Source organism: Chitinilyticum piscinae (assembly GCF_015223195.1).
GTDB lineage: Bacteria > Pseudomonadota > Gammaproteobacteria > Burkholderiales > Chitinibacteraceae > Chitinilyticum > Chitinilyticum piscinae.
In genome coordinates this window covers 57672-115342 of sequence record NZ_JADFUA010000004.1, presented here as the reverse complement: position 1 = coordinate 115342, position 57671 = coordinate 57672, and the positions used below count along the sequence as shown (strand labels likewise).

At 60.8% G+C, this 57671-nt stretch carries 47 protein-coding genes (2 of these 47 cut by a window edge); 15 read left to right on the top strand and 32 right to left on the bottom strand.

The genetic code is table 11. From position 1 onward, the window contains the following. Positions 1 to 62, top strand: the 3' portion of a protein-coding gene (locus tag INR99_RS08480; RefSeq protein WP_194115910.1) for an AbgT family transporter. The gene continues 1510 nt to the left of window position 1, outside the view; 62 of the gene's 1572 nt are visible here — the last part of the coding sequence; its start codon lies beyond the left edge, outside the window; it ends in the stop codon at positions 60 to 62. Between the two features lie 78 nt (positions 63 to 140). Here the strand turns inward: INR99_RS08480 and guaA are convergent, their stop codons facing one another. From guaA to INR99_RS08450, 6 genes are all read right to left on the bottom strand, one after another. Beyond that, a complete protein-coding gene (gene guaA / locus INR99_RS08475; RefSeq protein WP_194115909.1) occupies positions 141 to 1718 on the bottom strand; it encodes a glutamine-hydrolyzing GMP synthase in 1578 nt (525 codons plus the stop codon). Between the two features lie 151 nt (positions 1719 to 1869). After that, positions 1870 to 3423, bottom strand: coding sequence for an aldehyde dehydrogenase family protein (locus tag INR99_RS08470; protein WP_194115908.1), 1554 nt, complete (start codon positions 3421 to 3423; stop codon positions 1870 to 1872). 99 nt (positions 3424 to 3522) lie between these two features. Beyond that, entirely contained in the window at positions 3523 to 4641 is a 1119-nt protein-coding gene (locus tag INR99_RS08465) for a saccharopine dehydrogenase family protein (protein ID WP_194115907.1), read from the bottom strand. Beyond that, positions 4638 to 5441, bottom strand: a complete 804-nt coding sequence (locus INR99_RS08460) for a DUF1338 domain-containing protein (protein ID WP_194115906.1) — start codon at positions 5439 to 5441, stop codon at positions 4638 to 4640. Before INR99_RS08460 ends, INR99_RS08465 begins: the two co-directional genes overlap by 4 nt. A gap of 257 nt (positions 5442 to 5698) precedes the next feature. Continuing rightward, positions 5699 to 7129 (bottom strand): D-alanyl-D-alanine carboxypeptidase/D-alanyl-D-alanine endopeptidase, encoded by a 1431-nt coding sequence (gene dacB, locus INR99_RS08455; RefSeq protein WP_194115905.1) that lies wholly within the window; start codon positions 7127 to 7129, stop codon positions 5699 to 5701. Further along, positions 7123 to 7332 carry an oxidoreductase-like domain-containing protein gene (locus INR99_RS08450; RefSeq protein ID WP_194115904.1) on the bottom strand — a complete coding sequence of 70 codons (210 nt, stop codon included), beginning with the start codon at positions 7330 to 7332 and terminating at the stop codon, positions 7123 to 7125. The genes dacB and INR99_RS08450 overlap by 7 nt, the downstream gene beginning before the upstream one ends. Before the next feature lie 192 nt (positions 7333 to 7524). Here INR99_RS08450 and dnaX point away from each other — a divergent pair, with 192 nt between their 5' ends. Continuing rightward, complete coding sequence (dnaX, locus tag INR99_RS08445) at positions 7525 to 9243, top strand: DNA polymerase III subunit gamma/tau (RefSeq protein WP_194115903.1); 1719 nt, start codon at positions 7525 to 7527, stop codon at positions 9241 to 9243. 53 nt (positions 9244 to 9296) lie between these two features. Continuing rightward, positions 9297 to 9626 (top strand): YbaB/EbfC family nucleoid-associated protein, encoded by a 330-nt coding sequence (locus INR99_RS08440; RefSeq protein WP_194115902.1) that lies wholly within the window; start codon positions 9297 to 9299, stop codon positions 9624 to 9626. Between the two features lie 60 nt (positions 9627 to 9686). On the opposite strand, the gene INR99_RS08435 is transcribed toward INR99_RS08440, so the two are convergent. Then, positions 9687 to 10121 carry a DUF4124 domain-containing protein gene (locus INR99_RS08435; protein WP_194115901.1) on the bottom strand — a complete coding sequence of 145 codons (435 nt, stop codon included), beginning with the start codon at positions 10119 to 10121 and terminating at the stop codon, positions 9687 to 9689. Positions 10122 to 10265: 144 nt separating this feature from the next. Between INR99_RS08435 and INR99_RS08430 the strand changes: the two genes are divergently transcribed. Next, entirely contained in the window at positions 10266 to 11495 is a 1230-nt protein-coding gene (locus tag INR99_RS08430) for a DUF1615 domain-containing protein (RefSeq protein ID WP_194115900.1), read from the top strand. A gap of 80 nt (positions 11496 to 11575) precedes the next feature. Then, positions 11576 to 12136 (top strand): DUF2799 domain-containing protein, encoded by a 561-nt coding sequence (locus tag INR99_RS08425; RefSeq protein ID WP_194115899.1) that lies wholly within the window; start codon positions 11576 to 11578, stop codon positions 12134 to 12136. 69 nt (positions 12137 to 12205) lie between these two features. Here the strand turns inward: INR99_RS08425 and INR99_RS08420 are convergent, their stop codons facing one another. Beyond that, the gene (locus INR99_RS08420) at positions 12206 to 13468 is read right to left on the bottom strand and encodes a DUF3999 family protein (RefSeq protein WP_194115898.1); all 1263 of its coding nucleotides are present in this window, start codon (positions 13466 to 13468) and stop codon (positions 12206 to 12208) included. After that, positions 13461 to 17363, bottom strand: a complete 3903-nt coding sequence (locus tag INR99_RS08415) for a DUF2339 domain-containing protein (RefSeq protein ID WP_194115897.1) — start codon at positions 17361 to 17363, stop codon at positions 13461 to 13463. Before INR99_RS08415 ends, INR99_RS08420 begins: the two co-directional genes overlap by 8 nt. A gap of 248 nt (positions 17364 to 17611) precedes the next feature. On the opposite strand from INR99_RS08415, the gene INR99_RS08410 reads away from it, so the two are divergent. Further along, complete coding sequence (locus INR99_RS08410; RefSeq protein WP_194115896.1) at positions 17612 to 18076, top strand: SMI1/KNR4 family protein; 465 nt, start codon at positions 17612 to 17614, stop codon at positions 18074 to 18076. A gap of 345 nt (positions 18077 to 18421) precedes the next feature. Here INR99_RS08410 and sucD read toward each other — a convergent pair whose 3' ends face one another. From sucD to INR99_RS08350, 12 genes are all read right to left on the bottom strand, one after another. Beyond that, positions 18422 to 19306 (bottom strand): succinate--CoA ligase subunit alpha, encoded by an 885-nt coding sequence (gene sucD, locus INR99_RS08405; RefSeq protein ID WP_194115895.1) that lies wholly within the window; start codon positions 19304 to 19306, stop codon positions 18422 to 18424. A 27-nt stretch (positions 19307 to 19333) separates the two neighbouring features. Further along, on the bottom strand, positions 19334 to 20503 hold the full coding sequence (gene sucC / locus INR99_RS08400) for an ADP-forming succinate--CoA ligase subunit beta (RefSeq protein ID WP_194115894.1): 1170 nt from the start codon (positions 20501 to 20503) through the stop codon (positions 19334 to 19336). Positions 20504 to 20596: 93 nt separating this feature from the next. Continuing rightward, positions 20597 to 22030, bottom strand: a complete 1434-nt coding sequence (lpdA, locus tag INR99_RS08395; RefSeq protein ID WP_194115893.1) for a dihydrolipoyl dehydrogenase — start codon at positions 22028 to 22030, stop codon at positions 20597 to 20599. Positions 22031 to 22155: 125 nt separating this feature from the next. Next, the gene (odhB, locus tag INR99_RS08390) at positions 22156 to 23355 is read right to left on the bottom strand and encodes a 2-oxoglutarate dehydrogenase complex dihydrolipoyllysine-residue succinyltransferase (protein ID WP_194115892.1); all 1200 of its coding nucleotides are present in this window, start codon (positions 23353 to 23355) and stop codon (positions 22156 to 22158) included. A gap of 135 nt (positions 23356 to 23490) precedes the next feature. Continuing rightward, positions 23491 to 26295, bottom strand: a complete 2805-nt coding sequence (locus INR99_RS08385) for a 2-oxoglutarate dehydrogenase E1 component (RefSeq protein WP_194115891.1) — start codon at positions 26293 to 26295, stop codon at positions 23491 to 23493. Between the two features lie 105 nt (positions 26296 to 26400). After that, positions 26401 to 27687, bottom strand: coding sequence for a citrate synthase (gene gltA / locus INR99_RS08380; protein WP_194115890.1), 1287 nt, complete (start codon positions 27685 to 27687; stop codon positions 26401 to 26403). Between the two features lie 45 nt (positions 27688 to 27732). Further along, complete coding sequence (locus INR99_RS08375; protein WP_194115889.1) at positions 27733 to 27978, bottom strand: FAD assembly factor SdhE; 246 nt, start codon at positions 27976 to 27978, stop codon at positions 27733 to 27735. Between the two features lie 14 nt (positions 27979 to 27992). Then, positions 27993 to 28706 (bottom strand): succinate dehydrogenase iron-sulfur subunit, encoded by a 714-nt coding sequence (locus tag INR99_RS08370; protein ID WP_028456104.1) that lies wholly within the window; start codon positions 28704 to 28706, stop codon positions 27993 to 27995. A gap of 13 nt (positions 28707 to 28719) precedes the next feature. After that, positions 28720 to 30492 (bottom strand): succinate dehydrogenase flavoprotein subunit, encoded by a 1773-nt coding sequence (gene sdhA / locus INR99_RS08365; RefSeq protein WP_194115888.1) that lies wholly within the window; start codon positions 30490 to 30492, stop codon positions 28720 to 28722. Between the two features lie 2 nt (positions 30493 to 30494). Then, positions 30495 to 30842 (bottom strand): succinate dehydrogenase, hydrophobic membrane anchor protein, encoded by a 348-nt coding sequence (sdhD, locus tag INR99_RS08360; RefSeq protein WP_194115887.1) that lies wholly within the window; start codon positions 30840 to 30842, stop codon positions 30495 to 30497. Beyond that, complete coding sequence (gene sdhC, locus INR99_RS08355) at positions 30836 to 31210, bottom strand: succinate dehydrogenase, cytochrome b556 subunit (RefSeq protein ID WP_194115886.1); 375 nt, start codon at positions 31208 to 31210, stop codon at positions 30836 to 30838. Before sdhC ends, sdhD begins: the two co-directional genes overlap by 7 nt. 103 nt (positions 31211 to 31313) lie before the next feature. Further along, positions 31314 to 32042, bottom strand: a complete 729-nt coding sequence (locus tag INR99_RS08350; protein WP_194115885.1) for a GntR family transcriptional regulator — start codon at positions 32040 to 32042, stop codon at positions 31314 to 31316. Between the two features lie 223 nt (positions 32043 to 32265). Here INR99_RS08350 and INR99_RS08345 point away from each other — a divergent pair, with 223 nt between their 5' ends. Continuing rightward, positions 32266 to 33243 (top strand): malate dehydrogenase, encoded by a 978-nt coding sequence (locus INR99_RS08345; RefSeq protein WP_194115884.1) that lies wholly within the window; start codon positions 32266 to 32268, stop codon positions 33241 to 33243. A 110-nt stretch (positions 33244 to 33353) separates the two neighbouring features. Here INR99_RS08345 and INR99_RS08340 read toward each other — a convergent pair whose 3' ends face one another. Together INR99_RS08340 and INR99_RS08335 are read right to left on the bottom strand one after the other, a co-directional pair. Then, on the bottom strand, positions 33354 to 34322 hold the full coding sequence (locus INR99_RS08340; RefSeq protein ID WP_194115883.1) for a tRNA dihydrouridine synthase: 969 nt from the start codon (positions 34320 to 34322) through the stop codon (positions 33354 to 33356). A 61-nt stretch (positions 34323 to 34383) separates the two neighbouring features. Next, on the bottom strand, positions 34384 to 35175 hold the full coding sequence (locus INR99_RS08335) for a polysaccharide deacetylase family protein (RefSeq protein ID WP_194115882.1): 792 nt from the start codon (positions 35173 to 35175) through the stop codon (positions 34384 to 34386). A 169-nt stretch (positions 35176 to 35344) separates the two neighbouring features. Between INR99_RS08335 and INR99_RS08330 the strand changes: the two genes are divergently transcribed. The 4 genes from INR99_RS08330 (at position 35345) to serB (ending at position 38671) form a co-directional block, all read left to right on the top strand. After that, a complete protein-coding gene (locus tag INR99_RS08330; RefSeq protein WP_194115881.1) occupies positions 35345 to 36043 on the top strand; it encodes a UPF0149 family protein in 699 nt (232 codons plus the stop codon). Between the two features lie 57 nt (positions 36044 to 36100). Continuing rightward, entirely contained in the window at positions 36101 to 36616 is a 516-nt protein-coding gene (locus tag INR99_RS08325; RefSeq protein ID WP_194115880.1) for an HAD family hydrolase, read from the top strand. A 101-nt stretch (positions 36617 to 36717) separates the two neighbouring features. Next, complete coding sequence (locus INR99_RS08320; RefSeq protein ID WP_194115879.1) at positions 36718 to 37767, top strand: FUSC family protein; 1050 nt, start codon at positions 36718 to 36720, stop codon at positions 37765 to 37767. Between the two features lie 61 nt (positions 37768 to 37828). Then, a complete protein-coding gene (serB, locus tag INR99_RS08315) occupies positions 37829 to 38671 on the top strand; it encodes a phosphoserine phosphatase SerB (RefSeq protein ID WP_373308286.1) in 843 nt (280 codons plus the stop codon). Between the two features lie 125 nt (positions 38672 to 38796). Here the strand turns inward: serB and INR99_RS08310 are convergent, their stop codons facing one another. Both INR99_RS08310 and INR99_RS08305 read right to left on the bottom strand, forming a co-directional pair. Beyond that, on the bottom strand, positions 38797 to 39336 hold the full coding sequence (locus INR99_RS08310; protein ID WP_194115877.1) for a phasin family protein: 540 nt from the start codon (positions 39334 to 39336) through the stop codon (positions 38797 to 38799). Between the two features lie 97 nt (positions 39337 to 39433). After that, a complete protein-coding gene (locus INR99_RS08305) occupies positions 39434 to 41794 on the bottom strand; it encodes a serine/threonine protein kinase (RefSeq protein ID WP_194115876.1) in 2361 nt (786 codons plus the stop codon). Positions 41795 to 41940: 146 nt separating this feature from the next. Between INR99_RS08305 and apbC the strand changes: the two genes are divergently transcribed. Next, complete coding sequence (apbC, locus tag INR99_RS08300; RefSeq protein WP_194115875.1) at positions 41941 to 43032, top strand: iron-sulfur cluster carrier protein ApbC; 1092 nt, start codon at positions 41941 to 41943, stop codon at positions 43030 to 43032. Positions 43033 to 43099: 67 nt separating this feature from the next. After that, the gene (gene recR, locus INR99_RS08295) at positions 43100 to 43699 is read left to right on the top strand and encodes a recombination mediator RecR (RefSeq protein ID WP_194115874.1); all 600 of its coding nucleotides are present in this window, start codon (positions 43100 to 43102) and stop codon (positions 43697 to 43699) included. 104 nt (positions 43700 to 43803) lie between these two features. On the opposite strand, the gene INR99_RS08290 is transcribed toward recR, so the two are convergent. The 4 genes from INR99_RS08290 to INR99_RS08275 all read right to left on the bottom strand — a co-directional run bounded on the left by INR99_RS08290 (position 43804) and on the right by INR99_RS08275 (position 50796). Continuing rightward, positions 43804 to 44481, bottom strand: a complete 678-nt coding sequence (locus INR99_RS08290) for a Bax inhibitor-1/YccA family protein (RefSeq protein ID WP_194115873.1) — start codon at positions 44479 to 44481, stop codon at positions 43804 to 43806. A gap of 110 nt (positions 44482 to 44591) precedes the next feature. After that, positions 44592 to 46028 (bottom strand): metalloprotease TldD, encoded by a 1437-nt coding sequence (gene tldD / locus INR99_RS08285; protein WP_194115872.1) that lies wholly within the window; start codon positions 46026 to 46028, stop codon positions 44592 to 44594. A gap of 60 nt (positions 46029 to 46088) precedes the next feature. Continuing rightward, entirely contained in the window at positions 46089 to 46904 is an 816-nt protein-coding gene (locus tag INR99_RS08280) for a carbon-nitrogen hydrolase family protein (RefSeq protein WP_194115871.1), read from the bottom strand. 4 nt (positions 46905 to 46908) lie between these two features. Further along, a complete protein-coding gene (locus INR99_RS08275) occupies positions 46909 to 50796 on the bottom strand; it encodes a YhdP family protein (protein WP_194115870.1) in 3888 nt (1295 codons plus the stop codon). Positions 50797 to 50882: 86 nt separating this feature from the next. On the opposite strand from INR99_RS08275, the gene glnE reads away from it, so the two are divergent. Next, positions 50883 to 53558, top strand: a complete 2676-nt coding sequence (glnE, locus tag INR99_RS08270; RefSeq protein WP_228098173.1) for a bifunctional [glutamate--ammonia ligase]-adenylyl-L-tyrosine phosphorylase/[glutamate--ammonia-ligase] adenylyltransferase — start codon at positions 50883 to 50885, stop codon at positions 53556 to 53558. Between the two features lie 49 nt (positions 53559 to 53607). Here glnE and INR99_RS08265 read toward each other — a convergent pair whose 3' ends face one another. Both INR99_RS08265 and INR99_RS08260 read right to left on the bottom strand, forming a co-directional pair. After that, positions 53608 to 54141: a hypothetical protein gene (locus INR99_RS08265; protein WP_194115869.1), complete on the bottom strand. Its 534-nt coding sequence runs from the start codon at positions 54139 to 54141 to the stop codon at positions 53608 to 53610. Positions 54142 to 54262: 121 nt separating this feature from the next. Beyond that, on the bottom strand, positions 54263 to 55453 hold the full coding sequence (locus INR99_RS08260; RefSeq protein ID WP_194115868.1) for a GGDEF domain-containing protein: 1191 nt from the start codon (positions 55451 to 55453) through the stop codon (positions 54263 to 54265). A 245-nt stretch (positions 55454 to 55698) separates the two neighbouring features. On the opposite strand from INR99_RS08260, the gene mnmC reads away from it, so the two are divergent. Continuing rightward, entirely contained in the window at positions 55699 to 57606 is a 1908-nt protein-coding gene (gene mnmC / locus INR99_RS08255; protein ID WP_194115867.1) for a bifunctional tRNA (5-methylaminomethyl-2-thiouridine)(34)-methyltransferase MnmC2/FAD-dependent 5-carboxymethylaminomethyl-2-thiouridine(34) oxidoreductase MnmC1, read from the top strand. Positions 57607 to 57666: 60 nt separating this feature from the next. On the opposite strand, the gene INR99_RS08250 is transcribed toward mnmC, so the two are convergent. Then, positions 57667 to 57671: the 3' end of an Asd/ArgC dimerization domain-containing protein gene (locus INR99_RS08250; protein WP_194115866.1), read on the bottom strand. Its footprint extends 907 nt past the window's final position; only the last 5 of its 912 coding nucleotides appear in the window; its start codon lies beyond the right edge, outside the window; its stop codon occupies positions 57667 to 57669.

Genomic DNA, 57671 nt, shown 5'->3' with positions numbered 1-57671 from the left:
TCGGTCTGGACATCCCAATCGGCCCCGGGATTGCCATCCATCTGCCGACAACACTGCACTAAACGTAAATGCCGAAAAACAAAAAGCGCCTTGAAGGCGCTTTTTGTTGCGGGACAGGCTGATTGCCTATACCTAAACGATCATTCCCACTCGATCGTCGCCGGCGGCTTGCCGGAAACGTCGTACACCACGCGGTTGAGACCACGCACTTCATTGATGATGCGGTTGGACACACGGCCCAGCAGGCTGTAGGGCAGCTCGGCCCAATGCGCCGTCATGAAGTCGCTGGTCACCACGGCACGCAGTGCCACCACATAATCGTAGGTGCGGCCATCGCCCATCACGCCAACGGACTTCACCGGCAGGAAGACCGCAAAGGCTTGCGAGGTGAGGTCGTACCAGGTCTTGCCAGTCTTTTCATCCACCGTGTTGCGCAGCTCTTCGATGAAGATGGCATCGGCGCGACGCAGCAGGTCAGCGTATTCCATCTTCACTTCGCCCAGAATGCGCACGCCCAGGCCCGGGCCCGGGAAGGGATGGCGATACACCATTTCATGCGGCAGACCGAGGGCCACGCCCAGCTGGCGCACTTCATCCTTGAACAGTTCGCGCAGCGGTTCCAGGAGCTTGAGGTTCATGTCGTCCGGCAGGCCGCCGACGTTGTGGTGGCTCTTGATTGCATGGGCCTTCCCGGTCTTGGCGCCGGCCGATTCGATCACGTCCGGGTAGATGGTGCCCTGCGCCAGCCACTTGGCGGTGGTCAGCTTGCCCGATTCCTGCTGGAACACTTCGACGAATTCGCCGCCGATGATCTTGCGCTTCTTCTCCGGATCGGTGACGCCAGCCAGCTTGCCCATGAACTGCTCGGTTGCGTCGACGCGGATCACTTTCACGCCCATATTGCGCGCGAACATGTCCATCACCATGTCGCCTTCGTTCAGACGTAGCAGGCCGTGATCGACAAATACGCAGGTAAGCTGGTCGCCGATCGCGCGGTGGATCAGCGCAGCCGCCACCGAGGAATCGACGCCACCGGACAGGCCGAGAATCACTTCCTCATCGCCCACCTGCTCGCGGATTTTCTTGATGGCTTCGTCGATGTAGTTCGGCATGGTCCACGACGGCGTAGCATCACACACGTGCAGCACGAAGCGATGGATCATCTCGCTGCCGCGCTTGGTGTGGGTCACTTCCGGGTGGAACTGCACGGCGTAGAAATGGCGCGCCTCGTCGGCCATCGCGGCCACCGGGCAGGACGGGGTTTCGGCAATCACCTTGAAGCCTTCCGGCAGCGCGGTGACCTTGTCGCCGTGGCTCATCCAGACGTCCAGATAACCATTGCCGGCATCGTCGACGCGATCCTGCAGGCCTTCGAACAGCTTGGAATGGTGACGCGCCTGGATTTCGGCATAGCCAAACTCGCGCTTGTCCCCGCTTTCCACCTTGCCACCCAGCGTCTGCGCCATGAACTGCATGCCGTAGCAGATACCCAGCACCGGAATGCCCAGCTTGAACAGCTCGGCAGTGGCCTGATAGTCGGATTCGTACACCGAGTTCGGACCGCCGGACAGGATGATGCCCTTGGGGTTGAACGCCTTGATGTCGTCGATCGACATGTCAAACGGGTGCAGTTCGCAATAAACGTGAGCCTCACGTACGCGACGCGCGATCAGCTGGGTGACCTGGGAGCCGAAGTCCAGAATCAGAATCTTGTCCATGCCGGGCAATTCCTGGTGGTGGAGAAAAATAGCCCGCCATTCTACGCCATCATGCTCCTTTGCTCCAGCCAGCGTGCCGCTTGCCACAGCAAAACAAGGACTTGGCCAAGGCAGCAGGCCGCAAAGCAGCCTGTTTCCCGCGACTGCAACCTCATTCTGCAGCAGGCAGACCGAACACCACGCCCTGCGCCAGCGGCAAGGCCTGGCCAAGATTCAGGGTATTGGTGGTGCGACGCATGTAGCACTTCCAGGCATCCGAGCCGCTTTCACGCCCTCCCCCCGTGAGCTTTTCGCCACCGAATGCACCGCCGATCTCCGCCCCCGACGTTCCCGTATTGACATTGGCCAGCCCGCAATCCGAGCCTGCAGGGCCGATGAACTGCCCCAACTCGTGCAGATCATTACTGAAGAGCGCAGATGACAGCCCCTGCGCGACGGCATTGTTGAGCGCAATCGCTTGATCGAATTGCCGGTAGCCAAGTACATACAGGATCGGGGCAAAGGTTTCCTGCATCACAATGCCCGTCTGGGCCGGCATGGCCATGATCGCCGGACGTACATAGGCGCCGTCCGGTAGTCCGCAGGGCAGCGGCTCATTGCCGGTCAGCAGTTCGCCACCTTCAGTCTGCGCCTGAGCCAGTGCGGCCTGCATGCGTGAGCGTGCATCCTTGTTGATCAGCGGACCGACCAGTACGCCAGGCTGGCGCGGGTCTCCAATGGCCAGGCTGCGATAGGCATTCACCAGCCGGGACAATAACTGCGGCAGAACCGACTGATGCACGATCAGCCGGCGCAAGCTGGTGCAGCGCTGACCGCAGGTGCCCGCCGCGGCAAAGACGATTGCGCGGCTGGCCAGTTCCAGATCGGCCGAAGGCGTGACAATCGCGGCATTGTTGCCGCCCAGTTCCAGCAGGGTACGCGCAAGACGTTTGGCTGCCAGGCGGGCGACTGCAAGCCCCATTGCGCACGATCCGGTCGCCGAAATCAGCGCTACCCGCGGATCATTTACCAGCTGGCTACCGGTCGTAGCGTCCCCGTTCACCAGCTGGCACAGCGCCGGCGGTGCGGCGCAGTCGGCCAGCGCTTCGTTTACCAGCTGCTGTACCGCCAGCGCACACAGCGGGGTTTTCTCTGACGGTTTCCAGATCACCGCATTGCCGCACACCAGCGCCAGCATGGCATTCCACGCCCAAACGGCCATTGGAAAATTGAACGCGGTAATCACCGCCACCACACCCAGCGGCTGCCACTGCTCCAGCAGCAGATGCGCGGGGCGTTCACTGGCAATCGTCAGGCCGTGCAACTGGCGCGACAGGCCAATGGCGAAATCGCACATGTCCAGCCATTCCTGTACCTCGCCATCCGCCTCGCTACCGATCTTGCCGGATTCCAGCGTAATCAGCGCCGCCAGCGCCGTGCGGCGCTCGCGAACCTTCTCCGCAATCGTGGCCACCATCTGGCCGCGCTTTGCCGCAGGTATCAACCGCCATTCTTTATAGGCGGCTGAACCCAGAGAAATACCGTGCAAAGTATGCGCATGTGTTGCCTGGGACAGCCAACCCAGCTCACTGGCATCAATCGGCGACTTCAAGGGATGGCGGGTATCGTCCGCGTAGTGTGCCAGCCCGCCAAGTACGGCCGCCGGCCAGCAGCCGGCCAGCTGCCAGTGCGCAATGCGGGTTTGCTGCCAAATGGATTCGCCCATGCTGCCCCCTCTTGCCATACAACCTGAATAACACCTGCCAGCTACGACAGCCCGCCATACTGGCTGGAACAGCTCACCAAATACCCGGCCCACCAGCATTCATACCGGAATTTCCTCAGCCAGCCGCGGCACGTCGTAATGACGACCAAAGCGGTTGGCCAGGAAATCCATCAGCCGTACATCTTCCTGCCGGATAAAGCCGGTATCGGGCAGCTGGCCAGCCAGATGCAGATCGATCACCGCTGCCGCGCTTGCTGCGGTGGTCAATTGGATCGCGCTCCAGGGCTGGCCGTGATAACTGCTGTGGTAAATTTTGCGGGCATCGCTGATCTGGCGGAATTGCCCGTCCAGCTGGCCGGAAACGGATACAACGACAAGCACCAGATCCTGCAGCGTGATCGGCACAGCCTCTTCGAGGATTTTCTTCAGCATCTGCCGGTGTGCGCGGTCGCGACCCAGCCGCAGACCATTGACCAGAAAATCGATCAGGTCGCGGTGGCCGGGATAGCGAACGGTCTTGTAGTCCATTTCCTGCACCTGGCCGGCCAGCGTTTCGCACAGCGTGCCCAGCCCGCCCGAGGTGTTGAAGGCCTCGTACTCCAGCCCGTCCAGCGCAAAATGCTCCAGCCCTTCCAGCGCATGCACTGTGGTCAGCCGTCCGTGGCGGATGGCCTCGCAGGCATTGCAGTATTCATTGATCAGCCCGTCGGTGGACCAGGTCAGGTTGTACTTGATGCGGTTGTCCGGATACTGCGGCAAGGCCCCGACGCGCATCTTCACCGTATCAATCTCGCTGAAACGGCTGGCGATGTCGGCCGCCAGAATGCCGATAAACCCCGGCGCCAGCCCGCATTGCGGCATGAACACCTGCCCCGCCCGGCTGGATGCGGCCATGCGGCGGATTGCCTGCGTGGTCGCGACATCCTCGGTCAGATCGAAATAGCTGATCCCTGCGCCCAGCGCCGCCCGGGCAATCCGGGTATTCACATCAAAGCTGGCGGCCGAAATCACGGCATGCTGCCCCTGCATGGCCTCGGCCAGGGCGACCGGATCTCGCACATTCAGTACGCGGGTCTGGACTTCGCAATGCTGGCTCAGGCGAATCAAGGCTTCGGCGTCCCGATCTCCCACCGTCACGGCGTAATCGCCACAATCCGCCAGCAACCGCGCCAGGCTGGCGCCGATCTTGCCGGCACCGATGATCAAAAGCGGCGTCATGTTGGCCTCCGGTCTGTCGATTCGAAAATCCGGCTGGCACTGGCTGCAACAAAACCCTGATAGAGCCGGCCATCTGCCGCCGGATAGCGCCGGGCAAATTCGTAATAACAGGTCGGCACACTCAGGCAGACACCATCGGCAAAACTGTGCTTTTGCCGGTCGGCCAGCGTGCTGGCCTGCTCCAAGAGCTCGACCGGCGTGCCCTTGATCATCCCGCCCGAGGTATTCAGCGCAAATCCTGCTGCCTGAACCTGCTCGCACACCTCGGACAATGTCAGCAGCGGATCAAGCCGGTGTACCGCAATCGTGAAATGATTGGCCGTCATGCCATGCACAGCCAGCCAGGCTGCGTATTCGCTTTCCTGCGCCAGCGCCTCGTAATCCTGGCTAGCGAGGCCCGGCCACATCGGCCCCTCGCAGAATACCTGCGCATGTGTGGCCGCCTGTGGCGGAATCGCCGCCAGCAGCGGCGCCAGAATGGCCTGGCTGGCGGGGCTCAGCGCCGTGACATCCAGCTCGGACAAAAACACCAGCGGCGCATCGGGGTCCTCGTCACAGACATAGCCCCATGCGGCCAGATGTTTGTCGGGAAAGGCATACGGAGCATGGCGGCGATAGCCCAGTGCCAGCAGCCTGGGCTCCAGCTTATCCAGCGCCAGCGGCGTCGCCGCAAAGGTGCGAAAGGCCACATGGTCATTGATCACCGTCTCCCCGCCAAACAGCGCCCGGATCACCGGCGCCTGCGGCGTGAGCGCGGCATAGTGCAGCCACAATTCCCGGAAAAACGCTGCGCGATCCATAGTGGCACCTCCAGCAGAGCAGACCGATGCTCCGTGTCTGCACCCTAGTGCGCACCAGCAGCGCTCGCCAGCCGATTGCGTAAAAGCGGATGGCGAATGGACAGTCGTCGAGCCAATACCGTAAAGAGACCGGGCACCCCTCATGGATCAATGGCTTTCATGCACGGGAAATGCCGGATTCAACTCCATACCCGGCCACCCTCTAACGCACAATCCTTTGCCTGCATGAGCTGCACGGCAATACCCACACTGCTGCGTTACTGTCGGAATTCGCCCTTCTGCACACTACGGATCAGCGCGTCCAGTACCGGCGCACCTTTCACCGCATCGGCGTGGTTGAGCATCCCCACGACCACCCAGTTGCGGCCCTTGTCGTCCTGCACGAAGCCGGCAACCGCACGCACATCGCGCAAGGTGCCGGTCTTGATGTGGGCCCGGCCGGCTTCATCGGCCCCGGTCAGGCGTTTGCGCATTGTGCCGTCCATGCCGACCAGCGGCAGCGAAGCAACAAATTCGGCGGCCCAGGGGCTGCGCCAGGCACCTTGCAGCATATCGGCCATGTGGCGCGGGGAAATGCGCTCGCTGCGCGACAGGCCCGAGCCATTCTCCAGCACCAGTTCGGGGGCGGTGATGCCCTGCCCGGCCAGCCAGCCGGCAATGACCTGCGCGGCAGCCGCATCGGTCGCGCCGCCCTTGCCGCGCTGAGCACCGACGGTAAGGAAGAGCTGCCTTGCCATGACGTTATTACTGAACTTGTTGATGTCGCGGATGTTGGCGACCAGATCGGGGGAGCGTGTACTGGCGAGCACAATGGCGTTGTCGGGTACGACCTTGCCTGCGGGTTTTTCGGTCAGCGACGAACCCTTGCCGCCCTGGCCGTACCACAGGTACCAGAACAGCGCCTGCGTGTATTCACGGGCATTGAGTACCGGCACATAACGTTCAGCCTTGCAGCCCGGCGGCATTTCACCGATGAACTGGACAATGAATTGCGTGCCGCTCACCTGCCCGAAGCGCTGCTGCACACGGCGCGACCAGCTGACGCAGTCACCGCCGCTACCGATGGCCAGATCGTTGCTCACGCGCACCTGGTTCAGCGGAGGCTCGGTCACCAGTTTGACCTTGTCGCCGGTGCTGTCGAATGTTACCCGCACCGTGCGGAAGTTGCTGAGCAGTGCATCCGGCGGCACCAGGAAGGCCCGCTCGCTGTCGCCGTCATCGTCATATTCCTGAGGAAAAGCCAGCTCGCCGAAGGCACTGCCATCGAGCACAAGCGAGCCGCGGATATCCTCGACACCGGCATTGCGCAGCTCGCGCACCAGCAGCCACATGCGCTCGATCGTCAGCTTGGGGTCACCACTGCCACGCAGGTACAGATTGCCTTCCAGTACGCCGTTTACCGGCTTGCGATCGGCCAACAGCTCGGTCTGCCAGCTCCAGGTCGGCCCCAGCAGGTTCAGTCCGGCCCAGGTCGTGACCAGCTTCATCGTCGAAGCCGGGCGCATGCTTTCGTCAGCCCGATGATAAAAGGCCTTGCCGCCATCCAGCGGCAGCACGGCAACACCCAGTGCATCGGCCGGCAAGCCGGTGGCTTTCAGGCTTTGCTGCACACTGCCGGGCAGACCGGCTGCAGTAACCAGAACAGAAGACGCCAGCAATGCGCCAGCAAACAGGGTACGGATCAGCATGCCGGGTTCTCCGTCGGGGCTGGATTCGGGTGGCGAGCCTGCCAGGCCAGCAGGTCACGGCGATATTGCTGCAGGTCTTCGGAATAGGTGTCGAAGATGCAGGGGTTACAGCCGCTGGTGCAGCACGCTTCCAGCGGGGGCTCGATCGGTGGTTGCGGCATCGGGTCGCCGTCAGGCAGATCAATCGGATCAGGCAGGCTCATGCTGGTTCCTTGTTGACAGGCTGCGGGCGACACGGTTTCACATTCGCTGGTGCTAACAGCCAGACGATGTCACCCCGCAAATGCCCGCTATGGTACATGCGCACCGCACTGCCGTCGCAATCCGCCCACGGCTGCTGCGGCACATTTCGCACAGCTGCGATGTTCCTGGCGCATTCTGCTAGAATCGCCGCCATGGCCTATCAAGTACTCGCGCGCAAATGGCGCCCCCGCAATTTTGCCCAGCTCGTCGGGCAGGAACATGTCATCAAGGCACTCGCCAACGCGTTTGCCAATGAACGCCTGCACCACGCGTATCTATTGACCGGCACTCGCGGGGTGGGCAAAACCACCATTGCGCGCATCATGGCCAAGGCGCTCAACTGCGAAACCGGCGTCACTGCCGAGCCCTGCGGAGTTTGCTCGGCGTGCACGCAGATCGATGCGGGCCGCTTTGTCGACCTGCTGGAAATCGATGCCGCATCGAACACCGGCATCGACAATATCCGCGAAGTGCTCGACAACGCGCAGTATTCGCCCACCGCCGGCCGCTTCAAGGTCTATATCATCGATGAAGTGCACATGCTCTCGAAAAGTGCCTTCAATGCGATGCTGAAAACGCTCGAAGAACCTCCTGGCCATGTGAAATTCATCCTCGCGACCACCGATCCACAAAAAGTGCCGGTCACGGTGCTGTCGCGCTGTCTGCAGTTCTCGCTGCGCAACATGACGCCGCAACAGGTGATCTTTCACCTCGGGCGCGTGCTCGATACCGAGCAGATCACTTACGAAGCCGGTGCACTCAACCTGCTTGGCCACGCCGCGCATGGCTCGATGCGCGACGCTTTGTCGCTGCTGGATCAGGCCATTGCCTATGGTGCCGGCCAGGTCGAAGAAGCCGGTGTGCGCGCCATGCTGGGCGCGGTGGATCAATCGTATCTGTTTGAATTGCTGGATGCGCTGATCGCGCAGGATGGCGCTCGGCTGCTGGCCGGCGCGAATGCGATTGCCGCGCGCGGGCTCTCCTACGATGCGGCACTGCAGGAGCTGGCGCATCTGCTGCACCAGATCTCGCTGGCGCAACTGGTGCCAGCGGCCATCGCCGACGATCTGCCCATCCGCGACGACCTGCTGCGCATTGCTGCCGCCTGCAGCCCTGAAGACATGCAGCTGTATTACCAGATTGCCATTCACGGCCGCAACGATCTTGCGCTGGCCCCCGACGAGTATGCCGGCTTTACCATGACCCTGCTGCGCATGCTGGCCTTTGCCCCGGTTCCGGCCAGCCGCCTGCCGGCAGCCACTGGCCATGCGACGCAGGCAGCCAGCACTGCAGCGAACGTGAGTAGCGCTCCCGCTGCCGCAGTTGAAACAGCGCCAGCGGCCGAGTCGGCACCCGCCATGCAGCCCGGCATGATTCCGGTGCGCATGGCCGCACCCGAGAAAAATGATGGGTATGTAGCCACAGAGCAGCAGGAACAAAGCCCACCGGACAATACCCCGGAAATCAAGCCTGAGCCTACTCCCCGGCCCAGCACCTTTGACGGTGACTGGCCGGGCCTGCTCGCGCAATTACGACTTGGCGCGGCCGGTATGCTGGCACAACATGCCGAGCTGCTGAATTATGCTGACGATTGCTACTACCTGCGGGTTGCCGCGGAGCATCAGGCCGTTGCCACCCGCGACTTCCAGGAAAAGCTGCGCGAAGCCATCAGCGAGTATTTCGGCCGCCCGCAGCAGATCCGCGTCGACATCCAGCAGGCCACCGCGGAAACGCCGGCGCAGATTGCGCAGCGCGAGCGTGCCGCGCGGCAGGATGCCGCCATCGAAAGCATCCAGAATGACCCGTTTGTTCAGACACTGGTTCAGGATTTTGGCGGCACCGTGATCGCCGATTCGATTCGCCCCGTTTAAGCAACCCCGCGCCGGCCGCGAATGCCGGCACCATCAACACCAAGGAGTAAGCCATGTTCGGTAAAGGTGGCCTGGGCGCCATGATGCAGCAAGCCCAGAAAATGCAGGAAAACATGAAGAAAGCGCAGGACGAACTGGCGCAGATCGAAGTCGAAGGCCAGTCCGGTGCCGGCATGGTCAAGATCACCATGACCTGCGGTCATGTGGTCAAGCGCGTGGCACTGGATGACAGCCTGCTTTCCGATGACAAGGACATGCTGGAAGACCTGATTGCTGCTGCGTTTAACGACGCCCTGCGCCGTGTGGAAAGCACCACGCAGGAACGCATGGCCTCCGTGACCGCCGGCCTGCCGCTGCCGCCGGGAATGAAGCTGCCCTTCTAAGCGCCATCCGCACGAAAAAGCCCGGCAATCGCCGGGCTTTTTGCTGTAAAGAAACTGGTGTTACTGACAGTTCTTTTCCAGAAACTCGTTCTGCTTGCGGATTTCTTCCTGCTTCTTGGCTTCGTCGATGAATTCCATCTGGCCTTTTTCATTGGCCACATTCTTGTAGAGCTTCGAGCCCTTGAGGAAATCCAGCCGCTTGCGGGCGTCCGCACAACCGGGCCCGTTCGGATCTTTCTTGGCGGCAGCCGGTGCCGGTGCCGCAGCAGCTGGAGCAGATGCCGCAACAGCGCCCGAAGCCCCCTGCTTGGCTGCTGGAGGCGTAACTGCTGTAACGGCAGCATCTTTGGTGTTGACTACCTTGCCAGTGGTTCCCTTCGGGGGCGGCTGATCCGAATACTGGGTTACGCCATTGGCATCTTTCCAGGTGTAAATCTGTGCCTGTGCGGCCATGGCCAGACCTGCCAGGCCGATCAGCAGTGCTGCGCGTTTCATCACGGCAATCTCCAAAATGACATGCTTTTCTGCAATCTAACTGCTTGACCTTGTGAAAACAAGCCTTACGCGTGCATTCGGTCACGCATTGCGGCACATGCCACCGCTAGAATCGCGCTTTCACTTCTTACAGCTGCTCCGATCATGCGCCGCATTCTGTCTGTCTCCGGTCTTTTGCTGCTCACGGCCTGTGCCACCACATCACCGCCGGCCATCACCCCGGAGCAGCCCAGTCCCGAACCTGCCACGACACCGATACCGGCAAGTACACCAGTTCCAGCAGTGACTCCGACGCCGGTGCCTGTCGTAACACCAGTCCCCGTGACGACCCCGACGCCCCAGCGCAAACCACCCAGCGAAGCCGAAGCACGGGCTCTGCTCAATCGCCTGCTGCCCGCGCAAATCAAGGATCGTGACGACTGGAATGCAGACATTCTGGACGCATTCACCGCCCTCAAGATTCCCTATACCGCCGAGCATTTCTGCGCCGCAGCAGCCGTGATCGAACAGGAATCCAGCTGGCAGGGTGACCCGGTCGTACCCGGGCTGGATCGCATAGTGTGGAAGGAAATCGAGGAAAAAGCGGACCGTTTCAAGTTGCCGATGGTGGCGGTCAGGACCGCCTTGCTCAAGCCTTCGCCAGATGGCCGCAGCTACAAGGAACGCATTGACACACTGCGCACCGAGCGTGAAATGAATGCGCTGTATCAGGATCTGGCGCGCGAAGCACGCAGCATCGGCTTGCCGATTGCCCAGAAAAATCCGATCCGTACCGGCGGCCCCATGCAGGTCAGCGTGGCCTTTGCCGAATCGCATGTGAATGTCTGGCCCTACCCTTATCCACGCCGCGGCAGTGTACGTGACGAAGTATTCACCCGACGCGGCGGCACCTATTTCGGCATCGCCATCCTGCTGCAGTACCCGGCACCGTACGGACGCGACATGGTGTATTACTTTGCCGACTTCAACGCCGGCAGGTATGCCAGCCGCAATGCCGCTTTCCAGGCCGCGCTGAACCAGCTCACCGGAGGCAGCATGGATCTGGATGGTGACCTGCTGCGCTACGAGAACGGCCAGCCGTCCCGGCAGCCCAGCAGCACACTGCTGGCGCTGGGCAAGCTGGCACCCAGGCTCGGCCTGAGCCCGGAGGCCATGCAGCGCGATCTGCAGCAGGAGAAAACCGTTGCCTTTGGCAGCAGCCCGACCTGGCAGAAGGTCTTTGCGCTGGCTGACCAGCAGGCTGGCAAGGCGCTACCACGCGCACGGATTCCGCAGATCGACCTGAAAAGCCCGAAAATCACCCGCAAGCTGACCACCGAGTGGTTTGCCAACCGGGTAAAGGGGCGTTTCGATACCTGCATGGCACGCCAGTAAGCATGCAGCGGATGCATTCAGGCAGAGTTCAGCTCGAAAATGCATACTGACCATTATCCAATGCCGATTGCGAGATCATCATGAAGCGTCTTGCTTCCTTGTCCCTGCTGGCGCTGCTGAGTGGCTGCGCCTCGCTGAGCGAAAGTGAATGCCGCACCGGCGACTGGTATGGCATCGGCCTGCGCGACGGGCAGGCCGGCCGCGATTCACAGATTGCGCAGCACGCCGAAGCCTGCGCCGAACTCGGTATCAAGCCACGGCTGGATCTGTATAACCGCGGGCGTACTGAAGGATTGCGCAGCTATTGCACGCCGGAAAACGGCTATCGGGTTGGCCTTGCCGGATCGGCGAGCGGCAATATCTGCCCGGCCGAAAACCAGGCCGCTTTTCTGGCGGCCTACCAGCGTGGCTATGAACGCTACCGGCTGCAGCGTGATCTGGACGATCTGGACAGGCGCATCGAACAGCGGGCTACCGAACGCGGCAAGCTTGAAGAGAAAATCGCGACCGCCAAGGATGAAAAAGACCGCAGACGCTGGTTGCGGGATCTGGACGACCTGAACCGTCAGCAAAGTTATGACCGGCGCAAGCGCGATGACTTGCGCTGGCAGTTGCGTCAGGAGCCGGAATACCGCTACTGATTACTAGCATGGGTATGCCGGCCAATCTCTTTTCTCGCATGGCATTTCGGCATATACACTGCCATTCAGTTAATCTTTGTCTGGATCGCCATTCACGGATTCAACGGCAGGCGGTGTTTCGCGCAGCAGGCGCCAGGCCATCGCTCCCAGCAGGGCCACTGCGAACAGCAAGCTCCCCCATAACCAGAATCTCCGCGAGTCAGGCCTGGATGCCCCCGCCACCGCCGCTACCGATGCTGGTTCATTGAGCAGGAATGGCTCGCCCAGCATGGCCGAGCCCACCGGAACCCGCCGATCCGACAACAGCGTCGCCAATTCGGCATCGCCACCATCCGCCCGTCCGGACAGATAGCCCAGCCGGAATGGCGGACTCCCCCGCGCCATGAAGATCAGTTGCCGAGCCTGCCAGCCCGCACGGACTTCCGGCACGCCCCGGCCCAGCCCGCCCTGCGCCGTATCCACCTGCAACAGCCAATAGTGCTGCGGGGCGGCGGCAAAGCCGCTGACCACGACAGGCGCACTGCCCACCCGCACCAGCGGCTGCTGCCAGACCAGCTGCCAGGGTGCCGAAGCGTCATTGCGTGCCAGCCACCGGGCCGCCACCAGGGTGTTGTTCTGCGGCAAGCGGACTTCCAGCCGCTCCAGCGGGGCCTTGACCGCCAGATCGAATTCATAGTCGCCGGCCTGCGCCGTGGCACGCCCTGCCACCCAGCTACTCCACTGCCACTCGACTGCGGGCACTTCAGCCTGCATGGTGATGGCATGGGCGGCATTCAGCGTGAAGGGTTGATCCAGCCAGTCGATCCGCAGATAGCGGCCGCTTGCACCTGCCAGATCGATGCGTGTCTGCGCCGGCCCACTGGCCAGCTTGAGCAGGCCGGTTTCTCCGCCTTCACGCCAGTGCTGCAGATCATCGCCCAGCCACCAGCGTACCCGGCCACGGTAGGCCGCGTCTGCCAGTTCCAGCTCCAGCGACGCCCACTGGGCGCTGGGCAATCGGCTACCATCAACCACCAGCCCACCACCGGGCATGGCAGTTGATGAGGCGGCCGTCTGGCTCGCCGGCAGCGGATAGAACGGCAAACTGTGCCGCTGGCTCACCCAGTTGCCAACAGGCTGATCGAACTGGGTCGGCACCGGCTCTCCGGTAGCATTGAACACCTGCAGATTGCGCCAGTTGCCACCAGCAGTGGCCGAATAGAGGCTCGCCGGCAAGCCCAGGCGGTAAGCCGGCGCTTCATCCCCGACCGCAATGCGGTAGTACACCTGGCTGCCGGCCGCAATAGCGGCAGACGCGGCGAAGGCCGCCAGCAGCACCGGCAGGCTACGCATGCCCTGCTCCGGCCACCGGCTTGCTTGCTGGCGGCAGTGGTGCCAGATAGCCGATCAGCAGCAGCAGCAGCCCCACGCCAATGAAGCTGACGATACGCGCCATGCCGCTCACATGCGACAGATCCAGCAGGAACAATTTGGCCACCACGGCGACCAGCAATACGCCACCGGCCAGCCACAGTGTGCGCTGGATCAGCCGCGTCGACCAGACCATCAGCACCAGTGCGAGAACGGTCCAGAACAAGGACAATGCGCTCTGCACCAGCATTGAATGGGTGAGTGCGTGCCATTCGTATGGCACGCCGGACCAGTGATGGATGGTGCGCATCAGCACCGCATTCAGCCAGAAAAAGGCCGTCACTCCCAGGAAGCAATAGACATTGCGGCGCGACAGCGAGGCCAGCTTGCCGGCCTTTGCCATCAGCACGAACCAGCAGCCCAGCAGCAACAGGATCAGCATCTGCAGCAAGTCCAGCGGATTAAGCAGTGGCACATGCGCCAGCCTCCCGCCATCATCATTGAGATTGGCAACGATCAGCCACAGCCACAGGCAGGCCAGCAGGCCGCCCGCGGCCGGCAGCAAACGCCGCTCACGCCCGCGCCAACATAGCCAGACCCCCAGACCGGCTGCCGCCAGCCACAGCAGGACAAAGCAGCGCTGCAAGACGCTGGAATCGGCAATCGCCGCCAGCGAGTACTGCAGATCCCAGCCGGAATGCGCGCTGCGCAACAGCATGGCATTGAGCAGGAGGAACAGTACCGCCGAACCGCCATACAGCAGCCAGTCCGGCAGGATCGGCCCCGTGCCGCGCTCGGTGCGGAACTGCTTCCAGTGCAGATAGACCGCAGCCAGCGCGGCCAGCTGGGCCAGCTCCAGCAGATTCAGGAAAGGAATGTAGCGCCATGCCAGTACCTGGGCATTGCTGGTATTGGCCAGAATGCTCCAGAACACCAGTAAACCCAGCACAGCTGCAGCTGCGCCACGGAATACCAGACGGCTTTCAGGATGACGAATGCGCGGCGGCAGCAGCACGGCCAGTGCGGCCCAGAACAATACCAGTGCCGATTGCACCTTCAGCGAATTCAGCAGGGTATCCAGCGAATACGGCAGCTCGGCATAGTGATGGAACATGCGCAGCACATCGGCGGTCAGCCAGGGTAGCAGCACCGTGCAGAGCAGCAGCGGTGCTGCCGTCGCCGGAAGACGCCAGGTAGACTCTCCGTTCACCTTGCGCAACCAGCCCAGTAGCGCAACCAGACCGAGCAGCACACCCACATCCAGCGGATTGAACAGCGGCACATAGACGAGCGGCGCGGGATTGCCATTGCTCAGCAGCGCCCAGCAGAACCAGACGGCCAGCGCCGGCAGCAGGGGCAGCGGTGCCAGCTCCAGATAGATGCGGCGGTGTTTCGCCAGCGGCCAGAGCCTGCAGCGGGTCAGCCCAGATACCAGCATTAGTATCGCGCCAGAGACGATTGGAACAGCCATATAGAACCAGATACCCTCTGGCAGATACAGCTTCAGCTGCCAGACCAGCTCGCGAACCAGCAAGCCGGCCAGACTCCACACCAGCAGCAGATGCAGCAGGCCAGCCAGCGAGAGCTCACCTTCATGTTGGCGCAGCTGCCACCAGCCTGCCGCATACACCAGCGGCAACACCAGCCAGCCCAGACTGCCCGCCGGATGTCCGGCATAGATCAAGGGCAGTGACCAGAGTGCGATGACCACCGGCAGGCTGAGTGCTGGCCAGCGCAGCATCGGCCAGGCCAGCCGTTTGCTCAGCCAGCCAGCCAGCAAGAAGCTGGCCGTTACAAACAGCAGCAAGCCCAGCGACTGCGCCTGAGTGCTCCCCAGTCCGGCATTGGCATACAGGCGTGCAATTTCCTGCCAGCCGGTTGCGAACCACCACACCCCGCCCAATGCTCCTGCCGCCATCGCAATCAGCGGCAACCAGGCCGGCAGCCAATCCGGCTGAGGGCGCCGCTGCAGCATGAAGCAGCTAAACAATGCCGCCAGTGCCAGCAGCAGACCGGAAATGCACGTGGCATTCAAGAGCGGCAAGGCAGCGGCTCCCGCCACCTGCCAGTTCGCCAGTACGGCAATTGCGGCCCCCAGTTGCAGCAGCAGCGCAAATGCCAGTGCCAGCCGGCGTTGCTGGCGCAGGCTGACCCAGACAATCGCCGCACCTTCCAGTGCCCACATCGCTGCCGTGGTCGGGCCATCAAAGGCCAGCGGAATCGCCAGGGTGGCAAACAGGACCCCCAGGGCCAGGAAGGACTCCGCCAACAGCTGCACACGTCCGGGGTAGCTGCGCTTGAGCCAGCCGGTCAGCCCCAGATACACCGCAGCCAGTACGACCGCAGACCAGGCCAAGCCAAATTCCAGCCCCTGCATCAGCCGCGCCAGCAAGGCCAGCGTAATCAGCGGCGTGCCGAACACCAGCGTACCATCCAGATAGTGCCGCACATCCAGCTCGCGATGCAGTGCATACAGAATCGCGATCAGCAGATAGAAGGCAAAGAACAGCGCCAGAAATGGCAGTGTGGACGCCATCAGCTCCGGCCGATAGCGCAGTACGCCCCACAGCGTCGCCACCCCGAAGGTGAATGCAAAGCCCAGCAGATTGAGCGAGCGCCAGGACTTGAACCAGGCCATGCCGAAAATGCCGGCATTCAGCAGCGCGAAATAGCTGAACAGCATCACATGGCTCCCCCCCCCGGTGCTGGTCAGTAGAGGCGCAAGAAAACCGCCGGTAATCCCCATCACCGCCAGCGAGCTGGCATCCTGCTTGATCGCCAGCAAGGCGGAAAACACGGCCAGGAGGATGAGAAAACCTAGCACCACACCGGCAGGCAAGAGGCTGAACAGCTTGAGCGTGACAAAGGCGGTGATGTAGAGAATACCCACAGCCCCACCCTGCAGGATCAGCCCGTACATGCGCCGGCTGTGGCGCAGTCGCCAGCCGGTAATCAGCAAGGCACTGGCACCGAGTGCCACTCCCGCCAGCCGCAGCTCGATCGGCAGCAGTTTGCTGTCCACCGCGTATTTCAGCAGGAAGGCGACACCAAAGAAGAGGATCAGCACCCCGACGCGCACCACACTATTACCGCCCAGCAGCCAGTTCTTGCAGAACTGGAAGCCGCGTGAGATCCAGTCCGACTCAGCGGGAACATGAGCCACGGCAGCGGGGACGGATTCGGCAGGCGCAGCGGCGATAACCGGGCCTGCTGGCACACTTCCCGCCTCTTCTTGCTGGGTACTGGCGGCCACCGGTGGCAATTCAAGTTTCTCGTTGTTTTGCTGTGCCGTTGCTGGCACCTCAAGCGCCGGCAGGCTCAGCAGCTCGCTTTGCTCAACCGGGGCCGCAAGCGGCTCGACATCGGCCAGAACCACTGATTGCTGCGGATTGTTGACGAGCAAGGCCTCGGGTACTGGCACTCGGTGGGCTTCTGCTGTCGCCTGATGCTCCGCGACAGGCTCGGAAAGCGCGGATACGGCGACGACAGTCGTTGCCTGCGCCGGAGCGGCGCTGGCGGCAAACTGCCCTGCCCGCACCAGTTCGCGCAACTCGGCAACCTCGCGTTCCAGTTGATTTACCCGCCATGCCAGCGCATCAATGCGCGTCATCCTGCCGTTTCCGGTCACGGCGGCCGCTGGCGCTGGCGCTGGCCCTGGCGCAGGAGCAGGAGCAGGAGCAGGAGCAGGAGCAGGAGCAGCAATCACATCGGGATGCTCGGGCTCCGACACACTCGCCGGCTTGGCTTCGTCGTCCTTGTTCGGGCTAAACAGATAGCCGAAGAAAAAACCGACGAGCCCGAGCGCAATTGCGACCTCGACACCGGAAACCATGGCCCCGATGATAAAAAAACCCACGGCCCAGAGCAGATTTTGCATAGCCAGCACGATCTCGATAAAAACCTGTGGTGGATTCTACCGAATAAACTGATCATGTAAATTTAATTACATTCCTATGTAAGAGAGATCACCAAACCGTATCAGCGCCAAACCGAGCCACTAGGAACAAACATCTGCACTAGGCAGACTGCAGAGAAGCTGAACACAAGCGTCGCACGCAATCTTTTCGTCCCCGTAAAAACATTTTGCCTCGTTTGTCTCGCAGATCTGCTGCAATCCACACAGAAATGAACATCATCATGGAAACACTCATCGAATCCTGCAGGGCAAAGCAGGTTGAAACTGGCAAACCCTGTGCAATCAGTGGTATCGACATCCAGCACGCGGAAGAGCGGCTGGGACAGTCCCTGCCTGCGTCATACAAGCGATGGCTGGCAAGCTGCGAGACAGCCAAGTTATACGGCAACTACATCCTGACCGTCGCGCCGCGTGAATACTGTGAGGGTGCTGATATAGACATCGCCACCGCACACCAGACAAATCTGGAGAATGGCTTGACGTGCGAAGAGCATATCGCGCTGTTCGAACCCGACTGGAACGAGTGGTTTTACTTCGACTGCAGCTTGCAGGATGCCAATGGTGAGTGGCCGGTTTTTGTCAAAGATCTGGAAAATGGCACGTGCTCAAAATTCGCCGACCATTTCACGGACTTCATGCACAAGTTGCTTGGGCGGATCGCAAGCTCGACATGAAATAAACTGCGGCTGTGCCGCTGCGATGTGACAGCTACCGAAGCTGCGGCAGATGGCGCTTTTCATCCTCGGTCAGTCCCCCCTCCACCAGGGCTGCTCATACGACCATTCAAGCAGCACCAGAGGCTGGAGATTTTTGCCGTTGTCATAGAGATGGATACGATCAGACATGACATATTCCTGCAGGCGAAACTGCGATGCTAAAAGGACAAAGCACAGCTGACCTAGGACCGAACGGTGGCTGATACACCTGCAATGCAATAAGCCCATAGGTCATTATGTCCCGGCAAACAACAACGCCACCTTGCGGTGGCGTTGTCATTACAGCAAGGCGGTGAATACTGCTTAGATCATGCCCTTAGCTTTAAGCAGTTCGAACATGGTCTTGCCGATTTCGGCCGGGCTGCGGGTGTAAGCAATGCCGGCCTTCTCGAAGGCCTTGAACTTCTCTTCGGCCGTGCCCTTGCCACCGGAGATGATCGCACCGGCGTGGCCCATGCGCTTGCCCTTCGGAGCAGTAACGCCGGCGATGTAGCCAACAACCGGCTTGGTCACGTAGGACTTGGCGAATTCGGCCGCTTCTTCTTCGGCCGAGCCACCGATTTCACCGATCATCACGATGGCGTCAGTATCCGGATCGTCCTGGAAGAGCTTCAGTGCGTCGATGTGGCTGGTGCCCGGAATCGGGTCGCCGCCGATACCGATACACGTGGACTGGCCCAGACCCAGTGCGGTGGTTTGTGCCACGGCTTCGTAAGTCAGGGTGCCGGAACGGGACACGATACCGATGCGACCCGGGTTGTGGATGTGCCACGGCATGATGCCGATCTTGCACTCGCCCGGGGTGATGATGCCGGGGCAGTTCGGGCCGATCAGGCGGATACCGGCTTCGTCAACGGCCTTCTTCACGTACAGCATGTCCAGAGTCGGCACGCCTTCGGTAATGCAGACAATCAGCTTCACTCCGGAATCGATCGCTTCCAGGATGGAATCCTTGGCAAACGCTGCCGGTACGTAGATCACCGAAGCGTCAGCCTGGGTCTGGCGAACAGCGTCCTTCATGGTGTTGAACACCGGCAGGCCGAGGTGCTCGGAACCGCCCTTGCCCGGAGTCACGCCACCAACCACCTTGGTGCCGACCTTCAGCGCCTGTTCGGCGTGGAAGGTACCGTTCTTGCCGGTGAAACCTTGCACCAGCACTTTCGTATCTTTGTTAACCAATACGCTCATTTCAATATCCTTTGCGGGTGCTGGTGATTACAGGGCGGCAACGGCAGCAACGATCTTCTCGGCTGCGTCGTTGAGGCCTTGTGCGGAAGTCAGCTTCAGACCGGATTCATCCAGGATCTTGGCACCGAGTTCGGCGTTGTTGCCTTCCAGACGAACGACAACCGGAACGGTCACGTTCACTTCCTTCACGGCAGCGATGATTGCTTCAGCGATCATGTCGCAGCGGACGATGCCGCCGAAGATGTTGATCAGCACGCCCTTCACCGAGGTGTCGGCCAGGATCAGCTTGAACGCTTCGATCACGCGTTCCTTGGTTGCGCCACCGCCCACGTCCAGGAAGTTGGCCGGCTGGCCACCCTTGAGCTTGATGATGTCCATGGTGGCCATCGCCAGACCGGCGCCGTTCACCATGCAGCCGATGTTGCCTTCCAGCGCCACGTAGTTCAGGTCGTGCTCGGAGGCCTTCACTTCGCGCTCGTTTTCCTGGGACTTGTCGCGTTGTGCCAGCAGTTCCGGGTGACGATACAGAGCGTTGGAATCCAGATTGATCTTGCCGTCCACGCAGGCCAGCTGACCATTTTCACGCAGTGCCAGCGGGTTGACTTCGAACAGGGCGAAATCGTTTTCGACGAAGGCCTTGTAGGCACCCATCATCAGCTTGGAGAAGGCAGCGATCTGCTCGCCGGCCAGACCCAGTGCGAACGCGGCGTCGCGAGTCTGGAACGGCTGCATGCCCACCAGCGGATCCACTTCGATCTTGATGATCTTTTCCGGGGTTTCTTCGGCAACCTTCTCGATTTCCACGCCACCTTCGGTGGAAACCATGAATACCACGCGCTGCGAACCGCGATCCACCACGGCGCCCAGATACAGCTCGCGCTGCACCGGGTACATGTCTTCGCACACCAGTACACTGTTGACCGGCTGGCCAGCCGCGTCGGTCTGATAGGTCACCAGATTGGTGCCCAGCAGCGTGGTTGCCACTTCAGCGGCTTCGTCGCGGCTCTTCACGACCTTTACACCACCAGCCTTGCCACGGCCGCCGGCGTGAACCTGGGCCTTGACGACGGCAAACTTGCCGCCCAGTTGGTCGTAGGCAGCAGCAGCTTCCTTCGGCGTGGTGGCCAGAATGCCTTTCTGTACCGGCAGGCCGTATTTGGCCAGCAGTTCCTTGGCTTGGTACTCGTGCAGATTCATCTCTGTTTTCCCTTTGTAAGGAGAGTGTTGTCCGGCGGACCGTCTTACCGGTCCGCCATGTTGATGCAGGCCGGCCGCAGCCGGCCGGTGTTGTTAGCTGTGCAGACCGCGCTTGTCGCAACCCAGCGCAGCTTCGTGCAGCGCTTCGGACAGCGACGGGTGAGCGTGGATGATGCGGGCGATGTCTTCGCTGGATGCATTGAATTCCATGGCCACGACGGCTTCGGAGATCAGCTCGGAGGCGAACGGGCCAATGATGTGCACACCCAGGATACGGTCGGTCTTGGCGCAGGCCAGCATCTTCACGAAGCCGGACACCTCACCCAGGCCCAGCGCACGACCGTTCGGGCTGAACGGGAACTGGCCCTTCTTGTACTCGATGCCTTCCGCCTTCAGCGCCTGCTCGGTCTTGCCGACCCAGGCCATTTCCGGACTGGTGTAGATCACCCACGGTACGACGTTGAAATCGATGTGCGGGTGCTGGCCGGCGATGCGCTCGGCCACGGCCACGCCCTCTTCCGACGCCTTGTGCGCCAGCATCGGGCCGCGCACCACGTCACCCACCGCCCAGATGTTGGGCAGGGAGGTACGACATTCGTCGTCAACAATCACGAAACCGCGCTCGTCCAGCGGCAAGCCCACCGATTCGGCGGCCAGATTCCAGGTGTTGGGCTGACGACCGATCGCCACGATCACCTTGTCGAAGGTTTCCTTGTGTTCCTTGCCCTCAGCGTCGGCGTACTCGATGGTCACGTCCTTCTTGCCCGGGGCCAGCTTGGCGATCTTCACGCCGCAGCTGATCTTCAGGCCCAGATCGCGGGTGAAGATGCGGTTGGCTTCGCGCGCCACGGCTTCGTCAGCGGCGAGCAGGAAGCCCGGAGCGCCTTCGAGAATGCTCACGTCGGCACCCAGGCGCTTCCACACCGAGCCCATTTCCAGCCCGATCACGCCGGCACCGATCACGCCCAGTTTCTTCGGGATTTCCGGAATCGCCAGTGCGCCTTCGTTATCCAGAATCAGCTTGTTGTCGGTCGGAACGCCCGGGAACTGACGCGGCGTGGAGCCGGTGGCGATGATGATGTGGGTAGTGGCGATGGTTTCGACCTTGTCACCATCGGTGACTTCGATCTGCCACTTGCCATCCACCTGGCCGACGATCTTGCCGTGGCCGTGCACGCTGGCAACCTTGTTCTTCTTGAACAGGTAGCCGATGCCCTGGGTCAGCTTGGTAACGATGCCGTCCTTGCGCTCAAGCATCTTCTTCACGTCGAACTTGGCGCCGGAGACGGAAATGCCGTGCGCTTCGAACTTGTGCTCGATGCGTTCCCAGTTTTCCGATGATTCCAGCAGCGCCTTGGACGGGATGCAGCCGACGTTCAGGCAAGTGCCGCCCAGGCTGGCTTCACCGGCCTTGTTCTTGAATTCGTCCACGCAGGCGGTATTGAAACCGAGCTGCGCGGCACGGATGGCTGCCACATAACCGCCGGGGCCGGCACCGATCACAACCACATCGAATTGTTGCGACATGCTGTTTCCTTTGCTTGGGTGTATTCCGATACCCAACCGGATATACACGTGTATCTCATTTATTTTCTCAATCTGCAGAGATATACCCTGCATTTTGGCAGGGCTTGCGCCCTGCCTTGCCGCAATTACAGATCCAGCAGGAGGCGCGCCGGATCTTCGATGGCGTCCTTGATGGCCACCAGGCTCAGCACGGCTTCGCGGCCGTCGATGATGCGGTGGTCATAGGATTGGGCCAGATACATCATCGGGCGCACCACAACTTGGCCGTTTTCCACCACGGCACGTTCCTTGGTGGCGTGCATGCCGAGGATCGCGGATTGCGGCGGGTTGATGATCGGGGTGGACATCATCGAGCCGAAGGTGCCGCCGTTGGAAATGGTGTAGGTGCCACCGGTCAGTTCTTCCACGCCCAGCTTGCCTTCCTGCGCACGCTTGCCGAAATCGGCGATGGTCTTTTCGATGTCGGCCAGACTCAGCTTGTCGGCATCACGAATGATGGGCACCACCAGACCACGCGGGCTGCCAACGGCGACACCGATGTCGAAATAACCGTGGTAAACGATGTCGTTGCCGTCAACCGACGCGTTCACGATCGGGTACTTCTTCAGCGCGGCAACCGCAGCCTTCACGAAGAAGCCCATGAAGCCCAGCTTCACACCGTGATCCTTCTCGAACTTGTCCTTGTACTTGTTGCGCAGATCCATCACCGGCTTCATGTTGACTTCGTTGAAGGTGGTGAGGATGGCATTGGTCGACTGCGATTGCAGCAGACGCTCGGCCACACGCTGGCGCAGGCGGCTCATCGGCACGCGCTGTTCCGGGCGCTCGCCCGGGATGATGATGGCCGGAGCGGCAACCGCGGCAGGCGCTGCAGCAGGCTTGGCCAGATGATTCTGCACATCTTCCTTCAGTACGCGGCCGCCACGGCCGGTACCAGCCACATCCGCCACGTTGACGCCGGCATCTGCCGCCAGCTTCTTGGCTGCGGGCATGGCATGGCCGCCCGTGGCTGCGGCGGCAGGTGCTGCTGCCGGTGCCGGTGCAACGGCCGGTGCTGCGGCCGCCGGAGCGCTGGCTGCAGCAGTGGCCGCGGTGTCGATCTTGGCAATCACTTGCTGGCTGGTCACGGTAGCACCGTCAGCCTGCACGATTTCAACCAGCACGCCGCCTTGCGGTGCCGGGATTTCCAATACGACCTTGTCGGTTTCGATGTCGATCAGGTTTTCGTCGCGGGCAACGGCCTCGCCGACTTTCTTCTTCCAGCTGATCAGGGTGGCTTCGGATACGGATTCCGGCAGCTGCGGTACTTGAACTTCTACGATCATGGTTACGACTCCCAAAGTGCTCGAGGCAACTATTCTTGGATTCCGGCGCGCGAGTCCGGATTGTTGTCCCGCTGCTCAGGCTGCGGGTGGCAAAACGCAGAAAGCGGCGCCCGCTTGCACGGACGCCGCACCGGATTACAGGGTCATGGCTTCGTCGACGAAGGCCTTGAGCTGGGCATTGTGCTTGCTCATATAGCCCACGGCCGGCGAGGCAGAGGACGGACGACCGGCAAACGATAGGGTCTGCTTCGGAGCCAGCACGCCTTCGAGACGATGGCGGATCTGGTACCAGGCGCCCTGGTTCTTCGGCTCTTCCTGCACCCACATGATTTCGCGGGCGTTCGGATACTTCGCCAGTTCGGCCTGCAGCTCTTCGGTCGGGAAGGGATACAGCTGCTCGATGCGGACGATGGCGATGTCCTTGATGTCGCGCTCGCGCCGGCCATTGAGCAGATCGTAGTAGACCTGGCCCGAGCAGCAGAGCACTCGCTTGACCTTCTTGGCATCGGCTTCGCCGTTGTCGGCAATCACCGTGCGGAATTCACCGCTGGTGAAGTGCTCGAGCGGGCTCATCGAATCCTTGTAGCGCAGCAGCTTCTTGGACATGATGATGATCAGCGGCTTGCGGTACGGGCGCACCATCTGGCGACGCAGCGCATGGAACATCTGCGCGGATTCGGACGGCATCAGCACCTGCACATTGTGCTCGGCACACAGTTGCAGATAGCGCTCGACCCGCGCGGACGAGTGTTCCGGCCCCTGGCCGTCGTAACCGTGCGGCAGCATCATGGTCAGGCCGGACAGACGGCCCCACTTGGTTTCACCAGAGGTGATGAACTGGTCGATTACCACTTGCGCACCATTGGCGAAGTCGCCGAACTGGGCTTCCCAGATCACCAGCTCATCCGGCGCCGACGAGGAATAACCGTATTCGAAGGCCAGCACCGCTTCTTCGTTCAGGATCGAGTCGATCACCAGGAAATGCGCCTGATTGTCCGACAGATTCTGCAGCGGGATATAGGTACCCTGATCCCACTTCTCGCGGTTCTGGTCGTGCAGCACGGCATGACGATGGCTGAAGGTACCGCGACCGGAATCTTCACCGGAAATGCGCACCGGATAGCCTTCGGTCAGCAGGGTCGCGTAGGCGAAATGCTCGGCCGTGCCCCAGTTTACCGGCAGGTTGCCCTTGGCCATTTCGAGACGGTCCTTGAGTTCCTTCTCGACGGTCGAGCGCAGCTTGAAGTTCTCCGGATAGCTGGTGAACTTCTCGGCCAGACGCTGCAGGTCAGCCTGGCCCACGGCGGTAGTGACCGGATGGCGCCAGTGCGTGCCCATGTACTTGGACCAATCTACCGCGTAGGAGCGCTTGTAGTCGGTCAGCGTGGTCTGCTCGACATGCTCGCCACGATCCAGCGCGGCGCGGTAGGCGTCGATCATTGCATTGGCATCGGCTTCGCTGACCACGCCTTCGTTGACCAGACGCTCGACGTACTTCTTGCGCGGCCCCGGATGGGCAGCAATTTTCTTGTACATCATCGGCTGGGTCACGAAGGGATCATCCGCCTCGTTGTGACCATGCTTGCGGTAGCAGACGAGGTCGATTACCACGTCCTTGTGGAACTTCTGGCGATACGCCAGCGCCGCTTCGGTCACCAGGCACACGGCTTCCGGATCATCACCGTTAACGTGGAAGATCGGTGCTTCGACCATCTTGGCGATGTCGGTACAGAACAGCGTGGAACGGTTGTCACGCACATCGGAGGTGGTGAAACCGACCTGATTGTTGATCACCAGGTGAACAGTACCACCGGTACCGTAGCCACGGGTCTGCGACAGGTTGAACGTGCCCTGGTTGGTACCCAGACCGATGAACGCGGAATCACCGTGGATCAGCACGGGCATGACCTGATCACCGGTCAGATCCTTGCGGCGGTGCTGACGGGCACGGGTCGAACCTTCGACTACCGGGTTCACGATTTCCAGGTGCGACGGGTTAAACGCCAGCGTCAGATGTACCGGACCACCTGCAGTCGGGATATCCGAGCTGAAGCCCATGTGGTACTTCACGTCACCGGACGGCAGCTGGGTGCTGTAACGGCCTTCGAATTCGCCGAACAGGTCACGCGGTTGCTTGCCAAGGATGTTCACCAGCATGTTCAGACGACCACGGTGGGCCATGCCGATCACGATTTCCTGGACGCCAGCAGTACCCGCAGCCTGCACTAGGTAATCCATCGCCGGGATCATGCTGTCGCCGCCTTCGAGCGAGAAGCGCTTCTGGCCAACGTATTTCTTGTGCAGGTATTGTTCCAGCGTTTCAGCGGCAGTGACCTGCTTAAGGATCCGCAGCTTCTGGTCACGGCTGAAATTCGGCGTGGAACGGCGTGACTCGAAGAAATCCATGCACCAGGCACGCTCTTCGGCATTGGTCACGTGCATGTATTCCAGACCGATATTGCCGGTGTAGGTCTGCTTCAGGAAGCCGACCACTTCACCCACCGTCGCACGCGGCATGCTGTCGATGTTGGTACCTAGGCTGGATGCCATGTCGCTGTTGCTGAAGCCGTAAGTCTTCGGCTCCAGCGCCGGCAGCGGCGCCTTGTCCATGCGCTGCAGCGGATCAAGATTGGCTGCGCGCGAGCCCATGATGCGGTAGGCGGAAATCATGCGCAGCAGATCAACCTGCTTGCGGGTCGCCGCTTCGTCAACGGCGACCGCCGGACGGTGCGGCTGCTTGGCAAGCTGGCGGAAGGATTCTTCGATCGGTGCACGCGGGATGTCGCGCTCGCCGGCTTGTGTCTGTTGCAGCTGGTCGAAATAGCCGCGCCACTGTGCATCCACGGCCGAGGGATCAGCCAGATACAGTTCGTAGAGCTCTTCCACGAAGGGGGCATTCCCACCGAACAGGTGCGAATTGGTTGTCAGTTCTTTCATCATTGCCGTGGTAAATCCTGTTTTATGTACCGGGCAAGCCGCAAGCTGATGCCCGTTTCCGGTCAATGCAGTAACGCCACCGGCATACAGCCGGTGGCGCACTTGGTATTAGCCGCGGTCTGCCATCTTCACGTAGTCACGGCGCGGAGCACCGGTGTACAGCTGGCGCGGACGACCGATCTTCATGCCCGGATCGGACATCATTTCGTTCCAGTGGCTGATCCAGCCCACGGTACGGGCAACCGCGAAGATCACGGTGAACATTTCTACCGGAATACCCAGAGCGGACTGGACGATGCCGGAGTAGAAGTCGACGTTCGGGTAGAGCTTGCGGGATACGAAGTATTCGTCTTCCAGCGCAATCTTTTCCAGCGCCATGGCCAGCTTGAACTTCGGATCGTCCTGCAGGCCCAGTTCGGCCAGTACTTCGTCGCAGGTGCGCTTCATGATCGCAGCACGCGGGTCCATGTTCTTGTACACGCGGTGACCGAAACCCATCAGTTTGTGGGTCTTGTTCTTCACTCCTTCCATGAAGGCCGGAACATTTTCCACCGAGCCGATTTCATCAAGCATCAGCAGTACAGCTTCGTTGGCGCCGCCGTGCGACGGGCCCCACAGTGTGGCGATACCGGCGGCGATGCAAGCAAACGGATTGGCGCCGGACGAACCGGACAGGCGTACAGTCGAGGTGGAGGCATTCTGCTCGTGATCGGCGTGCAGGATCAGGATGCGGTCGAGCGCACGGACCAGCACCGGATTCGGCTCGTACGGTGCGCACGGGGTGGAGAACATCATGTGCATGAAGTTCGCGGTGTAGCTCAGGTCGTTGCGCGGATAGGCGAACGGCAGGCCCTGGCTGTAGCGGTAGCACATCGCCGCGATGGTCGGAATCTTCGACAGCAGGCGGTAGATAGCCACTTCGCGGTGACGCGGGTTGGCAACATCCAGGCTGTCCTGATAGAAGGCCGACAGGGCACCAACCACGCCAACCATCATGGCCATCGGGTGGGCATCACGGCGGAAGCCTTGCCAGAAGCGGGTCAGCTGCTCGTGAACCATGGTGTGCTCGGTCACGGTCTTCACGAACTCGTCCTTCTGCGCCTTGCTCGGCAGTTCGCCGTAAATCAGCAGATAGCAGGTTTCCAGGAAGTCGGAGCCGCCTTCGGCCAGCTGCTCGATCGGGTAACCGCGGTAGTACAGCTGCCCCTGGTCACCATCGATGAAGGTGATTTTGGATTCGCAGGAAGCGGTTGCCAGAAAACCCGGGTCAAACGTGAACATGCCGGTCTTGGCAAAGGTACGGATGTCCACTACGGACGGGCCCAGCGTGCCATCGAGAACGGGCAGATCAAGCGACTGGTCGCCGTTGTAGGAGAGAGTTACCTTCTTGTCCATCGCAGAAATACTCCTGTGTGTGAAGTTCGGCAAAGGCCGAAAAGTCTAGTGTTGTGCTGCGCGGATGCGCTCGAGCATGGGCTTGAGCTGTGCATCCGGGCAGTCGGCCTTGCCATTCAGATAATCGAGAAAGTCATTGTCCGGCAGCAGCAGGACGGCTTCGTATTCGGCCAGATCGGCATCCGAGAGCGTGGGTAGCACCTCCGCCACAAAACGCTCCAGCTGCAGATCCAGTTCCAGCAGGCCGCGGCGCGAGCGCCACACCAGCCGTTTCAGATGAATGTCGTCCATGTGCTTGCCCGCCCTTACGCTACGCGCTTGAGCATCAGTTCCTTGATCTTGCCGATCGCCTTGGTCGGGTTCAGCTCCTTCGGACACACATCGACGCAGTTCATGATGGTGTGGCAGCGGAACAGGCGGTACGGGTCTTCCAGATTGTCCAGACGCTCGTTGGTCGCGGTATCGCGGGTGTCCGCGATAAAGCGGTAGGCAGCCAGCAGGCCTGCCGGACCGACGAATTTGTCCGGGTTCCACCAGAACGACGGACAGGAGGTCGAACAGCACGCACACAGAATGCACTCATAAAGGCCGTCGAGTTCCTTGCGGTCTTCCTGGCTTTGCAGGCGCTCGCGATCCGGCGCCGGTGTGTCATTGATCACGTAGGGCTTGATCGAATGGTACTGCTTGAAGAACTGGGTCATGTCGACGATCAGATCGCGGATGACCGGCAGGCCCGGCAGCGGACGAACTTCGATCGGCTGCTTGAGCGTATCGATGTCGGTAATACAGGCCAGGCCATTCTTGCCGTTGATGTTCATCGCATCCGAACCGCACACGCCTTCACGGCAGGAACGGCGGAAGGACAGCGATTCGTCGACAACTTTCAGCTTGACCAGCGCGTCCAGCAGCTTGCGCTCGGTGCTCGGATCCACCTCGACACTGATGTCCTGCATGTAGGGCTTGGCATCCTTGTCCGGATCGTAGCGATAGATGCGGAATTTGACAGTTTGCATGCTCATTTCTCGGCGCCTCTTAGTACGAGCGGGTCTTCAGTGCGATGGTTTCGACGGTCAGCGGCTTCAGGTTCACCGGCTTGTAATCCAGACGGTTGCCATCACGATGCCACAGGGTGTGCTTCAACCAGTTCTGGTCGTCACGGCCGTTCGGATTTTCCGGCGTATCGGCAGCGTCATCACGCACGTGCGCGCCACGCGATTCGGTGCGGGCATTGGCCGAGATCATGGTGGCCTTGGCCACTTCGATCAGGTTCTCCAGTTCCAGCGCTTCGATGCGGGCGGTGTTGAAAGTCTTGGATTTGTCGGCGATTTCGGTGGTCTTCACCAGCTTCTCGACTTCCAGAATCTTCTCGACACCTTGTGCCAGCATATCCTTGAAGCGGAACACGCCACAGTGCGCCTGCATGGTACGCTGCATGGCAGAACGGGCTTCATGTACATTGCTGCCGTTTTTCTGGGTGTTCAACCGCTCGACACGGGCGACGGAACGCTCCACATCGGCGGTGTGCAGCTCCGGCAGATCCTTGGGTGCGGCCTTGATGTAGTCGATCATGCTGTTGCCGGAGGACTTGCCGAAAACCAGCAGATCCAGCAGCGAGTTGGTACCCAGACGGTTGGCACCATGCACCGAGGCGCAAGCCACTTCGCCGGCAGCATAGAAACCCTGGACGGTATTACCATCAACCACTACTTCACCCTTGTAGTTGGTCGGGATACCCCCCATCTGGTAGTGACAGGTCGGCACAACCGGGATCGGCGCCTTGATCGGGTCCACACCGGCAAACTTGATCGAAATCTCGCGGATGCCCGGCAGTTTGGACATGATGACTTCCGGATCCAGATGCGTGATGTCGAGCAGCACGTGATCCTTGTTCGGGCCACAGCCACGACCTTCATTGATTTCGGTGACCATGGCGCGGGAAACGACGTCACGCGAAGCCAGATCCTTGGCATTCGGCGCATAGCGCTCCATGAAGCGCTCGCCCTGCGCATTGCGGAGAATGCCACCTTCACCGCGAACGCCCTCGGTAATCAATACGCCCGCACCAGCCACACCGGTCGGGTGGAATTGCCAGAACTCCATGTCTTCCAGCGGGATACCGGCACGTGCAGCCATCCCCAGACCGTCACCGGTGTTGATGAAAGCGTTGGTCGACGAAGCAAAGATGCGGCCCGCACCACCCGTGGCAAACAGGGTCGCCTTGGCCTGGAATACGTAGATCTCGCTGGTTTCCATTTCCATGGCCACCACGCCCTGCACATTGCCTTCAGCGTCGCGCACCAGATCCAGCGCCATCCATTCAACGAAGAACTGGGTATTGGCGCGCACATTGCGCTGGTACAGCGCATGCAGCATGGCGTGGCCAGTGCGGTCAGCGGCAGCACAGGCGCGGCGTACCGGCTTTTCGCCGAAATTGGACATGTGGCCACCGAAGGGGCGCTGATAGATGGAGCCATCGGCATTGCGGTCGAACGGCATGCCAAAATGTTCCAGCTCAACCACGACATTCGGCGCCTCGCGGCACATGAATTCGATGGCGTCCTGGTCACCCAGCCAGTCCGAACCCTTCACGGTGTCGTACATGTGCCAGTGCCAGTGATCCGGCTCGGAATTGCCCAGCGAGGCGGATACGCCGCCCTGCGCAGCAACGGTGTGCGAACGGGTCGGGAATACCTTGGAGAGCACGGCGGTTTTCAGGCCGGCTTCGGACAGTTGCAGTGCGGCGCGCAGACCGGCACCACCCGCACCGACAATTACCGCATCGAATTTGCGAACAGGAATGGCCATGCTCAAACACCCCACACAACTTTAATCATGTAAACGAGACTGGCTACCAGCCACAGGATCGTCACCACATGCGCGGTCACGCGCAGGCCCAGCGGCTGGATGTAGTCCATCCAGATGTCGCGGATACCGACCCAGGCATGCCACAGCAGTGCTAGGAAGGTTACGGTACTCAGTACGCGCACCCAGGTACAGGAGAACAGTTTCTGCCAGTCGGCGTAGCCGGCCTTGGCGGCAAACAGGACAAATGCGCCAACAGCAACGGCATAAACCAGCATGATGACGGCGGTGGCGCGCTGCACCAGCCAGTCGCGCAGCCCGTAGTGCGCACCTACAACGTGACGATTTACCATGCATATGCTCCGATAGCGGCAGTCAGCGCGAGGCTCACCACCATGACGATCATCGAGGTCGCACGGGCAGTCTTCAGATCAGTGCCCTTGTGCATGTCCAGGAACAGGAAGCGGGTGCCGGCACAGGCGTGATGCAGGAATGCCCACAACACCACCAGCAGCAGCAGCTTGGCCAGCGGATTGGCCAGACAGGCGCGGAACGCCTCGAAACGCTCGGCACTCGCCAGCGAACCTTCCAGTGCATACAGCACAAAGGGAATGGATAAAGCCAGCAAGGCACCACTGATACGGTGCAGGCCGGACACAATGGCAGGCAGCGGAAATTTGATTACCCGCAGATCCAGGTGCTTGGGGCGTGTCTTTTGCATAACGCGCGTTCCTCTTCTGTACAAATCAGGCGATGTCGCCATCGCCACCCTCTCTCATCCGCTATCTTATATAAGACCGACCCATAAGACAGCATTTAAAAACCTAAACCTGCGGACTAAGCACCGGTGGCTCGAAAGCCAGCTCTTCCGTCCTCAGCCAGGCGACGCTCCATACCTGGGGGCGCCCCTCAAAATCCACGGCCAACCGCACAAGCTGCAGCAATGGCTCATTCACATCCGTCATCAAGAGTCGCGCTTCGGTTTGCCCGGCCAGCACAGCCCGGTAACGCACCTGGCCGTCCTTGAGGCGAACACCGAAATCCCGCCAGCACAACTCGCGAAGGTTCCCCTTCAGCTCCCTGATCCGCCGCATTTCCAGACTTGGAAAATTGGCTTCAGGCAGCAGCATTTCTTCCAGACCAATCACCTGCCCACCGACACGCAACAGCCGGCGAACCTGCCACAATGCCGCAGCCCGTCGCAGCCCGAGAATCTCCGCCAGTTGCTCGCCGGCATGGATCTTCACGCAGCTCAGCAACTCGACACTGGGCTTGACCCCATCGGCACCTGCCGGTGTTGTAAAGAGGCCACGCAACAGAAAGTCACTGGTCCCCGCCACAAACGTCCCGACCCCCTGGCGGCGATACAACACCGCATCGGCTACCAGTGCATCCAGTGCCTTGCGAACCGTCCCCTGGCTCACGCCAAAGCGCTTGGCCAAGTCTGTTTCGCTCGGCAGGGATTCATCCTCATCCCACTCGCCCGCCTCGATGGCCGCCATCACTTCGCGGAGCACCTGTCGGTAGAGGGGCTGTGCAGCAAGTTTGCTCATGATCAATATACGCGCTTTGTATCACAGTTATTGGCGGCAAGTCTAGCACAGGTCTTATATAAGACAAAAGATGTAACACGATTTTTGATTTCATGGCACAATTCAAATCACGGACGCCCGCCCGCGTGATACACTGGCGCGCACCAGTCGGCAGCGAACGCCGGCATGACAGCTTTATATAAATGGAGGCGTGTCGCCCTCCAAGCCTTCGGAGTTCATGAACATGAAGAAACCTGTACGCGTTGCCGTTACCGGCGCAGCCGGCCAGATTGGTTACAGCCTGCTGTTCCGCATCGCCTCCGGCGCCATGCTGGGTCCGGATCAACCGGTCATCCTGCAACTGCTGGACATCACTCCGTCCCTGCCGGCGCTCAACGGCGTGGTCATGGAACTGGATGACTGTGCATTCCCGCTGCTGGCCGGCATCGTTCAGACTGACGATCCGATGGTTGCCTTCAAGGATGCCGACGTTGCCCTGCTGGTTGGCGCCCGTCCGCGCGGCCCGGGCATGGAGCGCAAGGATCTGCTCGAAGCCAATGGCGCCATCTTCACCACCCAGGGCAAGGCACTGAACGCCGTAGCCTCGCGTGACGTAAAGGTGCTGGTGGTCGGCAACCCGGCCAACACCAACGCCTACATCGCCATGAAGAATGCACCGGACCTGAACCCGGCCAACTTCACTGCCATGATGCGTCTGGATCACAACCGCGCCCTGACCCAAATCGCCCAGAAGACCGGCGTTGCCGTCACTGACGTCACCAAGATGACCATCTGGGGCAACCACTCCGCCACCCAGTATCCGGACATCTTCCACGCCGAAGTGAAGGGCCAGAATGCTGCGAACCTGATCAACGATCAGAAGTGGCTGGAAAGCGAATTCATCCCGACCGTTCAGCAACGTGGCGCAGCCATCATCAAGGCGCGCGGCCTGTCTTCCGCCGCCTCTGCTGCCAATGCTGCCATCGACCACATCCGTAACTGGGTACTGGGCACTCCGGAAGGCGACTGGGTCACCATGGGTGTTCCGGCCAACGGCGAATACGGCTACAGCGACCTGATCTACGGCTACCCGGTAACCTGCAAGGACGGCAAGTACACCATCATCGAAGGCCTGGAAATCAGCGAATTCAGCCGAGCCAAGATGGACGCCACCGCCAAGGAACTGTCCGAAGAGCGTGACGCGATCAAGCACCTGCTGTAATCAGGCAGCCCCTGCTCCAGCAAAAAGCCCCGCAGTGCGGGGCTTTTTGTTTGCCAAAATCAGCTTAATACTGCAAAAGGTATCACTCTGCAGACCAGTAAATACATGGATTAAAGGTTGATACCTGCAGATAATTCATTTCTGACCAAATACTGTCCGGCAAAAAATTGTGTCGCAAAATCATCCGGATTGCTGATCTGGCGCAGCTCGATATACGCGGCTTCCGCTTCGGGATAATGCCGGCGCAAGTAATTCAGCCACTGCTTGATCCGTCCGGCGCGATGCTTGGGCTGCACGGTGTCCTGGACCTTTTCCCAGAACAAGGCCAGCAGCGGCAGCATTTCCAGCCAACTCGGCGCCTGCGCGCCGCGAATCTGCAGGGCCAAGCCCGGATTGGCGACAATACCCCGGCCCAGCATGAAATCGTCGCAGCCGGAAATCGCACGGCAGCGCTGAAAATCCTCCACCGTCCAAATCTCGCCGTTCGCAATCACCGGAATGGCAATATGTTCACGGATTGTGGCAATCCACTCCCAGTAGGCAGGCGGCTTGTAGCCATCGACCTTGGTACGTGCGTGCACGACCAGCTCGGCAGCCCCCGCTGCTTCGATCGCCGCCGCGCAGGCCAGTGCATTGCCAGTATCCTCGTAGCCGAGCCGCATCTTGGCCGTAACCGGCAGGTGCGCAGGCACGGCAGCACGCACGGCGCCAACGATTTCATGAATCAACTCCGGCTCGCGCAGCAGAATCGCACCGCCCTTATGCCGGTTGACGGTCTTGGCGGGGCAACCGAAATTCAGGTCAATCCCGCAGGGGTTGAGTTCGGCAAGCTTCGCGGCGTTTTCCGCCAGACACACCGGATCGGAACCAAGCAATTGCACCCGAACCGGCACTCCGGCCGGCGTGTGACTCTGCGTCAACAGCTCCGGCGCTATGCGCTGGAAACAGCGGTTCGGCAAAAGCGACCCGGAGACGCGCACGAATTCGGTGACGCAGAGGTCGATACCGCCGACACGGGTAAGCATGTCGCGCAGGATATGGTCGAGCAGCCCCTCCATCGGAGCAAGCAGGATACGCATGGCGTGGCCAGTTCGGGAAAACGCGCGGATTGTACGCGTTTTCCCGCCAGTCTGGCGTGGCTTACAGGGCGGGTTTTACACCAAGCAGCTGATCAACGGTTACAAAACGGTAACCCTGCTTCTTCAGCTCCGGAATCAGCGCATCCATTGCCTCAATGGTCGGCTGGCGGGTACGGCCACCGGCATCGTGCGCGAGCACGATAGCGCCCGGGTGAGCGTACTGCTGCACCTGCTTGCCAATGGCCTGCGCCGATCCTTGCGTCATGGTATGGATCAGGAACCAGTCATCCGAAGCAACCGACCACAGGATAGCCTTCATCTTGCGCTTGCCCAGATCCGCCACCTGCGCATCTGTGAGAAAGCCGTAGGGCGGGCGCATCAGTGCGGGCTCGAAGCCCAGCAGCTTTTTCAGTGCATCCTGGGTGGGCTTGAGCTGCTTGTCCCAGTAGGCATCGCCCTGCATCTCGCTCAGATTGGGATGATCCCAGGAGTGATTGCCAATGGTATGTCCCTCGGCCTGCGCCCGCTTCACCAGCTCCGGACTGCGTTCAACCGATTTGCCCAAAACAAAGAACGTAGCCTTCACCTGGTGTTTTTTCAGCACATCCAGCAGCTCGGGCGTGAACTGGCTGGGGCCATCGTCAAAGGTCAGGGCGATCACCTTTTCTTCAGCGGCGCCATTCAGGAAATAGACACCGGGATATTGGCTTGCCTGGCGCTCCAGCTGCGCCAGCGGCACCTGCCCCCAGTTTTCGATAAACGGGGTGCGTACTTTCTGTTCGCTGGCAGCCTGTGCGCCAAACATAGCCAGCGCCAGCACGGTCCCCAGCAGTGTTTTCCAGATGCCCTGCATGAATGACTCCTTCGAAAACAGCGATTGGAAGCATCGATTCTGGCACGCCCGCCCGTGGCAGGTTTGGTAATTCTTGCGCTTTTCCGCGTGGTTACCGACCGCGACACCCGCACATCCACTGCTCGGCTATAATTCGCCCGTTTTAATATCCCGCTACAGGCCAGCATTCATGGGCAAGAAACTCAACGAATTCGAACTGGAAGAACTGAACGACTTCCTGATGTCCGGCAAGACCCCGGAAGAAACCATGGATCTGGAAATGATCGATGGCCTCTTCACCGCCATCACCATTGGCCCGGAAGCCGTTTCCGAAGACGAATGGTTGAACCAGATTTTTGCCGGCGCGGTACCGGAATTCGAATCCGAAGCAGAAGCCAGCCAGATTCTTGATCTGTTGCGCCGGCATGCCGACACCGTGGCACAGGCTTTTTCCATCCGTGCCCGCGAACGTGTCAGCGAAGAGCCGCTGTATTACCCGTTGATTCTGGAAGACGAAGGCGTCGATGAAAAATGGCAGGAAAGCCTAGGCGCCTACTGGGCGTCGGGCTTCCGCGCCGGCATGCTGCTGCGCGAAGAAGCCTGGCAGACAGCACTGGATGAGGATGAAGCCTTCTTCGACACCATTGCGAAAATCCTGATGCTGGAGCTGGGGCATCATCCGGAAAACGAAGAAGACCAGCTCAGTATCAAGGGACGTGAAACACGGCTAGCCGAGCTGCCATGGCTGATCGAAGATATTCTCTATTTCTGGCTGGAAGCCAAGGTCGGCAAGGTTGAAACCGTGGTGCACGAGGAACCGAAGGTAGGCCGCAACGATCCCTGCCCTTGCGGCAGCGGCAAAAAATTCAAGAAGTGCCATGGGGCATAGGGGTATCGAACTGCAATCAGCTGCTTGATTAGCCTGCAGCCTCATACATCCCAACCCATGCTTATTCCGCAGCTGATACTCTTCGACTGGGGGGACACACTGATGCGCGATGATCCGCGCAGCAGTGCCCCGATGTGCGAATGGCCGGAAGTAGACGCCTTTGCCGATGCGAAGGCGTTGCTGGCATTGCTGCAGCTTGCCGGCATCCGCTGCGGCTTGGCCACGGGCGCCCGGGTATCCACCGAAGTCCAGATTCGTGCAGCGCTGCAGCGTGCGGAAATTGGTCACCTGATCGATCCGGTGTTCTGCTACCGCAATCTTGGCGCAAGCAAGGATACGCCGCAGTACTGGCACAAGCTGCTCAAGCAGGTGGCTTTACCGGTCAACTCGATCCTCATGATCGGTGACGACCTCCAGCGCGACGTCCGGATTCCGGCGCGGCTCGGCATTTCGGCCATCTGGCTTAACCGCGACTCGACAGCCGAATGCTGCGGGCCGGGTTACCTCAGCGTTCATGACTTGCGTGATGTGGCAGCACGCCTGCCGCAACTGGGGTTTCAGCTGCCCGCATGAATCTTCAGCAACGTACATAATGGCCAATGTGCTTTGTTTGCATGACGGCGAGGACTGCATCACCGACAATGCGGTCATCCTCTCCAGCCCGTCTGTCCAGCATGTCTCTACACAGTCTGATCACCCACCTGAAACCGAATGATCTTCCCTGGCAACGCCAGCGCATCATACTGAATCTGCTGCTGCTGGGTGTACCGGTTGTCGCTCTGGCCATCAGCAGGCAGCCGCTGCCCGCAGCACTACTGGGACTGGGTGTGTTTTATACGCTGCTGCTGGACATGGGCGAGCGCAAGCAGCAGCGGCTTGAAAACATGCTGCTGGGCATTATAGTGCTCTCTGCGGGATTTCTTGCCGGCTACTTTGCCAGCCAGAACCATATGCTGCTCTGGTGGCTGGGCCTACTTGGCTTTATCGCACTGGGATTTGCCTTCAATGCCGGGATCGCACTGGAATTCCATCTGCGCTACGCCGGCATTGGCTATCTGCTGGGCAAAGTTCCGCTGCAGCTGCCATTGGCAGAGCTGCACTGGGTTTTCATCGGTGCAATCTGGACCATGCTGCTGAGCCTGTTGTTTGCGCCCCGGCAGCACAATCCCACCGCGCTGCCTGAGGCCCCCTACTGGCGTCATGACTTGCAGGCAGGGGTAGCTGGCCGTTTTGCGGGCCTCAGCTTCGGTCTGATCCTGACCTTCGCCGTAGCCGGCGGCATGCTGCTGGCCACCAGCCTGCACCTGCTCAATCCGGCACTGGTGGGCATCACCACCTTGCTGGTCCTGCGCCCCGATCACCAGCGCACCTTCATCATGCTCTGGCAGCGTCTGGTGGCTGTCTGTACGGCCGCCTTGCTGGCTCTGGCAATCTACCAGCTCCAGCCTGCACCATCAGGATTTGCCCTGCTGACCTGTTTGCTTGGGATGGGTCTGCCTTATGCCTTTTCCCGCGGCATGGCATGGTTTGCATTGTGCTCGACACTAACCCTGCTGATGCTGCTCGGCTTGCTGCTGGGCAGCGTTCCACAAGCCCTTACCCTGCTCCAGTATCGTGTTATCGATACCTTGCTGGGGGCCATGCTTGCAGCAGCCGGCGGCGCACTGTTGTCCTGGCAGGCCAGTCGGAAACAGGCAGGACAAACCACTGACGAGACCTGCTAAAAGCCCGACACCAGCTGGCGAGTTTGCTAGAATCGCGGTCTTTGCTGACCACCCTCTGCCGATCATGCACCGTCTTGTTGTCCAGGCCCCCGAAATTGCCACCCAGGATCTGAAACAGTTGGCGCGTCTTTCCGACGCTCATGAAATCCAGGCCATCAGCCAGCAGGCTTTCAAACTGCTGGGGGCCCAGCTTGCCAATAAAGAAGCCGTCGCCGATTTCTGCGAGTCGAATCAACTTGATTTTGCCTTCATTCCGGAAGACCTCGGCGTGCGTGATATCGGCCTGGTTGTCATGGATATGGACTCGACGCTGATCACCATCGAATGCATCGATGAAATTGCCGACATGGTGGGAATCAAGCCGCAGGTCGCCGAAATCACCGCAGCTGCCATGCGTGGCGAGCTGGATTTCCGCGAATCACTCACCCGCCGGGTGGCATTGCTCGCAGGGCTTGAGGCCGGCGCATTGCAGCGTGTTTACGATGAACGGCTACAACTGATGGCGGGCGCCGAGGAAATGCTGAAGGGCTTTCAGGCTGCCGGCGCCAGAACGCTGCTGATTTCGGGCGGGTTTACCTTTTTCACCGACCGGCTGCGTGATCGCCTGGACTTGAGCCGTACCATCGCCAACGTATTGGAGATCGAGAACGGCAAACTTACCGGCCGTGTTGATGGCGACATCGTCGATGCCCAACGCAAAAAGTCCGAGCTGATTGCCTACCGCGAGGAACTGGGCTTGCGTCCGGAACAGGTCGTGGCCATGGGCGATGGCGCCAACGACCTGCCCATGCTGCACGAGGCCGGCTTTGGCGTGGCCTGCCATGCCAAGCCGAAGGTAGTGGCGGAAGCTCCATTTGCTATCAACCGTGTCGGCCTGGAAGGGGTGCTGAATTACTTCCGCTAAGCAGACAGGTATCGCCAGCAAGGCCATACCAGTCACTACTTGTGGCGACATACATCGCGCAAGGCCAATTTTCTAAGCAATAAAAAAGGAGCCTCGCGGCTCCTTTTTGTTTCCTGCTACAGCGATCAGGCACCTTTGCGGGCGCTGGCTGCAACCTTGGCACCGCTTTCAACAGCAGCCACGGTGGCTTCGGTGATGTTGCTGCTGATGCGCTGGGCGGTCTTGTTCAGTGCATCGTAAGCGGTGTTGGCAGTTTCAACCACGTTCTTCAGTACGGATACTGCAGCACCGCTGGCCGGAGCCTGAGCAACAGCCTGATCCAAGCTGGACAGCAGGTTCTTGTTGAACTCCAGAACTTGCTCTTCAACCAGCTTGTTGATTTCTTGCTGGGTGTTGCTGGCAGCATCGAAAACGGTGCGAGCCAGATTCAGCGACTTGCCAACCGCCGGCTGGCTCAGGGTCTTCTGCAGCTCAACCAGATCTTGGGCGGAACGGGCATTGGACAGCGCCTTGGCCGTTTCGACATTCTCGGCAATCAGATCGCGAGCCAGGCTGAATTGCAGTTGCAGCAGGTTTTCAGCGCCAGCCAGAGCGATATTGGTCAGACGCAGGGTTTTTTCGATGTTGGCCTGATTGAATTCGGCGAATTGTTGTGCGTTGTACATGATGGGATCTCCTTTGTGCAGTGCATCATCAGAATCCATTCTAACGCTACGGATGCCGCTGTCAATCTTTTTTTGTGCAGCGCACAAATTATATCCACTACCCCCCTGTCTGCTTTTGCCTGACAGCCAGAATGGCCTGATTCCGCATCGTTTTCAGCAGGTTGAGCTGGTCATGCGGGATCTGCAGTGCATGCGCATCGCTGCGATCGCCGTAGAACAGTCCGACCGGCTTTTTGTCGATGACCAGCGGCAACACAATAAACGTCCGTGCGTGGATACTGCTGCGGTACCACTGAGGAATGCGGTTGCGGATCGACTCGGCATCAATGTCCTCGATCAGGACATCGGCATTGCGGGCCACCACCAGCTGGAACACATCATTCACTCCGCCCAGATCAAAACCGAAAACCGGTACGATGCGCTGGATATCCGGGCCGAAGCCGAATCTGGCCAGCATGCGGTTGGTCTTGGCATCCCGCGTGCAGAACAGCACTCGCTCGAAGCCGACGCTGCGGAACATGGTCTCCAGAATCATCCGCAATAGATCATTCAGCTTGAATTCGCCCACTAGCGTATTGGTGATGTCCTGAACACCGGCGGCCAGCAGGCTGGTAATCTGCTGGGGGGAGACCACTTCCTCGACCGGCGGGGTTTCGAGGCGGATACTGGTCAGGGTGTCCCCTTCAGCATCCCGGGTGGCAAGCAGTTGTGCGAGGGGGACACCAGCGAGTTTTGCCAGGCGTTTGGCATAGGCCGAGCCGGTAGTATCCACTCCCAGCAATGACATGTAATCCAAATACTGCTTGGCCGTTTCCTGCATGACCTTTTCGTAGTCATTGGCATGCAGGCTAACCGCCGGTGCAAACCGCTGCACCAGCCGCGCCATGAAAACCGGCAGATCCTTGTCGGTCAGATCCAGGCAGGGCAGCAACTCGTAGGCCAGATTGGCAAAAACCCGCAATCGCTCGCCGGTATTTTGCGGCTCGCGGATGGTGTTATCCGGCAAGGGGCGCATGCTGTGAACCATGCGCTCGGGGAAATTCCAGCTCTGCACCACACCAAGCGCCAGTTCGCGATAGCTGATACCCAGTACGCGCTCTGCGGCAAGGATATCGCTAATACCCTGCTGCTGGCTGCAACGCTCGATCTCGTTACTCTCTTCAGGGAAGTAGTACAGAGTCAGCAACCGCCCCAGGTGCTGGAACATGCCACAGATCATCACGCCTTCGGCCTCGCGCCAGCCGGCTTTCTGCCCCAGCATGCGCGCGAGCAAGCCGCCGAAAAAAGCGTGCAGCACGGCTTCGCGCAGCTTCACCGCCTGATTGCGGTTGTGCATGTGCTCGAACAGCAGCAGGGTAACCGCCAGATTGCGGATATTGTCGAAGCCCAGAATCACGATCGCCCGCGACACGGTGCTGATGGTGCCGCCGAACTGCCCGTAAGTTGCGGAATTGACGATGCGCAGCAGCTTGTTCGTCAGTGAAAAATCCTTGAGGATGACTTCGGAAAGGCTTTGCAGCCGTTCGGTATCAGCCTCGTCGATCTTGTTGATCGCACTGATGGTCTGCGACAGCGCCGGAAAATCGGCAGTATGGCGCATGCGCCGCAGCAGAAACTCCAGCGTGCTGTGCCGGGCCGCGGCATCTTCGGCTGCAGCGCCTGCGGCAGCCTCGGGGCGCTCCAGCCACGCCGCCAGTGCATCACGAAATGCGGCAGCGTCCACATAGCGCTCATCCGCCGATTTGCACAGGGCGGTCATAACAATCTGGTCGAGCCGCTCATCGATACCGGCCTGCAGCGTCGAAGGCGGCACGAATGGGGAACTCAGCGTGCGCTGCAGGATCACAAAGGGCGAATCACCCTCGGCGGCCAGCCGTCCGGTCAGCAACTGATACAGCGTCATTCCCGCGGCGAACACATCGGCCTGCGCATCGACCGGCAGATTCTGCAGGATTTCCGGCGCGATATAACCCACCGTCCCGCTGATGCCGGCACTGCCGGTCTTGCGCGGCGTGGCGACACCAAAATCCATCAACCGTGGCGACTTGCGCTGATCAAGAATGATGTTCTGCGGTTTGATGTCACGATGCACCATCCCCTGCGCATGCGCCAAGGCCAGCCCGTCCAGTATCGGCAGGAGCAGGCGCACAGCTTCGATCGCAGGCAGATGCCCGCTGGCACGCAACACATCTGCCAGTGTCTGCCCTTCGACATATTCAAATACCAGGCAGGGATGGCCAGTCTCGGCAAAGACGTCGTGCAGGGTGACAATATTGGGGTGCTGCAGCTTGCTCACCACCCGCGCTTCAGCCAGCGCGCTCTCGCCCTGGCTGTGCAGCACCTTGATGGCGACCCGGCGCCTGAGCTGTTCGTCAGTTGCCAGATACACCAGACCCTGCGCGCCCTGCCCCAGCTTCTTCTCGACGGTGAACCGGCCGCCGGCCAGTGATTTCTGCATGCCTTACCACCCTGATGTTTCCGGATTTCATCATAGCCGAGGCGGCAGGCAGATGGCCTGCAAGTTGCGGTACAGGGGATTGAAGCCGCCCCCTTGTGCCCCCATCTGTTGCACAATTACGACCACACACATTACCGGGATCGCCGATGGCCTCCATTGATACCGTACAGGCACGCCTTGCCGAACTGATCGACCCGCAGACCGGACGCAGTTATGCGTCTGCCAAATGCCTGCGCAATCTTCGCCTCGAAGGCGATACCGTCAGCCTGGAGGTCGTGCTGCCCTATCCGGCAGCCAGCCTGCATCCGGCCATCCACGCCCAGTTCAGTGCAGCCTTGCAGACACTGGATGGGGTTCACGATGTGAAACTGGGCATCAGCAGTCAGATCGTTGCGCATGCGGTACAACGCGGGGTGCCGCTGCTCAATGGCGTGAAGAATGTCATCGCCGTCGCGTCCGGCAAGGGAGGAGTCGGTAAATCGACGACAGCCGCCAATCTGGCGCTGGCACTGGCCGCCGAGGGGGCACGGGTTGGCCTGCTCGATGCCGATATCTACGGACCGTCACAACCCACCATGCTGGGCGTGGCCGGGCAGCAGCCCGAGTCTCCGGATGGGCAACATCTCAAGCCGGTCAGCGGCCACGGCATCCAGGTGATGTCCATCGGTTTTCTGATCGATACCGAACAGCCCATGGTCTGGCGCGGCCCGATGGTGACCCAGGCGCTGATGCAGCTGCTGAACGATACACACTGGGACAATGTCGACTATCTGATCATCGATCTGCCGCCGGGTACCGGCGACATCCAGCTCACCCTCAGCCAGAAGGTGCCCGTAACAGGGGCGGTGATTGTGACTACGCCACAGGATATTGCCCTGCTGGACGCGCGCAAGGGTCTGAAGATGTTCGAGAAGGTCGGGGTGCCGATTCTGGGCCTGGTCGAGAACATGAGCATGCACATCTGCTCCAACTGCGGTCACGCCGAACCGATCTTCGGCGAAGGTGGCGGTGCGGCAATGAGTGCGGATTATCACACCGAGTTGCTGGGCCAGTTGCCACTGGAGCTCTCGATCCGGCTAAATGCCGATAGTGGCCGCCCTTCGGTGATTGCCGATCCGGATGGCAAGGCCGCCGGCATTTACCGTGAGATCGCCCGCAAGGTTGCCATCAAGGTCGCCGAAAAGGCACAGGATTTCTCCAGCCGTTTCCCCAAGATCGTCATCAAGAAAGACGCCTGATATACCCCCCAACCAACAAGGCTGCAGGTCATTTATACGATAGCCTGCAGCCGGATACCCCACCATTATGTCGACCCCCCCTTCCCTGCAGGCCCTGATCAACGCGCTAAAAGTCCTGCCCGGGGTGGGGCCCAAATCGGCACAGCGCATGGCCTTTCATCTGGTTCAGCGCGATCCGGCCGGTGCGGTGCAGCTAGCCCAGGCCATCATCGATGCGCAGGGGCGTCTGCAGCACTGCCGGCTGTGCAATACCTTTGCCGAAACTGACGTCTGCGAAATCTGCCAGGATGAGCAACGCAATCACAGCCAGCTGTGCGTGGTAGAAATGCCGACCGATCTGTGGGCCATCGAAGCCACGCGCGCCTTTGAAGGGCGCTATTTCGTCCTGATGGGGCGGCTAAGCCCGCTGGACGGCGTCGGTGTCAACGACATCGCACTGCGACCGCTAATCAGCCGCGCACTGGACGGTGAAATCGAAGAAGTCATTCTCGCAACCAACTTCACCACCGAGGGCGAAGCCACGGCGTATTACCTCAGCGAACTACTGCGGGCGCGGGGGTTGAAAGTGAGCCGCATTGCCCGCGGTCTGCCGGTTGGTGGAGAACTGGAGCATGCTGATCCGGCCACCCTGGCACAGGCCGTGATCGAGCGCCGGGATAAGCCCTAGATCGCTCTATATCGGCCAGTAGTGAGCCGGCCATCCTGCCTTCCAGGAAAGGCCTGCAACAAAAAACCCGCCTGCTGGCGGGTTTTTTGTTGCAGGCGCGTCAATCAATCGCGATCGCCAGTAAACGCCATCAGCAGATGCAGAAGGCTGGTAAAGAGGTTGTAGATATCAAGATAAAGGCTCAGCGTCGCACTAATGTAGTTGGTTTCGCCGCCATTCACGATATTGCTCACGTCGTACAGGATGTACAGCGAGAAGATCAGCACACAAGCAGCGGAGATCGCCAGCGACAGCGCCGGAATGGCGAAGAAGATATTAGCAACGGCAGCCAGAATCACCATTACCAAGCCAATGAACAGGAATTTGCTAAGGAAGCTGAAATCCTTCTTGGTCACGGTGGCGATGGTCGCCAGTGTGAAAAAGATTGCCGAAGTGCCGACAGCGGCCGTACCGATCAACTGCGCACCATTGCTGAAGCGCAGTGCAACCTGCAGAATCTGCGACAGCCAGAGGCCCATAAATCCGGTGAAGGCCAGCAACAGTACGACACCCATCGCGCTGTGCTTGGTCTTTTCAATCGCCCAAAAACTGCCGAACGCCACGGCAAAGAACACCAGCATGCCAACCCAGCCGGACAAATGGAAATTCATGCTCATGCCGATCACGGCACCGATGGCTGTGGGGATCATCGTCAGAGCCAGCAGGGCATAGGTATTGCGCAACACGCGGTTGCGGTCTACGGCCATGGACTGGCTGGCGTAGGTCGCAGGATTGAATTGCATGAAAGCTTCTCCTTGAGATAAACGGCGGATCAATAGCCCGCCTCAGGACTTAAGATGCCGGCGGCGGGAAAAAGTTGCAAGTGCCCCCGAAAAAAAGATGACAAGCTGTGTCAGCCCGTGCCACCAACGGTCAAGCCCCCATCGACACGCAGTGTGGGCTGTCCGACCCCTACCGGCACGCTCTGGCCATCCTTGCCGCACGTTCCCACGCCAGGGTCGAGCTGCAGGTCGTTGCCGATCATCGACACGCGCGTGAGCACATCCGGCCCGTTGCCGATCAGGGTTGCGCCCTTCACCGGATACTGCAGCTTGCCCCCCTCGACCCACCAGGCTTCGGCGGCATCAAATACAAACTTGCCACTGGTGATATCGACCTGGCCGCCGCCGAAATTCACCGCGTAGAGGCCGCGATCTATTGACGCGATGATTTCCTGCGGATCGTGCTCGCCGGCCAGCATCAGGGTATTGGTCATGCGCGGCATCGGTAGGTGCGCATACGATTCGCGCCGGCCATTGCCGGTGCTAACGGTATTCATCAGGCGGGCATTGAGGCTGTCCTGCAGATACCCCTTGAGAATGCCATCCTCGATCAGCACGGTGCGCTGGGTCGGATTACCTTCATCGTCGATATTCAGCGAGCCGCGCCGCTGGGCCAGCGTGCCGTCATCAACGACCGTAATCCCCTTGGCCGCGACCCGCTCACCGATCCGCCCGCTAAATGCCGAGCTACCCTTGCGATTGAAATCCCCCTCCAGCCCGTGGCCGATGGCTTCGTGCAAGAGAATGCCCGGCCAGCCGCCACCCAGCACCACCGTCATCTCGCCAGCCGGCGCCGGCCGCGCCTGCAGGTTCAGCAGCGCCTGATCGACGGCTTTTTTGGCGTAATCCAGCAGAACATCATCGGTGAAATACGCATAATCGAAGCGTCCACCGCCGCCGCTGCTCCCCTGCTCGCGCCGACCGCTGTCTTCGAGAATCACGCGCAGCGACACGCGCACCAGCGGGCGTACATCAGCCGCATGTACGCCATCATGGCGAGCAACGTAAATCAGTTCGTGTTCGCCGGCGATGCTGGCCATGACCTGTACGACCCGCGAATCCAGGCTGCGAGCCATCTGTTCAAGGCGCTCCAGCAAGGCGACCTTGGCGGCAGAATCAAGGCTCGCCAGCGGATCATCCACGCCGTACAGTGCATGCCCGGCCAGTCCGCGGCGCAAGCCGGCACTGCGACTGCCGCCCTGGCGCGCGATTGCGCGCGTGGCCTCGGCCGCCTGCAGCAAGGCATTCAGGCTGATGTCGTCGGAATAGGCGAACGCGGTTTTCTCGCCGGAGACCGCCCGCACACCGACGCCCTGGTCGATATTGAACGAACCAGATTTGACGATACCTTCGTCCAGACTCCACGCCTCGCTGCGCGAATACTGGAAATACAGGTCGGCATAATCGACATCGTGTTGCAGCAGGCTGGCAAACACACGGTCAAGCGCGGCATCGTCAAGAGAAAACGGAACCAGCAGGGACTGGCGGGCAAGTTCGAGATGGGTCATCGGCAAACCGGAGTTCAATCTGAAAATAAAGCGGGAGAAAGACGCATTAGACCACAGATGTTACAGGCGCCGGTGGTCAAGCGCAGGCAACACGCGACGGGTGCGCTCGAGCTGACTGGCTTTAAGCTCAGCCACCACCAGTCCTGCGCCCGTATCCAGACACTCCAGCACCTGCCCCCAAGGATCGATCAGCATGCTGTGACCAAAGGTTTCCCGACCGCTGGCGTGCCTGCCCCCCTGTCCGCTGGCGATGACGAAGCACTGGTTCTCGATGGCGCGTGCGCGCAGCAGCACCTCCCAGTGCGCGCGTCCGGTCGTGGCAGTGAACGCCGCCGGCAGCACCCAAAAATCAGCCTGCTCCTGGCGGAACAGCTCCGGAAAGCGCAAGTCATAGCAGATCGCCAGCCCCATGCGACCAAACGGGGTATCAACCAGCACGGCACGCGCGCCTGCCGCAATCGTGGCCGATTCACAAAAACGTTCGCTGCCACTGTCAAAGTTGAACAGATGCACCTTGTCATAACGTGCCTGACAGTTACCCTGCGGGTCATACACCAGCGTGCTGTTAAATACCTTGCCGGGGATATCGCTGCAAAGCGGAATTGTGCCGCCAACCAGCCATATACCCAGCTTTTGAGCCTGCTGACTCAGGAAAGTTTGCAAGGGCCCTTCACCATAGGGTTCCGCATGCGCCAGTTTATCGGTATCGCGTGCGCCCAGAATGGCGAAATACTCAGGCAGGACAGCCAGCTCCGCACCTGCAGCGCAGGACTTTTCTAGCAGGCGTGCGGCATCGGCGAGATTGCTCGGAACATCGCCACCGGAAATCATCTGGATGGCCGCGGCGCGGAGCGTACGGAATTGACTGACTGCCATGATGCTATCGTTCCTGTGAATTGCCTTGCCCACCCAGTGCACGCGGCAATTCGAGACGGGGAATGCGTTTAACCTGCGGATCGGCCATCGAGCCGGTTACCGTGTAATCCTGCGAAATCATCTGGCCGAAAGGATCATCAAAGGCTTTGCCCAGCGCCAGCGTCGCCAACCCGGCAATCGGATTCACCACCGTCGCGGCAATCGCCACCGTATCACCCACGCGCGGCACAATTTTGACCTTGAGGTTCTGCGTGCGTGCCACCAGATTGGCTTCGCCGCTGAAGCGCACATAGGCGGCCGGACTATCGATCAGGAGATTAGCAGTGCGCACCACACCGCGCTCGATACCCGCATCGCCCTTGATGCTGTCGAACTCCATGCCTTCCGCCACCACATCGTTGAAATCCAGCTGCACTCGCCGGATCAGCGATTGCAGACTCAGGATGGACAAAAGCCGCGCGGCGCTGCCAGTTTCCACCTTGGCAAAACGCCCGGATGCGACATCCAGATGCAGCTTTCCTTCCAGCGATGCCAGATCCGGAATCGGGCTGCTGCCAGTCCAGCTCAGCTCGCCCGAGAACTTGGCCGGCGCACGGCGCAAGGCATCCGGCTCGCCCAGCCGGGCCAGCAGCTTGCCCAGATCGGGGCTTTCCAGGGTAAAACGGGCCTTGCTGTGGGGCACCTGTTCGCGTGGTAACCACTGACCACTCATGGCCAGACGCCCATCAGCATTCTGCAGACTCAGCTCGCGATAATCCCAGCCATTGCCAATGGCCCGGGCTGCCAGGGTCAGCTGCCCCAGCGCTACATCCTTGAGCATCAGTCTGGCCACCTGCAGATCGATTTCGGACCAGATCAGCCGTTCAGCCATGTCACTGCGTGCAGCACCGGTAGACACGCTGGCAGCCGGGCCTCGGGCAACCACCACCGCACCCTGGTTATCTGGCAGCGGCAACTGCAGGTGTTCAAGACGTACCTGCAAAGGCCTGCCGGCCCCCCCGGAGATAATCTGCCCGCTCGCCTGACGACTCTGGACTTTCAGTAACCAGCCTGCCCCCAGATCCGAGAAGCCGAGTTTTACATCCTGCAACTGCTGTCCCCAACCCGTGATGCGCCCAAAATTGAGTTCGGCAGCACGGGGCATCACCCCAATTGCCGTGCTGCTCCCGGCTGAATCCTGAGCCTGCCACCATTCCAGCCAGTCCTGCACTGCCAGTTCCGACCAGCCCCCGGCAATGGCGATGCCTGATTTGGGCAGAGGTTGCGGCTGGGCACCTAGAACGATCACCCCCCGCCAGGGCTGAGCAGTGCGGCCATCGAGATCGGCCTGTAACAGCGTTCCCAGCGAGAGCGAGAGCGAACGTCCGGCATCATTGCGGCCCAGCTTCAGCCGCAGCGGCAACTCCGTCTCCGCACTCTTGCGCAACGGCACCGGCAGCTTGCTGCTCACCCCTTTCAGCGAGGACATCAGGAGCAGTTCATAGCCGCCGGGGCGGAATTGCAGATTGCCCTGATATGCAAACACGCCAGCAAGCAGCGCTGGCAGGCCTTCCCGCTTCAGTGCCTGCTCGCTGCGGGCCTCGCCGTTCAGGGCAAAATTCATCCCGCCCTTGCTGTCACTGGCGCCACTGATCGCAATCGGTCCACCCAACAACTGGGCGCGCGCCGACTTGATCCTGAACTGGCTGGCATCGAATTCCAGCTCGCCCTGGGCTTGCTGCAGCAAAGGAACTTCCGGCCCGAAATCCAGCCGCTCTGCCCTGAAGACGAGCCCGCCTTTGACCTGGGTAGCATCGATGCGATCAATCGGTATATCCAGCTGCAGGGACAGCTCGCCCTGGCCTTCAGCCTTGAGGGTCGCCGGAATGCCACCGCCGACATCCTGCAAGGGGCTATGCAGGAGGAATGCCAGATAGTTCTGCAGCACACCGGAAGCCTTGCCATTCACCAACACATGCTGGCTGTATTCCAGATCGGGGATCCGGGTCACCACATCCTGCAGTGCCACACCGGAAATGCTCGCACGTGGTGCGGTAATTTCCATTCCGACGCCGCGAAACCGGAGTTTGCCATCGATGCCGCCGATCGCGGGCCAGTCATCGGCATAGGACAGGGTGACACCCCGAGCCTGAGCGCTGATCTCGAACACCCCGTTGCGGTCATCCCGATGCGGAAAATCGGCCACTTCGCCATGCCAGTGAATTACCCCCTGCTCGGCCTGTCCGGCACGCAAGGCGCTACGCAACCAGTCCAGCGTCTCATCACCGATGACCCGCGGCAGATAGCGGTAGACACGCTCGGCCTGCATCCGCGGGATGTGCCCGTCAAGCATGACGCGTCCCAATCCCTGGCCTGGCCATTCGTAGCGCCCGGCGGCATCGACAGCCATATCCTGATTGGCCAGTTGCAGCTCGCCGAGTGCGACCTGCCAGCCCTTGCCCTTGCGCTGCCAGTCCAGTGCCAGCTTCAGGGTAGTAAATTGCAGGGGATCGATAAACTGTGCGGGGTAGCGCAAGGCTGCGCTCTGCCCGCTCAGGCTGAGCTCGCCACTTTCCGGGGTAAGCCGGATCTCTCCATCCAGGCCGGAGAATGCGCTTGCAAGTGCAGGCAAATCTACTCCGAGACGGCGAAACGCCAGTTCAGCCTGCCAGTTGCTTGCCGCTGCTGCTGCGCCCTGCCAATCCAGCTGCAAGCGCAGCACATCGCCGGCAAAACGACCGCCCGCGAGCTCGGCAGGTAATGTCAGTGGCAGCAGCGGCAGTACTTCGTTGAATCCGTCCAGGGTCACATTGCGTGCCTCGAGACGCCGTGATTCATCCGTACGGGAAAAATCGATGCGGCAGCCGGAGCAAACCTCGCCGCTGCCGGTGCGGATACGGCGCCCGTCGAAGCGGATAACCTCGCCCTTGCGGGTTGCCTGCCAGCTGAAAGAAGCATCAACCTGCGGAAAAGTGACAATATCCCGAGTGCCGGCCAGCTTCAGCTCACTGACCTTCAGCTCGGCGTCCAGCTGCTCCAGGCGGGCATCGGCAAACGTCATCCCCAGTTGCAACTGCCCACGGCCGGCTCGCACACGTTCCTGACTGCGCAGCAAAGCGAGCCACTCGCCAAGACGAACGAGATCGGTATCAGGAATTTGCATCGTCAGCGTACCCGACCAGTCATCGAGGCGGCGCGGATCACTGCCATGCACCCGTCCGGAAAGGCTCATGCGCCCTCCCAGCCCTGCGGGCAGATTCATCCCCAGATTGACGGTCCGGTAATCAAACCACTGGCTGCTGGCAAAATCGACCCGCTCCAGCAGCAATTCACGCGCCGGTTGCCGCTGCTGGTCAATCACTCGCAAACGCCCACCGCTCATGCTGACACCGCCTTGCTGCAGCAGCCAGTCGAGTACTTCATTGCCACCTTCGGCATCGCCGCTGGCAGCAACATCCCGGCCGCCCAACTGCCAATGGCCAGCCCGGGTGCGGACCAGGGTCAACTCCGGCGAATCCAGTTCGATCATGCTGAAGCGTACTTGCCCCAGCAACAGTCGCCACCACGACAGACTGGTCGTCATGCGTTCCAGCGAAAGCAACGATTGGCCCTGACGTCCTTGCAGGGTAAAACGGTTGATCGATAGTTCGGGGCGCACGCCATCCCAACCGGCCGCTACACTACCAATACGGGCAGTCAGGCCGGTCTGGCGGGAAATCGAGGATTCCAGCCAGGGGCGGTAGCGGTCAACGGATGGAATGACCCACCACTGCCACAGAGCAGCAAGGGTCACCAGCAGCAACAGTAGCAGCATCAGCACTGCGACCACGATGCGGCGCGCAGTGGCGCTCAGGGTGCAAAGACGCTCAAGGATACGCCGCCCGCCGCGGGGCTGCGCAGTAACATCAGGCATGGCTTGAACCGGTGCAGGCAAGCCAGATCAGCGGTGCCTGTGTTAGGGTTATGGAATCCGTATTCTAGCAAGCAAGCGGCCTGTCCATGAGTGAAATGCATAACGACCAGCCTGATCTGCTGGCCCCCGCACTGGCGCACAGCACTTACCTGCAACGCCTGTTCTACCGCTACCCGGAGCTGCAGGCGTTGACATCGGAGCAGTTCGGGCAGCCGTTCTCGCGCGAAGAGATGCTGGCGTTTCTGGCGCAGGCGCCGGTCTACAGCGACGAGGAGCTGAAACGGCGCTTGCGCCAGCTGCGCCAGCGGGTGATGGCCAGACTGATTGCCCGCGAGCTGGCACGTCTGAGCGATCTGCCAGAAGCCGTGACCACCATCAGCGACCTGGCCGAGGTCGCCATCACCGCAGCCCTGGACTGGCTCAACCAGCCCGATGAACGCCATGGCGAACCAATCGGCGAGGACAGCAGTACTCGCCAGCAACTGATCGTCGTCGGCATGGGCAAGCTGGGCGGGCGCGAGCTGAATGTCTCCAGTGACATCGACCTGATCTTCGTCTACCCGGAAGACGGAGAAACAACCGGTCCGCGCAAGATCAGCAATCATGAATTCTTCGCCCTGCAGGGCAAGCGCCTGATCAATCTTATCGGTGACAACACCGACGACGGTTTCGTGTTTCGCGTCGACATGCGCCTGCGTCCTTTTGGCGATTCCGGGCCGCTGGTGTGCTCGTTTGCCGCGCTGGAAAACTACTTGCTCACGCAGGGGCGGGAATGGGAACGCTACGCCTGGATCAAGGGACGCGCCCTCTCCGGCGATGCCGCCGGGCTGGATGAACTGGTGCAGCCCTTCGTGTTCCGCAAATACCTCGACTACGGCGCGTATCAGTCAATGCGTGACCTGCACAGCCAGATCCGCCGCGAAGTACAGCGCCGCGACAAGCTCGACAACATCAAGCTCGGTCCAGGCGGCATCCGCGAGATCGAATTCATCGGCCAGGTGTTCCAGCTGATCCGCGGCGGGCGCAGCAAGGCCCTGCGCCAGCGCGCCACCCGCGTGATCCTGCGCGAACTTGGCCAGCAGGGAACCCTGCCGGAAGAAGCCGTTGCCGATCTGGATGCCGCCTATGTATTCCTGCGCGATCTGGAGCACCGGATCATGTATCTGGATGACGCGCAGACGCAGATGCTGCCGTCCGGCGAGGCCGACCGCGCACGCATCGCCAGCAGCATGAACTACCCGGACTGGGACAGCTTTCTTGTGGCGCTCAACTACCATCGTGACAAGGTCGCGCGGCAGTTCGAACAGGTGTTCAGCCAGTCCCCGGTTGAAGGCAGCAACAGCAGCCAGGATCTATCGAGCCTGCAGGATGAACAGGCTGCCGAACGCCTAGAAAGCAAAGGGTATATCAATGCAGCCGAGGTAATACGCCGACTGCAGAGCTATACCTCAAGCAACCGCTATCAACAGATGCCCGAGCGCTGCCGCAAGCGGCTGGACATCATCCTGCCGGCACTGATCGACACTGCCGCCGACTATCCCAGCCCGGATGTGACGCTGCTGCGCGTGCTGGATCTGATCGAAAGCGTGAGCCGGCGGGAATCGTATCTGGCACTGTTGGCCGAGCATCCGCAGGCATTGCGCCGGCTGACCGATCTCTACAGCGCCAGCTCCTGGGTATCCCAATACCTGACCCGCCACCCCATCCTGCTGGACGAATTGCTGGATGCGCGCCTGCTGTACCAGGAGCCCGACTGGGCCGTACTGGGCGCACGGCTGCGCGAGGATATCCGCGAATACGACGGCGATACCGAAGGCAAGATGGATTGCCTGCGCCATTTCCAGCACGCACAGATTTTCCGGCTGGTGGCACAGGACATCGCTGGCATGCTCACGCTGGAGAAAGTCTCCGACCATCTCTCCGACCTCGCCGACCTGATTCTCTCGGTGACCCTGGAAGAAGTCTGGCGCGAGCTGCCCGGGCGCCACCGCGAAACGCCGGCCTTCGCGGTGATTGGCTACGGCAAGTTAGGCGGCAAGGAGCTGGGTTATGGCTCGGATCTGGATTGCGTCTTCCTGTTCGACGACGCGGATCCGAATGCCCAGGAAATCTACGCCCGCTTTGCCAAACGGATTGTCAGCTGGCTGACCTCGCTGACATCGGCGGGAATGCTCTACGACATTGATCTGCGCCTGCGGCCAAATGGCGCATCCGGCCTGCTCGTATCGAGCCTGGAAGCCTTCAGCGAATACCAGCACAAATCCGCCTGGGTCTGGGAACATCAGGCCATCAGCCGGGCGCGTTTTGCCGCTGGCGACCGACAGATCGGCCAGTGGTTCGAGCACTTCCGCTGCGAAATCCTCTCACTGCCGCGCGATGCCGAGGCGCTGCGGCAGGAAGTGCAGCAGATGCGCGAACGCATGCTGGAAACCCATCCGGCGCACCCCGATGACGTCAAGCATCTGCGCGGCGGCATTGTGGATATCGAATTCATCGTCCAGTTCCTGATTCTGGCGCATGCCGCACGCTGCCCGGCCCTCACGGCCAACAGCGGCAACATTGCGTTGCTGGGAGTAGCCAGTGAAGCCGGACTGATACCGGCGGAGCTCGCCGAGCCCAGCCGGTATGCCTACCGCGAACTGCGCCGCTTGCAGCACGCTGCGCGGCTGAACGACAGCAAGCCCGGCGCAGCGGAACTGGAAGCCCTCGCCGGACATCTGGAGAAAGTCAGGGAACTGTGGACGCAACTTTTCGCGCAATAGTGCACACACGTCCCCAGCATCCCGCCTCTAGAGCTGCGGATGCTGGGGCTTACTGCATGGCCGCACTGGCGTGCCAGGCATCCTCAAGCGAACCATGCTCGGCAAACAGGTTTGCCTCCAGATCTGCATTGCGCCGTGGAAAGGCCATGAACGCCACGGCGCCGTCCAGTGCCGGGCAGTATTCGCTCAGGATGGTTACTTCCTGTTTGATGGTCTGCATCAGCGCCATGACGAAATGCGGCGGCGTGTCACTGCCAAAGTGATACTCCTTGCGCCAGACCTGCCCGTCCCTGCCCGCTTCGGCCGCGTGGGTGAGCTCATCGCGCGCCGGCGAACTGCTGCAATACCCCTGTCTTGACAGCAACTCGCCCAGTGCGGCTGTTGCATCGCTCACCTCGACGACGAAGGATGCCATTGCCGCGCCGATCTGTTGCAAATTGACATAGGCAGTCGTGTGCTTGCGCTGCCCGATGGCCATGGCTCTCAGGCAGGCAGGGCAAGGAAACTGGATCGCGCTGGCATGCCAGTCGGAACCGGCAATCTGCTTGTGCTCGGCATGGCCGCAGTGGTAACGGTTTTGCATGATATGTCTCTTGGGGGTTGCGCGGTGGTGTTGTTTTGAAAATTACTCTAACACGCACAAACTTTTACCCAGAGATTACTTGGTAACGGCTGTGATGTTGCACACCCGGTGTACGCAACATTCAGTTACGCACCGGGGTATGCACGGCAAAACGATTCTTTCCGCCATGCTTGGCGATATACATAGCTTCATCTGCTTCTTTCAGCCAGCTCTCGGGCTCGCTCAGCCCGGCGTGCAGGCTGGCAATGCCGATACTGCCGCCGATGGGCAGGGGCTCACCATTGAAGACACAGGGCTGGCTGAAACTATGCAGAATTTTGTCGGCCAGCTGCTCGGCATGCTGTTGCAGCAGTTTGCCTTCGATCAGCAGCACAAACTCATCGCCGCCCAGCCGGCACACCAGATCTTCGTGCCGCACCACGCGCCGCAATCGCGCCGCCACTTCGATCAGCACCGCATCACCGGCATCATGGCCATGCTCGTCATTGATCTGCTTGAAATAATCGAGATCGATCAGAAACAGCGTTGCCCCTTCATAGCGCCGCTGGCGATCTTCGAGCACTTTGCGCAACCGCGCAATCAGATGCAGGCGGTTGGAAAGCCCGGTCAGCGCATCGCGCAATGCCAGTTTGCGCATCTTGTCGGCACGGGCATTCAGATGCGCCTCACGCTCGGCGACCCGTTGCCGGAAGGCACGCACACGCCGGCGCAGATGAGCCATCTGGACGCTGGTCGCCAGAAGCGCGATAAAAATCAGCAGCATGGCAGCCGCCAGCAGATTGCGATCCAGCCCGTGGGTGAGTCCCGTCAGCACGGTCAATGCCGGTAGCGCCAGCAGCATGCAGAACAGCCACTGCCCCGGTGTGGTGGTCAGCATCAGTAACCACAACCCCAGCAGAGGCCAGAAAATCAGCACCAGCGGAAAAGCCGGCTGTTCGGCGGAGACAGCCAGTACCGCCAGCCACGGTACGACAACCGCGACCAGCAGGCGCTGCGCCCAGATGGCCCGCTGGGCATGTTGGCCATCCAGCAGCAGCGCCAGCGTGGCAAAGCTGCCGCCGGCCAGCAGATAAACACTGTAGATGGCCAGTTGAGGGGAATCGCCCCCCAGGAGGAAATGCAGCGGGATCATCAGGCAGGCCGCGATCACCCCAGCCCAGGCGGCAAGCTGCTGGTGCCAGAGGTGCAGACGCCCCGGGTGGCCGGCCTGCTCGGCGGCTGAGCGTCCTTCGGCGGGCGGATCGGTCAGCGTGAGTAGCGTTGCCGGTGCTTCGCCCAGCTGGTTCCGCACATGCTGGCGAAAAAAGCTCATCGAGCAACCCCCGTAGTAATCGGAAAAAAGCGGCACAATTCCTTGCTGCTGCAGACTAGCAGTCAATCTTGCCTGCAGATATGGCATTTAACCCTGATCAGGGTCATACCGCAAACGGCACAGTTCACTCCTCACGCCACCTTGTCGCACCAGCCGGCGCGCCGTGCCGGCTGCGGACGATGATCAGGCATGTCTCCCAGCACACAAACGGCTAGAATCCACCCATTGTCCCTCCGCGTTCCGCCATGCAGCCCATCACTCCGGCCCGCCTTGAACTCAGTAGCGAAGGCGTTCCCTATTCCAGCCAGTTTGACGACATTTATCATTCGCGTGGCGGTGGTCTCGCACAGGCCCGTGAGGTCTTCATGGCCGGCAATGGGCTGCCCGCAGCCTGGCGCGGCCACGAGCATTTCACCATTCTGGAAACCGGTTTCGGTCAGGGCTTGAGTTTTCTCGCCACCTGGCAGACCTGGGCTGCAGATCCGCAGCGCTGTGCACGGCTCCACTTTGTTTCGATCGAGCAGTTTCCCTTCACGCGCGATGACCTGGCGCAGCTGCATGCCCATTACCCCGAGATTGCCAGTGAAGCCGCAGCGCTGCGTGCGGCCTGGCCCTGGCTGACGCCCGGAGTGCACCGGGTCGAACTGGCGGGTGGCAAAGTCATCCTGACGCTGGTGCTTGGCGAAGCCGGCCACTGGCTGCCACAACTGGAACTGGCCGCCGATGCCATCTATCTGGACGGTTTTGCGCCGGACAAGAATCCCGAGCTCTGGTGCGAGCCGATCTACCGGCAGCTGCGCCGGCTCGCTCATGATCACACCACGCTGGCGACCTACACCGTGGCCGGACATGTGCGCCGGGGATTAACCGCCGCCGGCTTCAGCGTCGAGCGTGTGGCCGGCTTTGCCGGCAAACGGCAGATGCTGCGCGGAACAAGTACCATCGCAGCGCAATGGCGCAATCGCCGCCCAACGCGCCCTGCTTCGCGCCAGGCCATTGTGATCGGAGCCGGGATGGCCGGGGCGGCCTGTGCCTGGCAGCTAGCCCGGCGCGGCTGGCAGGTCACGATCCTCGAGCAGGCCAGCCAGATTGCCAGTGGCTCGTCCGGCAACCATGTCGGGCTGATGCATCCGACCTTCAGCCGAGATGACAATCTGCAGGCACGCCTGACCCGCGCCGGCTGTGCGCTCACCTTGCAGGTACTCAGGCAGCTGGATTCGAGTGATGTTCCTGTACCCTGGGGCAACCCGGGGCAGCTGCAGGTCGCCAAGAACGCCGAGCAACTCGACTTGATGGCAACGCTCAGCAGCGAGCTTGCCATTCCCGATGAACTGGCCCGCTTTGTCACAGCCGAGCAGCTGAATACCCACTATCGTATTGCGTCGGGAGGCTTATTTTACAAAGCATCCGCCTGGATACATCCGCCAGGGTTGTGCCGCGCATTACTGGCGCATCCGGGCATTACAGTAAAGACCGGGCAGCAGGTTGCCCGCCTGCAGCGCAACGCTGAGCGCTGGATCTTGCTCGGCACCGATGAAACCGCTCTGGGCGAAAGCGAGACCGTAATTCTGGCCAACGCCACGGCCGCAGCACGGCTCTGCCCGCAGGCCGAGCTGCCGCTCAGTGACAGCCTGCGCGTCGTCAGCCGCATCCCCGCGACCGAGCTCTCCGAGCCGCCCTTCAGCCTGTCCGGCCCCAGCTACCTCACGCCTGCCTATCAGGGTTTGCGTTGCGTCGGCGCAGCCGAACTGGCTGCAGGCGAGGATGAAGCCACGGCCGCCGCTCGCAATCTGGCGGGCTTGCGCAAGGTCTTGCCCGATCTGGATGTCGCAGGCATATCGCTGCACGATTGGCGCTGCTGCCCGCGACCGGCCTCTCCCGATCGCCTGCCCCTGATTGGCGCGCTGCCGGTGCCCGGTGAACAGCACAGCCCGGCGCATCAGCTCTGGCAACTGGCGCGCCTGCCCGGGCTGTACGGCGCGCTGGGCTTCGGCGCGCGCGGGCTGACCTGGTGCATGCTGGCCGGCGAACTGATTGCCAGCCAGCTGAGTGGCGAGCCACTGCCACTGGATCGGGCGCTACTGGACGCCGTCGACCCGGGCCGTTTTGCCCTGCGCGCGCTGCGCCGCAAGGGCAGCCGCAGCGCGGACTGACTACGTCGTAAAACACGCATGAAAAGGCCGACATTGCCGGCCCTTTTGCGCTCCCGCTGCTTAAT

What these genes read in the sequence shown, in the direction of transcription:
- guaA (WP_194115909.1), bottom strand. Translation starts at nt 1,718, where the DNA reads ATGGACAAGATTCTGATTCTGGACTTCGGCTCCCAGGTCACCCAGCTG.
- INR99_RS08470 (WP_194115908.1), bottom strand. Translation starts at nt 3,423, where the DNA reads ATGGGCGAATCCATTTGGCAGCAAACCCGCATTGCGCACTGGCAGCTG.
- INR99_RS08465 (WP_194115907.1), bottom strand. Translation starts at nt 4,641, where the DNA reads ATGACGCCGCTTTTGATCATCGGTGCCGGCAAGATCGGCGCCAGCCTG.
- INR99_RS08460 (WP_194115906.1), bottom strand. Translation starts at nt 5,441, where the DNA reads ATGGATCGCGCAGCGTTTTTCCGGGAATTGTGGCTGCACTATGCCGCG.
- dacB (WP_194115905.1), bottom strand. Translation starts at nt 7,129, where the DNA reads ATGCTGATCCGTACCCTGTTTGCTGGCGCATTGCTGGCGTCTTCTGTT.
- INR99_RS08450 (WP_194115904.1), bottom strand. Translation starts at nt 7,332, where the DNA reads ATGAGCCTGCCTGATCCGATTGATCTGCCTGACGGCGACCCGATGCCG.
- dnaX (WP_194115903.1), top strand. Translation starts at nt 7,525, where the DNA reads ATGGCCTATCAAGTACTCGCGCGCAAATGGCGCCCCCGCAATTTTGCC.
- INR99_RS08440 (WP_194115902.1), top strand. Translation starts at nt 9,297, where the DNA reads ATGTTCGGTAAAGGTGGCCTGGGCGCCATGATGCAGCAAGCCCAGAAA.
- INR99_RS08435 (WP_194115901.1), bottom strand. Translation starts at nt 10,121, where the DNA reads ATGAAACGCGCAGCACTGCTGATCGGCCTGGCAGGTCTGGCCATGGCC.
- INR99_RS08430 (WP_194115900.1), top strand. Translation starts at nt 10,266, where the DNA reads ATGCGCCGCATTCTGTCTGTCTCCGGTCTTTTGCTGCTCACGGCCTGT.
- INR99_RS08425 (WP_194115899.1), top strand. Translation starts at nt 11,576, where the DNA reads ATGAAGCGTCTTGCTTCCTTGTCCCTGCTGGCGCTGCTGAGTGGCTGC.
- INR99_RS08420 (WP_194115898.1), bottom strand. Translation starts at nt 13,468, where the DNA reads ATGCGTAGCCTGCCGGTGCTGCTGGCGGCCTTCGCCGCGTCTGCCGCT.
- INR99_RS08415 (WP_194115897.1), bottom strand. Translation starts at nt 17,363, where the DNA reads ATGCAAAATCTGCTCTGGGCCGTGGGTTTTTTTATCATCGGGGCCATG.
- INR99_RS08410 (WP_194115896.1), top strand. Translation starts at nt 17,612, where the DNA reads ATGAACATCATCATGGAAACACTCATCGAATCCTGCAGGGCAAAGCAG.
- sucD (WP_194115895.1), bottom strand. Translation starts at nt 19,306, where the DNA reads ATGAGCGTATTGGTTAACAAAGATACGAAAGTGCTGGTGCAAGGTTTC.
- sucC (WP_194115894.1), bottom strand. Translation starts at nt 20,503, where the DNA reads ATGAATCTGCACGAGTACCAAGCCAAGGAACTGCTGGCCAAATACGGC.
- lpdA (WP_194115893.1), bottom strand. Translation starts at nt 22,030, where the DNA reads ATGTCGCAACAATTCGATGTGGTTGTGATCGGTGCCGGCCCCGGCGGT.
- odhB (WP_194115892.1), bottom strand. Translation starts at nt 23,355, where the DNA reads ATGATCGTAGAAGTTCAAGTACCGCAGCTGCCGGAATCCGTATCCGAA.
- INR99_RS08385 (WP_194115891.1), bottom strand. Translation starts at nt 26,295, where the DNA reads ATGATGAAAGAACTGACAACCAATTCGCACCTGTTCGGTGGGAATGCC.
- gltA (WP_194115890.1), bottom strand. Translation starts at nt 27,687, where the DNA reads ATGGACAAGAAGGTAACTCTCTCCTACAACGGCGACCAGTCGCTTGAT.
- INR99_RS08375 (WP_194115889.1), bottom strand. Translation starts at nt 27,978, where the DNA reads ATGGACGACATTCATCTGAAACGGCTGGTGTGGCGCTCGCGCCGCGGC.
- INR99_RS08370 (WP_028456104.1), bottom strand. Translation starts at nt 28,706, where the DNA reads ATGAGCATGCAAACTGTCAAATTCCGCATCTATCGCTACGATCCGGAC.
- sdhA (WP_194115888.1), bottom strand. Translation starts at nt 30,492, where the DNA reads ATGGCCATTCCTGTTCGCAAATTCGATGCGGTAATTGTCGGTGCGGGT.
- sdhD (WP_194115887.1), bottom strand. Translation starts at nt 30,842, where the DNA reads ATGGTAAATCGTCACGTTGTAGGTGCGCACTACGGGCTGCGCGACTGG.
- sdhC (WP_194115886.1), bottom strand. Translation starts at nt 31,210, where the DNA reads ATGCAAAAGACACGCCCCAAGCACCTGGATCTGCGGGTAATCAAATTT.
- INR99_RS08350 (WP_194115885.1), bottom strand. Translation starts at nt 32,042, where the DNA reads ATGAGCAAACTTGCTGCACAGCCCCTCTACCGACAGGTGCTCCGCGAA.
- INR99_RS08345 (WP_194115884.1), top strand. Translation starts at nt 32,266, where the DNA reads ATGAAGAAACCTGTACGCGTTGCCGTTACCGGCGCAGCCGGCCAGATT.
- INR99_RS08340 (WP_194115883.1), bottom strand. Translation starts at nt 34,322, where the DNA reads ATGCGTATCCTGCTTGCTCCGATGGAGGGGCTGCTCGACCATATCCTG.
- INR99_RS08335 (WP_194115882.1), bottom strand. Translation starts at nt 35,175, where the DNA reads ATGCAGGGCATCTGGAAAACACTGCTGGGGACCGTGCTGGCGCTGGCT.
- INR99_RS08330 (WP_194115881.1), top strand. Translation starts at nt 35,345, where the DNA reads ATGGGCAAGAAACTCAACGAATTCGAACTGGAAGAACTGAACGACTTC.
- INR99_RS08325 (WP_194115880.1), top strand. Translation starts at nt 36,101, where the DNA reads ATGCTTATTCCGCAGCTGATACTCTTCGACTGGGGGGACACACTGATG.
- INR99_RS08320 (WP_194115879.1), top strand. Translation starts at nt 36,718, where the DNA reads ATGTCTCTACACAGTCTGATCACCCACCTGAAACCGAATGATCTTCCC.
- INR99_RS08310 (WP_194115877.1), bottom strand. Translation starts at nt 39,336, where the DNA reads ATGTACAACGCACAACAATTCGCCGAATTCAATCAGGCCAACATCGAA.
- INR99_RS08305 (WP_194115876.1), bottom strand. Translation starts at nt 41,794, where the DNA reads ATGCAGAAATCACTGGCCGGCGGCCGGTTCACCGTCGAGAAGAAGCTG.
- apbC (WP_194115875.1), top strand. Translation starts at nt 41,941, where the DNA reads ATGGCCTCCATTGATACCGTACAGGCACGCCTTGCCGAACTGATCGAC.
- recR (WP_194115874.1), top strand. Translation starts at nt 43,100, where the DNA reads ATGTCGACCCCCCCTTCCCTGCAGGCCCTGATCAACGCGCTAAAAGTC.
- INR99_RS08290 (WP_194115873.1), bottom strand. Translation starts at nt 44,481, where the DNA reads ATGCAATTCAATCCTGCGACCTACGCCAGCCAGTCCATGGCCGTAGAC.
- tldD (WP_194115872.1), bottom strand. Translation starts at nt 46,028, where the DNA reads ATGACCCATCTCGAACTTGCCCGCCAGTCCCTGCTGGTTCCGTTTTCT.
- INR99_RS08280 (WP_194115871.1), bottom strand. Translation starts at nt 46,904, where the DNA reads ATGGCAGTCAGTCAATTCCGTACGCTCCGCGCCGCGGCCATCCAGATG.
- INR99_RS08275 (WP_194115870.1), bottom strand. Translation starts at nt 50,796, where the DNA reads ATGCCTGATGTTACTGCGCAGCCCCGCGGCGGGCGGCGTATCCTTGAG.
- glnE (WP_228098173.1), top strand. Translation starts at nt 50,883, where the DNA reads ATGAGTGAAATGCATAACGACCAGCCTGATCTGCTGGCCCCCGCACTG.
- INR99_RS08265 (WP_194115869.1), bottom strand. Translation starts at nt 54,141, where the DNA reads ATGCAAAACCGTTACCACTGCGGCCATGCCGAGCACAAGCAGATTGCC.
- INR99_RS08260 (WP_194115868.1), bottom strand. Translation starts at nt 55,453, where the DNA reads ATGAGCTTTTTTCGCCAGCATGTGCGGAACCAGCTGGGCGAAGCACCG.
- mnmC (WP_194115867.1), top strand. Translation starts at nt 55,699, where the DNA reads ATGCAGCCCATCACTCCGGCCCGCCTTGAACTCAGTAGCGAAGGCGTT.